Consider the following 57,671-nt stretch of genomic DNA (forward strand, 5'->3'; position numbering starts at 1 on the left):
GCCCACTAAACCAGTGACGGTTTGCGTAGCCCCGCTGCCATCAGTGATCTGTAAACTAATCACTTTGCCGATAAACTCACTAATACCCGTAATGGTGGGTGTCGCTGACGCGAAATCTAGCGTATCCAGACTCAACACATCTAGGTTTACATCAATTAAACCCGTGGTAGTGATGTTGGCCAAGGTGCTGTTATCCGTATCTAGCACAGTAGCGTCAACCGTTAACAAGCCATCAGCTAAATCTACCGTGATAGGGATAGAGAAGGTTCCATCGTTAGCGACTAAGCCAGTAACCGTTTGAACGGCACCTGAACCATCGGTGATCTGTAAACTAATCACCTTGCCGATAAACTCACTGATACCGGTTATGACTGGGGTAGCACTGTTAAAGTCGAGTGCGCCTATGCTGAGTTCGCTAAGCGAAACATTGATAATACCGCTCACATCAGCTGTCACAATGTTGCCGTTGGTGTCTAGCACGGAAGCCTCAACTTGCAGCAACCCTTGCTGTAAATCACTAGGTACTTCATACGTGAAAGTGCCATCATCTTGCACTATTACTGAAACTAGGGTGCTAGTGCCGTAGGGGTCTGTGAGTGTTAGCTCAACTGTACTCCCGATAAGCTCACTTATACCTGAAATAATAGGCGTAAGTGTAGTTCCATCAATTGTATCTAATTGAATAAGCGGTAAATTCACATCTACGATGCCACTCGTATTCAGAGTCACTAAATTCCCATCAGAGCCTAGTACTGACACATCTATATCAAGTAAGCCCTGTGATAAGTCGGTTGGCACTGCGATAGAAAAAGTACCGTCATTTTGTACTAATCCTGTCAGCGTTTGCAAAGCACCACTACTATCGGTCAATACAATGGTAATAGTCTGACCAATGAGTTCACTTATACCTGTGATCGTTGGTGTGAAAGAATCTAAATTTAAAGTATCTAGTTGTAATACAGGCAGGGTGAGATCAAGAGTACCTGATGTATCTACCGTAATAAGATTGCCGTCGCTGCCAAGAACAGAAACCTCCACATCCAATAAACCTTCGGATAAGTCTGCTGGGACATCAACACTGAAAAAGCCATTATTTTGAACAACAGCGGTCAGTGTTTGAACGACGCCAGCGCCATCAGTTAATACTATGGTGACGGTTTCACCAATTCGGTCGCACGTTCCTGAAATAGTCGGCGTTAAGCTATCGAGCACTAGTGTATTTAACTCAAGTGCAGGTATGCTTAAATCTAGAATTCCTGAGGTTACCACGCTAGCTAAATGACCTTCTCCATCTATCACACTAGCTTCTACGTTCAATAAGCCCTGGGCTAAATTCGTTGGAACATTTATGGAGAAAGTACCATCATTTTGAACAATGGTGGTGAAGACATAAATGCCACCATTGCCATCGGTAAGCTCAATGGTCACTTCACTGCCAATAAGCTCACTGATGCCTGAAATAGTGGGCTGTAAGTTGTCTAACACCAAGGTATCAAGATTAATGAGTGGCAGGGTTACATCGATAATGCCACTGGTTTCAATTGTCGCTAAGTTACCTGCTGAGTCGAGTACAGAAACATTGACTGACAATAACCCTTCGGGTAAGCCTGATGGAACAGTAATTGAATAGGTCCCATCGCCTTGAACCAGAGCGGTTAACAAGGTTTCGTTACCCGCGCTATCAAGCAATACAATCGTTACGGTAGCACCTGCTTCACTTAAACCGCTAATAGTCGGGGTAAGAGAGTCTACGTTGGTTATGTCTACGGTTAGGTTGGGTAGCGTTAAGTCTATTTCGCCCGATACACTTGTGCTTATGGTATTTCCTGCAGCATCAGTCACTTCAGCGACAATGGTAGTGATGCCTTCTGGTAAGTCAGTGGGCACGGCAATAGAGTAAGAACCGTCAGGTTGAACGGTTGCATTCAAGGTCTGCTCGCTACCATCGCTTGCTGTCACAACTATCACAATCGTCGCGCCTATCTCATTACACGTTCCCGTGATAATGGGGGTAACGTCGTTTGTGATCCCAATCGAGTCTAAGGTTAGCAGCGGGGCGGTTAAGTCAATTTCAACCTCAGTGGTAACAGCATGTGACACTCCGTCATCCACGGTGACTTCAATTGTTGTGGATCCTTCGTTAAGCGACACGGGTACATTACCTGCAAACGTACCATCAGGTAAAACCTCCGCATTAATAGTTACTACTACGCTACCATTTTGAGAAATAACAATAATGACAGGGGTACCCGCTACAGCGTCAGTCACACCGGATACAACCGGCAGGTCGCTTACCGTATCAGCAGTTAAATCCAGCGTAATGCTCGAACCCGTTAAATCTAAATCTAACAGTGTTGTTTCAACCGCTGAGTTACCCGCGGGGTCAGTCACATCTACCTGGACGGATAGGATACCTTCCGCTAGTGCGTCAGGCACGTTCACTGAGAAGTCTCCAAATTCGTCGACAATGGCGGTTAGTATTTGAGCGTCGCCATTTGAATCAATGATGGTGACAAGTACCTCAGTGCCTTCTTCTACATTTACTGAACCTGAGATTTCAGGTGTTGCGGTATTAATTACACCATTTTGATCAATACTGATGATAGGGGCGGTAGTATCGACTTCTGCATCTACAGAGACATTAATGATGTTACCAGCCTCATCTAATACTTGAGCCTGAACGGTAAATTCACCTTCTGTAAGAGGAAGCGGCACATCAACACTCCAGCTGCCATCGACCTGAACCACTGCCGCAATAGTTTGTTCGATACCTGCGCTACTTGTAACCGTGATTAATACAATCGTTCCCAAACCTAGGTCAGTAGAGCCACTAATCGTAGGTGTGTCGTCACTAGTCACATCAATGGGGTCGATAACTAATGTTGGCGCCGTGGTGTCGATTTCACCCGAGTCACTGGCCGATGCCGAATTACCTGCTGCATCACTCACCGTTGCATTTACGGTGTAATTACCTTCTGCCAATTCGTTCTCGGTAGCAACGGAGTAAGTTCCATCAGATTGTACAATCGCAGTGAGGGTTTGTATGGCACCAGCACTATCGGTCACTGTAATCGTAACTACAGTACCTTGTGGCTCACTTGTTGTGCCTGAAATTAGAGGTGTGGTGTCGTTCGTGCTATCAACCACATCCACGGTAAGCTCTGGTGCTGTAACATCTATAACACCAGTTTCATTTGCATTGGCCGAATTGCCCGCACTGTCAGTCGCTGAAGCCGATACGGTGAAACTGCCCTCGGCCATAACTGCGGGAACCTCGACACTGAAGCTACCATTGGCCGCTACTAGCGCAGTAAATGTTTGCGAATTGCCCGCGTTATCAACCACGGTAATTTGCACTGTACTGCCCTCAGGCAAATCAACATTGCCATTAATCGTAGGTGTGGTGTCACTACCAACACCAGGGTCGTTTAATGTAATAATGGGGGCCTGCGTGTCTAGTGTTCCAGTTTCCGAGTCTGTTGCTGAATTTCCTGCTTCATCGGTCACGGTTGTTTGCACACTATAAGCACCATCAGCAAGAGCGTCGGGCACATCCGCGCTGAAACTACCATCAATTTGAACCGTCGCTGAGAACGTTTGGCTATCTCCTGCACTATCAGTCACCGTGATAGAGACGGTACTTCCTGCCGGTTGATCGGTGGTTCCCGTTACTGTTGGCGTGGCATCGTTGCCAAGTCCTTGCTCAAAGACATCTACGATAGGAGATGTGGTATCAACAAGGCCACCTGTTTCAGTGTCGCTACCAATATTCCCTGCGCTGTCGGCAACTTGTGCTTCTATGGTGTAGCCGCCCTCGGCGACAATATTCGGAACACTTTCGCTGAAAGTACCATCACTTTGCACTGTGGTCGTAAAGGTTTGCACATTGCCCGCACTGTCAGTGATGGTCAGTGTTACTGTGCTGCCTGTAGGCGCATCGGTGGTGCCCGATATTAACGGAGTGGCATCGTTAGTCTGACCTAGTGGGTCGATAGCAATAGAAGGTGCGCTAGCATCTATTACGCCAGTGTCTGTCACGGTAGAGCTATTGCCTGCGGGATCTGTAGCGCTGACAGACACATTATAAGTACCATCGCTAAGTGAAGTGGGTATCTCGATCGAAAACGCACCATCTGTGCCTACCGTGGTGGTGAATGTTTGCGAGTTACCATTACCATCGGTCACCACAAAACTAATGGTACTGCCTTCGCTAAGGTCTGTGGTCCCCGATAAAACAGGGGTATCGTTATTGCCACTGCTGACGGGGTCAAGGCTAATAATGGGAGGCGTACTATCTACGTCGCCATTGCCATCAGTGGCCGGTGCTTGATTGCCAGCCTCATCAGTAGCGGTTACGGCAACAGAATAGTTACCTTGAGCTAGTGAGCTAGGAACATCTGCTTGGTAGCTGCCATCATTTTGAACCCTTGCAGTAAAAGTATGGCTTACATTATCGCTGTCCAATACCACAATAGTTACCGTGCTACCAGCGGGCAAATCTGTTGTGCCCGAGATAGTGGGAGTGGTATCAGAGGTTGGCCCTTGAGGGTCAATACTTAACGTTGGGGGAATGGTATCTATCGTTCCGTCATTATCACTAACGGTAATAGTATTTCCGGCGTCATCGGTAGCAGTAACCTCTACCGTATAGTTTCCTTCAGCTAAATTATCTGGAACCTCAATACTGTATGAACCATCATCAGATATTGACGCTACGAACGTCTGAATATTGCCTTCACTATCAGTCACCGTAATGGTAACAGACTCTCCCTCGGCAAGGTTGGAAGTCCCAGAGATAGTAGGCGTGGCATTATTGTCTGTACTTTGAGGATCTAAAGTGACTATCGGCGCAGTGGTATCAATACTGCCCCCATTTTCTGTTACCGAAGCACTATTTCCTGATGTGTCTATCGCAGAAGCGGTTACCGAGTAATCACCCTCTGGTAAATTGGCTGGCACCTCTGCGCTGAAAGTGCCATCGAATTGAACGGTGGCAAAAAAGGTTTGAGTATCACCCGCACTGTCCGTCAAGGTTAACGTGACAGTACTGCCCTCTGGCAAATCTGTGGTACCTGAAATAATTGGCGTTACGTCATTGCCAACCGCAAGCGCATTAAGAGTAAGAGTAGGGGCATTAGCGTCGATGGTACCATTGGCGGAATCAGATGCACTATTACCTGCTTCGTCAATAGCAGTTGCGGTGACGACAAAATCACCATCAGCTAGGGCATCCGGCACGTCAGTATTGAAATTGCCATTGTCGTCTACACTTGCTGTAAAGGTTTGGCTATTTCCAGCGCTGTCAGTCACAGTAATTGATACCGTACTTCCACTAGGAAGGTCGGTTGTACCGCTAATAGCAGGCGTGGAATCGCTACCAGTTCCCTGTGGCGTCAAACTAACTGTTGGTGCAGTTGTGTCGACACTGCCCCCCGTTTCTGCAACAGAGCTACTGTTACCAGCCTCATCAGTTGCACTTGCCGTTATTGTATAATCACCTTCAGGCAGTGGAGTAGTGATATCAACACTGAAATTGCCATCACTATCAACCGTGGCGAAAAGTGTTTGCGTGTCACCTTGCGAATCTATCACTGTAATAGTGACAGTGATTCCCTCAGGTAAGTCGCTAGTGCCCGACACTGTTGGTGTAGTATTATTTTGAGGTGTAAGAGGGTTGAGGCTTAGCTCTGGTGCCGTGGTATCTATATTACCTGCGTTACTCGTTATAACAGCGGTGTTACCTGCATCATCTGTTGCAGTTACTTCCACACTGTAATTCCCTTCAGAAACCGCACCAGGAATATCAGCGCTAAAGTTTCCGTCTGCATCAACGGTAGCTTGTATTTCTTGTACATGCCCTGTGCTATCTGTAACAGATATGGTCACAAAGCTACCTTCGGGTAAGTCGGTCGTTCCTGAAATAGTCGGTGTTGTATCATTACTGTTACCTTGAGGATCAAGCGTCAGCGATGGTGCCAAGGTATCGATAGAGCCAGTGGTGTTAGCGCTTGCAGAATTGCCGGCCTCATCTGTCGCCGTGGCCGTTACTGTGAAATCACCTTCCGACATTGTCAACGGCACTTCTACGCTAAAGTTTCCATCACTGTCGATAGTAGCAGTAAGCGTTTGAATATTGCCTGCACTGTCTGTCACGGTGAGGGTTATCGCACTGCCAGTGGGTAAATCTGATGATCCATTTATGGTTGGTGTCACATCATTCGTTGCGTCTGGAGCGTCAACACTAATAATGGGCGGTGTAACATCGATACTGCCATTGTTATCTGTCACACTGGCTGCATTCCCTCCGGTATCTGTTGCAAACGCTGTAACGGTATAGTCGCCTTCTGCCATAGCCGTAGGGACAGTGGCACTGAAATTCCCATCACTGTCGACAGTTGCAACGATAGTTTGCGTTGTGCCTGCACTGTCGGTAACTGAAATGGTGACTGTACTGCCTGAGGGAAGGTCGGTGGTACCGGTTAGCGTAGGCGTTGTGTCATTTCCAACGGTTTGAGCATCAAGGGTCAGCGAAGGAGCACTGGTATCTATGCTTCCAGAGTCAGTGGTCGTGGTAGTATTACCTGCATCATCTGTGACACTCGCTGTTACCGTGTAGTCCCCATCCGCTAAATCTATTGGTATATCAGCACTAAAGTTTCCATTAGAGTCTACTTCGGCAGTAAAGGTTTGTGTGTTTCCATTACTATCAGTAACAGACAAGGTTACCGTGCTTCCTGGCGCTAAATCAGTATTTCCTGATATTGATGGCGTCACATCATTACCAGTTCCCTGAGGGGAAAGTGATAATACTGGCGCTGTAAGATCTACATTGCCGCCGGTTTCACTTTGAGTTGTTGCGTTTCCTGCTTCATCAGTGGCGGTTACGCTAACGGTATAGTCGCCTTCTGCTAGCGGGGTAAGTACGTCGGTAATGAAGTTGCCACTATCATCTACCAATGCATTAATGGTTTGTGTATCCCCAATGCTATCAGTTACGGTAATCACTACCACGGAACCTTCAGGCAAATTGGTACTGCCGGATAAAGTTGGCGTGTTATCGTTACCTGTGTCTAACGGGTTAACAGTAAGTGTCGGGGCTTGCGAGTCAACATTACCACCCGCTTCGGTTTCAATGGCTTGATTTCCGTTGGTGTCAGTCACTGTAGCGGTAACCGTATAATCACCTTCAGTTAGTGCATTTGGCACATCTGCTTCAAAACTTCCGTCATTCTGCACGGTAGCTTGGAACGTTTGTGAATTTCCATCGGAATCAACCACGGTAATAGTCACTAACGAGCCAGGTTCTACATCAGTGGTACCCGATATGGTTGGTGTCACATCATTGGTTGCAGATTGTGGCGTCAGCGTTAGCTCAGGTGCCGTAGCATCTACAGTGCCTGTTGTGACTGCAGTTTCGCTATTGCCATTGGCGTCTGTGGCACTGGCTTCAACTGTGTAGTCACCGTCGGCTAAATCGGTAGGCACGTCCACGCTAAAATTACCGTCAGCATCAACGAGTGTATTTATAGTTTGCACATTACCTTCACTATCAGTTACTTGCAGTGACACTAAACTACCTTCTGGTAGATCGGTGTTCCCAGAAAGCGTAGGTGTAGTATCGTTACCACTGCCTAAATCATTTAATGATAATGTTGGTGGCGTTGTGTCGATTGCACCGCCTGTCTCAGTTACGCTAGCCGTATTCCCTTGCGGATCGGTTGCGTTGACGGTAACGGAATAATCACCATCGGGTAATGTGCTTTGTACCTCAGCACTAAAATTACCTTGTGCATCGACATCGGCTATAAAAGTCTGTGTATTACCCTCGTCATCAGTAACTGAAATCGATACGGTACTTCCTTCGGGTAAGCTTGTAGAGCCGGAAATAACAGGCGTATTGTCGTTGCTTTCCGTCAGCGGATTTAGACTGAGTGTTGGCGCATTGGTATCAATACTGCCATTTTGTGTCACGCTGGTTTGATTTCCAGCTTCATCTTGCGCTGTAGCGGTTACCGTGTAATCACCTTCTGCTAGCGCCAGAGGAACATCAATAGAAAAACTGCCATCTGTATTAACTAGGGCATTAATAGTTTGAGTATCGCCAGCACTGTCGGTAACTGTTAGCGTGACTATGCTGCCTTGTGGTAAATCACTGTTGCCAGAGAGTGTTGGCGTAGCATCATTTCCTGTGCCTTGTTCATTAAGCGTGATTACTGGGGCAGCCGTGTCTACTGTTCCACCCGTTTGGGTTGTACTTGCTGTATTGCCATTCGTGTCAGTAGCCGTAGCAGTAACACTATAATCGCCCTCGGCGAGCGCTGATGGAACTTCGGCACTGAAATTGCCGTTATCATCTACGCTCACTTCAATAGTTTGTTGATTCCCTAATCCATCGGTGATCACCAACGTAACTGCACTACCTTCAGGTAAATCTGAAGTTCCACTGATCGCCGGTGTGGTGTCGTTATCGTTGCTTAGTGAGTCAAGGTTCAATGTAGGGGCGGCAGTATCAATAGTACCATTAGTCGAGGCTGTATCTTGGTTGCCTGCATCGTCGCTCACGGTAGCGGTAACCGTAAATTCGCCATCAGCAAGGTTAGCCGGAACTTCAACAGAAAAGGTGCCATTTTCATCAACAGTGGTAGTAAATGTTTGCGAGTTACCTTCGCTATCTGTTACCGATATAGATACGGTGCTGCCAAGTGCCTGATCGGTTGTACCAGAGATGGTGGGGGTAGCGTCGTTAGTACTTCCTTGTGCATCTAAATTGACCAGCGGCGAGGTGACGTCAATATTCCCGCCTGTTTCAGTAGTAGATGCTGTATTTCCACTGGTGTCGGTTGCTGTTGCGGTTACGTCATAGTCACCTTCGGCGAGTGGCGAAGGCACATCAGCACTAAAGTTTCCGTTAGTATCTACGCCAGCAGTGAAGGTTTGAGAATTACCCAACGCATCAGTCACGGTAAGCGTTACTGTGCTGCCCGTTGGTAAGTCAGTGGTACCAGAAATAGTAGGCGTGGTATCGTTGTCGTTACCTAGTGGGGTCAAACTTAGTGCTGGTACATTGGTATCAATGGTGCCGGTTTCTGTGGCTGTTGTCGCGTTTCCTGCGTTATCAGTGGCGGTCGCCTCAATAGTGAAATTACCATCAAGCATAGCGGAAGGTACATCAGCAGAAAAGGAACCATCAGATTCCACTGAGGCAGAGAAAGTTTGCGTATTGCCTTCACTATCCGTGACAGTAAGTGAAATTTCACTTCCAACAGGTAAATCTGTTGTACCTGAAATAGTTGGCGTAGTATCGTTTCCAGTGCCAGCAGGGTTTAATGAAACGATAGGCACTTGAGTATCAATGCTGCCACCAGTTTCTGTCACTGTGGTTGTATTCCCAGCATCATCAGTTACGGTCGCTTCGACTGAAAACTCGCCTTCCGTCAAAGGTGTCGTTGTTTCGGCGTTGAAATTTCCGTCTTCATCTACAATTGCAGTGATAGTTTGTTCGTTCCCTGCACTATCAGTTACAGTAAGTATTACGGTTGAGCCTGGCGGCAGATCTGTACTGCCCGAGACAGAAGGCGTGCCATCATTTCCTGTTGTTAAAGGATTGACGGTTAATGAGGGCTCAGTGGTGTCCACATTACCGCCAGTTTCTGTTGCAGTTGTCGTATTGCCAGCTTCATCAGTAGCCGTAACAGTAACTGTATATTCACCCTCAGGTAAGGCATCTGTTATATCTGTGGTGAAGTTGCCGGTATCGTCAACTACAGCAACAATGACTTGCTCGTTGCCCTCACTGTCGGTAACAGTAATAGTGACTTCACTGCCTTCCATTAAATCGGTACTTCCCGAAATACTAGGCGTTGCATCATTGGTATCTGTTTGTGGATCGATAGAGATAACGGGCTCGGTGGTATCAATTACTGTGGTAGTCGTTGTCGTCGAACTGTTTCCATCATCATCGGTGACGGTAACGTCGACCGTGTACTCACCATCATCAAGGCCATCTGGTAAGTCTACGGTAAAGTCTCCGTTTTCGTCAGTAGAGCCCGAAACGGTTTGGCTATTGCCCTCGTCATCAGTTATTACCACAACCACATCGGAATTAGGTGTATCGGTATTTCCGGAAACACCCTCACTACCGTTTGTTACAGGGACTGGTTCGGTGACAACAGTAGGGCCGTTTACATTAATTGCTGCGTCAATTGAAGTCGATGAGGTGTTACCGGCAGTATCTGTTACTGAGGCGTTAACCGTAAAGTCTCCGTCAGCGAGTGCTAAGGGCACTTCGACACTGAAACTACCATCAGCTTGAACAATGGCGGTTAATGTTTGAGTGCTACCATCGCTGTGAAGGATCTCAACAGTGACTTCTGAGCCAGCTTCAGCATCTGAATTACCCGTTATTATGGGCGTATCGTCATTGGTTGTGCCTATAGCGTCTAAATAAATAATAGGCGCTGTAGTATCCACTTCACCAGTAACTGATGAGCTAGAGCTGTCTCCATCAGGTGTAGTAACCGTTACATCAACAGTAAATTCCCCATCACTTAGCTCTGCTGGTACATCTTCACTGAAGGTTCCGTCAGCGCCAACTGTTGTGGTGATGATTTGTTCATTGCCTTCACTGTCAGTGACTACAATGACCACGACACTGCCAGCTGGCGCATCGGTATCGCCAGATACCGTGGGAGTTGTTTCATTTGTAGGTGCAGGTTGCTCAATAACCGTCGATGGGCTCGATGCGTTGTAATCTCCAGAGGCGAGTGCTTCAGAAGTATTACCTAATTCGTCTGCTACGGACGCTGAGATCTCAAAGATCCCCTCAGCCAGCGCAGCTGGCACATCTACGCTAAAAGTACCGTTTGCCTGAACGACAGTGGTAAAAGTTTGTGAATTGCCCGCACTGTCGGTCACTGTGAAAGTGATAGTGCTTCCTGGCAATGCATCCGTTAGCCCTGAAATTGTTGGCGTTGAGTCACCATTAATACCTGGGTCATTCAACGAAATTGTTGGTCCTGTAATATCTATTTCAGCATTTAGCGAATCAGTGGCAGTATTGCCTGCCGCATCGGTAACGCTGGCTTCAACGGAATATTCACCTTCCGCTAATTCAACTGGCACATCACCAGAGAAGGTGCCGTCAGCTTGCACGGTGGTGGTAAGCGTTTGTACGTTACCCGCGCTGTCCGTCACCGTGAGAGTAATAGTCGAGCCTGGCGCGGCATCAGTCGTACCTGAAAGCGTAGGCGTAGTGTCGTTGTCAGTGCCTTGTGCATCTAATGAAATTGCAGGTGCAGTCGTATCAATTTCACCGGTATTGGCATCGGTGGCAGTATTGCCTGCCGCATCGGTAACGCTGGCTTCAACAGAGTATTCACCTTCGGCTAATTCATCAGGCACATCCACAGAGAAGGTGCCGTCAGCTTGCACGGTGGTTGTTAAAGTTTGTACGTTACCTGAACTGTCTGTCACCGTTAAGATAACAGTCGAACCCGGCGCGGCATCAGTGGTGCCTGAAAAGGTAGGCGTAGTGTCGTTGTCAGTGCCTTGTGAATCTAACGAAATTACCGGTGCGGTCGTATCAATTTCACCGGTATTGGCATCGGTGGCTGTATTGCCTGCCGCATCGGTAACGGTGGCTTCAACAGAATATTCACCTTCCGCTAATTCCACAGGCACATCTACAGAGAAGGTGCCGTCAGCTTGCACGGTGGTGGTAAGCGTTTGTACGTTACCCGCGCTGTCTGTCACGGTTAGCGTCACAGTCGAACCCGGCGCGGCATCAGTCGTACCTGAAAGCGTAGGCGTGGAGTCGTTGTCAGTGCCTTGTGCATCTAACGAAATTACCGGTGCGTTAGTATCAATTTCACCGGTATTGGCATCGGTTGCAGTATTGCCGGCGGCATCAGTAACCGTGGCTTCAACCGAGTATTCACTTTCTGCTAATGCAGCAGGCACATCTACTGAAAACGTGCCATCAGCTTGCACGGTGGTTGTTAAAGTTTGTACGTTACCCGCACTGTCTGTCACCGTGAGAGTAATAGTAGATCCCGGCGCGGCATCAGTCGTACCTGAAAGCGTAGGCGTAGTGTCGTTGTCAGTGCCTTGTGCATCTAACGAAATTACCGGTGCGGTAGTATCAATTTCACCGGTGTTGGCATCGCTGGCTGTATTGCCTGCCGCATCGGTAACGCTGGCTTCAACGGAATATTCACCTTCCGCTAATTCAACTGGCACATCTATTGAAAATGAACCATCTGCTTGAACGGTGGTGGTAAGCGTTTGTACGTTACCTGCACTGTCAGTCACCGTTAGGGTAACGGTCGAACCTGGCGTTGCGTCAGTGGTGCCTGAAAGGGTAGGGGTAGTGTCGTTGTCAGTGCCTTGTGCATCTAACGAAATTACCGGTGCGGTCGTATCAATTTCACCGGTATTGGCATCGGTGGCAGTATTGCCTGCCGCATCGGTAACGGTGGCTTCAACAGAATATTCACCTTCCGCTAATTCAACAGGCACATCCACAGAGAAGGTGCCGTCAGCTTGCACGGTGGTGGTAAGCGTTTGTACGTTCCCCGCACTGTCTGTCACCGTTAGGGTAACGGTAGAATCTGGCGTTGCGTCAGTATTACCCAATAAGGTGGGGGTAGCATCGTTATTAAGAGGAATAGCGTCGAGTGTAATGGTAATGTCTGTGGCTTCGTCACCGCCGTCACCAAACTGTTCTGACGTGATTTCTTCGTTATCGTTGGCACCTTGCTCAAATTCAAAAGCGACGGGATCTACATTTTCGTTGATTCTGTCTACTCGAACAAAGTTACTGCCTCCTGCACCGCCGCCACCATCTAAGCCCGCAGCGGTTGCTTCTAACGACTCTAAAATATCATCATCGCCAGCAAGTACGTCTAAAAAATCTTGGTCGAGATCCTGACTATCTCCCGTTTGATCTAGCAATGCATTAAGATCTTCGACGCTGTCGTCGAAAACCGCAAATTCATCATCGCTGTCAACATCTGAAAAGGCTAATTGAAGAGGGAAAGTAACAGTTTGACCGGCAGGTAACTCTCTAACAATGCCATCAATACTGACAAGCACTGTAATGCCATCGGGGATAGTAAGGCTGTCTCCATCCAATAAGGTCGTGTTTTCACTGGCAGTAAATTTCTCACCCGTTTCTGGGCGCTCTACTAAAGCTTCACCATTTACTTCTACAACCACTACATCGGCCATTTAAAATCCCTTTCATCTATTACATTACATACCTAGTAAAGCCTAGCAGTGATACTGAAAATGGTTACCGTACCGTAGTACAGGTAGTGATATGACGAATGGTTCTCTAGGTGTATTCCCCTAATTTGCTAATTTTAAACATAATTGCACGCCATCATTTGGCAGGACTTTAGATTTACTACTAGGCTAAGGTCACGTTGAGATAATTTTTATATCTGGGTTTGTTTATATATATGAGTACTGTAGGTATGAAGAAAAGACAGATTTTTGGGCTACTTGGGCTAGTAACATTTTCCTTGTCCGCACAAGAGTCCTCGCACGGAATGGCGAGTGCTTCCTTAGAGCAATATGTAAGTAAATCTATTAATTCAAACCCTGAAATTCAGGCCAGTTGGCGGCAACTGCAAATCGCCATGAAAGATGTCGATATTGCTAAATCAGGTTATCTACCTTCTATTGACGTTCTAGCATCAAGTGCCTATACCGAAAGAAACTATGGCTTAGATCAAGAATATGCGGGCCATACCGCTGAAATTAGGTTAACGCAATTGCTTTATGATGGCTTTTTTACCTCCAGTCAGGTAAGTAGATTCAAACAAGCTCAAGTGGTTCGTTACTATGAATTGATGGGCGAAATTGAACAAAAGTCACTTGAAACCTCATTAGCTTATATGGATGTTCAGCTTTATCGCGAGTTACTTTCATTGGCAGAAAAAAATTTAATTACGCATGTGGACGTCTTCAAACAAATCGAAGAAAGTGTAATAGCAGGTGTGGGCAGAAGAGCGGACTTAGAACAAATTAGTGGTCGTCTTTCGTTGTCAGAGTCGAATGTATTAACTGAGCTTTCTAACCTTCATGATGTCACTGCTAGATTTTTACGACTAGTAGGTGAAAAACCTGCAGAAGCATTAGCCGAGGTGTCTCTTTCTGAGGCTATGCCTGAATCGGTTAAAATGGACATTGAGTCTATCTTGTTAGCAGCGTATGAAACCAATCCGTCTTTCAATGCTACAATTTATAATATAGACGCACAACGTTTTGCAATTGATAGCGCGAGAAGTCGTTACCATCCACAAATTAACCTCACCGCCAGTTATGGGGCGCAAACTCGAGATGAAGCAGCATTAAACAACACTATTTCAGAGGCCAGTGTTGGGGTTAACTTTTCGTACAATATCTACAACGGTGGTGCAGATAGGGCGGCAATTAGGCAAGCGTTGTCACAGGTAGATTTAGCAAAGGATTTAAGAGATAAAGCCTGTGTTGATATGCGCCAAACAATTCAAATTGCTCGTAACGATATTCAAAATATTAGCGAGCAACTCCCTTCATTAAATGCACACAGATTGTCTTCCGACAGAGTTAAATCGGCGTATATGGATCAGTTCACCATCGGCGAACGTTCACTTCTTGATTTGCTTGATTCAGAAAATGAGTATTACGAGTCGAGCAGAGCTTATGTACAAGCCACCTATACATTAGAAAAAGCGAGGGCACGGCTACTGGCTGCGTCGGGCGTTTTGGTTAAAGCGTTGGGTGTGAGTAGAAATGGTGTAGCAAGTGTAAGTGAATTAGCAGAAAAAGAGCTTCGTTACGATCCCAATCACGTGTGCCCAGCTACCCGTACATCGTTAGATGATGAGCGCAATATCTTAAAGCGAGATTCAGATTCAGACGGCATAGTCGATCTATGGGACGATTGCGTTAATTCCGCACCTGGTGCTTTGGTGGATGATTTTGGCTGTGAAGCAAGTGCACCTGAACCTGAACCTCAAGCCATGAATACCCCAGCAAGCGCTGCCGATTTCACCTTAGACGATGCACAAGTTCTAGCATCTTTTAGTATCAACATATCATTCGCATCAAACTCATCCAAAATTTCGTCTGAATACACCTCTTCACTTGCTCAAGTTATTGATGCACTTGAACAGTATGATAATGCCGGCGTTATTATTCACGGACATGCCTCGTTAGACGGAGATGCAGCATATAACCAACGCCTTTCAGAACGGCGAGCGAGTGCAGTTGCCGCTTTGCTGACTGAGTCCGCTGGCATAGATAGCCGTCGCATTACCTCGGTAGGCTATGGCGAAACGCGGCCTTTAGTTGATGAAGAATCAATAGCCGCAAATGCAAAAAATCGTCGAATTGAAGCGACGATAATCCAGCTTTAATTCGCAAAGGACGTGGAGGGTTAATGGTTCAGGGAGAAAATGGTGCGCCGTCTTATTTGGAAAATCAAGGTGGCGTGCTAATGGATTGCTTGATGAGTATTTGTCGAGCACATAATATTTCGGTTTCTCGAGTAAGCCTACTCAGTGGTTTGCCGCTAGATAATGGTGAGTTATCTCCCACGGGCTTCGAGCGTGCCGCCCAACGTGCTGGTTTAGCAAGTCGTACTGCAAAAAGAGACATTGCGCAGATCAACGCTGCTTTGCTTCCCGCCGTGTTAATTATGGAAGGCAGACAAGCCTGCGTCTTACACGAATTAACCGATGATAGTGCGAAAGTGTCCTACCCAGAGTTAGACACCGTTGTGGTATCGGTAGAACGTGAAAAAATCACCTCCCAGTTCACCGGCTACATAATTTTCGCGCGTCCTGTTTCCCAATCTGAAACGTCATCTGGCAAGGTTGAAAAAAGCGCTGTCGGTCATTGGCTTTGGTCATCAGTGAAATCTGCCTATGACTTATATCGTGATGTTCTACTGGCATCAATATTCATTAGCCTGTTATCGATAGCACTCCCACTGTTTGTGATGAATGTATATGATCGTGTGGTGCCCAACGCGGCAATGGAGACATTGTGGGCACTAGCCATCGGTGTGCTTTTAGTATTAGCGGCAGATTTTCTCTTACGTGTCCTAAGACAATATTTTGTAGAGCTTGCCGCTAGTCGCTTAGATGTCACCATGTCTGCAAAGATTATGGAAAAAGTACTTTCAATCGATTTAACCAATAGGCCCGCCAAAAGTGGTGCGTTTATTAATAGCCTGCAATCTTTTGAGAGTATTCGTCACTTCTTTGGCTCACTCACCTTGGTCGCCTTGGTTGATTTGCCTTTTGGTTTACTGTTTGTGTTTATCATCGCGATGATAGATATCTATCTCATCATCCCTATTTTATTGGGCACGGTCATTCTCTTTCTATATGCCCTAAAAGCACAGCGAGTCATGCGCTCATTGTCTGAAGAGTCGATGGAGATTAGCGCCAGAAAAAGTTCATTAATTACTGAAAGTGTTACTGCCCTTGAAGATTTAAAAGCCTTTGGATATCAGAGCCGAACGCAAAGTGCATGGGAAAAGCAAACCATCTTCTTGGCCAAAGTGAATGCTAAATTACGCTTGGTTTCTATGTCGGTTAACAACTCTGCACTATGGATTCAACAATCTGTTGGTGTAGTGATAATTCTTACCGGTGTGTACCTTATTATTGAAGGTGAAATTACCCAAGGTGGGCTGATAGCGGCGTACTTACTTTCAAGTCGGGCTATGGGGCCTGTATCTCAAGCTGCTGCGCTTTTAGCTCAGTATCATCAAGCTGAAACTGCGAAAAATGCGTTAGACGATATCATGTCACTGCCATCAGAAGGAGGTGACAACAAGCAGGTTAAAAACGCCAGCCAGTTAAGCGGAAACCTTGATGTTAAGCAGCTTTGCTTTCGCTACCCTAATGAAAACGTCTTGGCACTTAAAGATATCAATTTTTCAATTAAGCAAGGTGAGCACGTTGCCATTCTGGGGAAGAATGGCTGCGGTAAATCTACATTGAATCGTTTACTGATGGGGTTCTATAAAGCCGAATCGGGTCAAGTGTTACTCGATGAGATTGACATGAATCAATACGATCCTGTTCTTCTTAGGCAAAACATAGGCTATGTACCGCAAGATGTGAATCTTTTCTCTGGCACGCTAAAAGAAAATATATTGCCGGCACACCGAGGGGTAGAGGACGAAAGACTATGGGAAATCGCTAAGCAATGCGGCTTAGCGAAAGTCGTTAATAGTCATGGAAACGGTTTTGAACAGCAAGTTGGGGAAGGGGGGAAGCAATTGTCAGGTGGGCAACGCCAATCTGTTTCACTGGCCCGTGCACTGATTTACAACCCCGCGATATTCATTATGGACGAACCTACTTCTGCCATGGATTCAGCGAATGAAGCCATGATGAAAGAAACTATTCGAGAAGCGATCAAAGGGAAAACATTTATCCTCAATACCCACCGCACTACGTTGCTGGATTTGGTCGACAGAGTCATTGTTATCGAAAACGGAAAAATAATTGCTGATGGTAAAAAAGAGGACGTTCTACCTCAGTTTAAGTCAGTCGCCTCTAAGCAAAGGACTGCATAGTGAAGATTAAAAGTGACGATAACAATAGCCTATTGCATAAGCTAGTTAGAGGTTGGCTAGCGCCCCCCTCGGGTCAAGATTGGGTACTTGAAGCTGAATGGGCCAGAATCATGCAAACTCCTGCAAAAGCTAAACGGCTTTTGTACAGCGTAGCAGTGGCCTTGCTCATATTGCTAATTTGGGCGTATTTTGCAGAGATAGACGAGGTTGCTAAAGGGGAAGGGAAAGTGATCCCTTCGCAACAGCTGCAAATCCTCCAATCATATGATGGTGGTATCGTTCAAGATATATTGGTGAATGAAGGCCAACAGGTACAAAAAGGCGAGGTATTACTTCGTGTCGACCCTACGCGCTACATTTCAAGTTTAGAAGAGAATACAACACAATTTGCCGCCCTTGCCGCCAAGGTGCAGCGCCTTTCAGCGTTAACGCACAATACTCGTTTAGCTTTCTCGCCCGATTTAGTTGAACAAGCTCCCAAAATCGTTGAAAACGAAAGAAAGCTTTTTGATTCAAATCTTGCTGAATTAAATGAAGTAGCAGCAGGCTCAGATAGTCGCATACAACAACGCAAACAAGATGTTGAACAAGAAAGAGCTAATCTATATCAATACAAGAGTGTGCTTTCGTTAACTGAAAAAGAATTAGGCGTTACCAAACCCTTGTTGGCTTCTGGTGCGGTGTCTGAAATTGAAATTTTACGATTAGAGCGACAAATTGTAGAACTTGAAGGAAACATAGCCATGTCACAAGTGGCTATCGAACGAGGCCTTTCCACCATCGAAGAAGAGGTTATTAGTAAAGAAGAAAGTAGGCTAAAACTCATCAATCGGTGGAATCAAGAATTAACCGATGCGGTGGGTGAAATGGCAACCCTTCAACAATCGCAAACCACGTTAGAAGATGTAGTCTCGCAAGCTGAACTCAGGTCGCCAATTAATGGCACGGTTCAGCGTCTACTAATTAACACCGTTGGTGGAGTGATTACACCGGGAAGTGCGGTCATTGAGCTCATTCCTCAAGACGACCAACTTATTGTAGAAGCGAAGGTTTCCCCTAAAGATATTGCGTTCATTCGAGGTGGGCAAAAAGCCATCTTAAAATTTAGTGCTTATGATTTCACTATATATGGTGGTATGGATGCTGAAGTAAAGCATATAAGCGCTGATGCTATTACCAATGAGAAAGATGAGACGTACTTCCTAGTCCGTCTAGAAACCAAGAGAACCATCGCTGACGCACCGCTAGATATCATGCCAGGAATGATTGTTCAGGTAGATATCTTGACTGGCAAAAAGACGGTGTTGAATTACATTCTGTCTCCACTTTTCACCGTTACGTCATCTGCACTTAGGGAGCGATAGATGAAGCATTACATTATGAATACATCCCAAAAGGCCCTTGATGTCGACGCAATAGATTGGGTTGAGTTTTCTGATATTGAAAATATACGTTGCGGGAAAGAAGACAGTATTTGGGTGTCGACATTTCATAAAAATTGGCGTGAAAATATTATTGCCGCAAGTGCTAAGTGTCGAAATGTTGTTTTATTGACATATCATTACGATAGGCCGGAAATGCAGACTGCGTTATTATTGGGCGCAAGGGCGTACTGTCACGCACTAGGCCAACCATCTCTCTTTGAATCGGTTAGCCGTGTGCTAAAAGAAGGCGGAATTTGGGTACCCAATGAGCTTTATGTGAATACAACGTCAGCCGTTGCGACCACGCTGAGTTTAAAAGTAACAGTACCTGAAATTGCGACATTAACGGCGCGGGAAAAAGATGTGCTAACAGGCATTCTAGAGGGGTTAAGTAACAAAGAGATCGCGAGAGACCTTAAGCTTACAGAGAGAACGATTAAAGAGCATGTAGGCACGCTACTGAAGAAGTTAAACGCCAAAGACAGAATTGGGTTGTTACTGTCTCTTGGCGAGTTTAGTCATTTAAAAGGTGCTCTATAACTTCAATATGAGATACCACACCATCAACACCTAATTCGACAAATAGCTCTTTAGTGTTATTTGTTTTCACACCGTCAGCGTAAACATGAATGCCAAACGTATGAGCGAGTGAGCAGAAGCCTCTAATAAAGGCATGATTCGCAGGGTTGTGATCTATATCCGCCATAAAGGCAGAATCAATAACCACATAATCGAGTCCAATTTCTTGCACATTCATTAATTGAGAAAATGATTCTCCAACCCGTTTTAATCCGATGCCGCACCCTTTCGCTTTCAGCGTAGAGCAAAATGATTCGAACTCGTGAGGGAAGCGAGCCGCCGTAGATTCCCTTACTTCGAAGTTAAGTTGTGGGGCAATACTTTCGTTCATTTTCACTTGAAAATACAGTTGCGCTAAAGTTTCTTGATCAAGCAGAAACTGCTCAGAGCATAGAAAGGCAAACTTTGCCTTAGTGCCAGTTTTACTTATATAAGAGAATAAATGGCTGATGGTCGCTAGCTCTAACGTTGGCAGTAAGCCCAAATACCTCGCCCAGTGGGTATAATAGCCACTTTTTCTCAAGTCATTATCTATTTCAATTCCCGCCCAGCTTTGATAATGAACTAGTTTTCTTTCAGCATCTAATACCGGAAAGTTAAATGTCTCTACCGCTTGATTAGCAATACCTTCCTTAAGGAGTTTATTCCAACGGTTTTCTTCCACTAGCGAAATAGAGGTGTCGAGAGCGCCTTCTAAATATGGGTCACTCATCCTTCTATCTTCAGCGTCATCAAGTAATGTATCGAGGCGCATTAATGCTGATGAAGCATCATCTTCAGGGCGAAGCCGCACAACAGACTGATACAATTTCGGGTCGCCAGGCTCAGACAGTTCAGATAAGCAGGCACCATGAATTGCTTCAGCAATTGTCACTACGTCATGAGCTTCCGTCAGCAGTATGGCAATTTCATTTTTCTGCATTCGAGCTACTCTGCTATCGGTGTAGTGATGATGGTGCTGTGCTAGGCAATCATCCACACTGGCGGTAAACTGCAAAAGACGCTTTCTACGGTTTTCTGGCCCCGAGCGAAGAAAGGCTTCTCGGCCCCCCACGACCCTCAGTAAAAATATACAATTCACACCTTCGGTATCTCTAAATGCCAACTGGCCTTTAAGAATAGAGATAAAATAGTCGCGGTTGGCTAATTCAGATTCAACATCAAACTGCGTTTTGTGGCGAAGAAGATCAAGACGTGTATTTTCCTCATCCATAATTCGTTGGGAATTACGTGCTAGGAAGTTCATGGCTTTAACTACGCGTTTTAATTCTAAGGTTCGTGGTTCACTTACTTGAACAAACTGCATTTGGCTGAAAGACTCAGCCTGCTCAACAACTTGGTCGAGAGGGCGCATAATAAGGCGTAAAAACCACGCACCGATAAGACCTGCCACCGTGCCCACAAGAGACAACCCCAATATTAACCGGAGTGTGGCTTTCCACATAGAGGCCACAGCAAAGCTAGTATCGGTTTGAACATTAACAACACCGTACTGGCCCCATCCTTCAGAGACTTGAGCTACGCCTGGTTCGACATTCGGACTAAACAATGAAGCAAACCAAGCCGGTGTTTGTTCATCTAGCTGTGTGGTGTGGGTATGGCTTGAGATGATTTCGCCATCAGGCTTTTGCAGTGTTATTGACGCATAGTGCCCCACATCAAACTGGGACATGATAAATAAATCTAGTGTATCAGCGTCTTTTTCTAAACCACTTAGCGTAAGTGCCAGCATGTTAGCATTATCGAGGTTTTTAGAATAAAGCTGCTCTTCTACATAGCCTTTTGTTGTTGCGCCGTGAATGGATACACTCCCCACAATGGCAACAAGGACAACGGCTATAATGGCAAGCCACAACTCTCTTGTTATTGACATAGACTCCTCAGGATTGTCTTTTTATTCCCTCACTTTTCATGCGCTCAATAACGTTGCGCCACCGAGATAGTCTACTGGTAGAAGTGGAAACCTGCTTGGTTTTGCCAGGCGACCAAATGCCAGCGTCATTAAAGCTAAATACAGGCATGAGATCGGTTCGTTGTGAACCAGGCAATATTTCAGAAACAAGACTGTCTAAGACCAAGGGATCTGAAGACGGAGTTTCGTAATAACCTAATACCATATGAGCTTGCGTTACGCGGCTTCTACCAATCTTTGCTTTAACATAAATTAAGCGAAGTTTAGTACTATCAATGCCTAAGTGTAGCAGAGCTATATATTTTGCAATGGCGTAATCTTCACAATCTCCACGGGAATGGCCAAAAAGCTCGGCGGGGGTAGCCCAGTAGTCTTTTTGTTTGAAAACAATGTCATCGGTGGCGTACTGAATATGCTCGTCAAAGAAGCGGTTTACACCGTCTAACTGAGCGGATATTGAAAGATTGTTTAGCTGACTTAGTTTTTCTTCTAACGCTTTGACATCTAGAGCTTTATCATCCCCAAATCGTGTTTTTACTTCCATTTCTAAAACGGGGAACTCTATAGACAGATGATCCTTCATTTGCTGTCCTGTCAACATAAGAGCTAAAACTACGAAGCAGTTTGACGCAAATATCGAAAGGGTCATGATTTATTTTTTTAGTTATTTATTATACGAAAGTATAAGCACCTTATAGACGATGCTCTTACACATATATATAGATATTCATACCTGAGTATAGGTATAGCATGGAGGAAATGTGAAACCAAGTGCTACGTAGAAGAGAATTATCACGGTTACCGTTTAATAACAAAATCGCTCTCTTGGATATTCGCAATAATGCCACTGTCTTTATGAATCAGTCTGGCGGTATTGCCATAGGCATTTTCGACAACAAATGCACCAGGATAAATATGGTACTGCAAATAGGCCTTGCCGTGTCTGTCGATAATTTCACTGGTTTGATAGACAAAAAGTTCATCACCGTTCTTTATGCCATTATCGCGCCCCAATGATACTGAGATATGCGAACCAGCAACATTAAGTACTCGGCCAGTCATGGGCTGGCAAGCAATAGTCTCGTTGATATCTGCGGTTAACTGCTGCATCTGCTTTTTAATCGCATTACCGTATTCTGTTCGCCAAAAGGTCGATGAAAATTCGTCTACATCAGCAAATCTGTCAAAAGGCCACTTGGCTTCAGTAATGTAATCTTTCTGTAGCAGCAAGCCACTATTAATACCGTCGAAAACCTTAATGCTTAGCGAAAAGTATCGGGTGGCTTTTTCTTCCTTCCAGAACGCAAACGAAGAGGGTCGTTGTCTTTCGACACTAACGTCACTAATGCTACCAATTAAAACAAACTGTGCATTTGATTGTTGTGACAATGCACGCACATTTTCTTCAAGCCCATTCACTCCCCATCGTGTGGTATGCGGAGCAATGTACGCTAAATTTAAATTCTGCGCCTGCGACGACATTTCGGTCGCTAGCTTTCTTGTCACTGCTTCTGAAAAGTTAGGTATCTTTCCTTCAACCAAATGATTGCGGTTCTCCACCATAAAGTAACTGGTGGCAATATTCTTATCGTACTTAACTGCGGTGCATTGTTTTGCCGCAGGAAAGATATCTGCCCTGACGCTTACGGTAACATAATCCTTGTGCCACACTTCATCAGTAAGCTCGAGATGATCCACTTCACCTGTACTACTAATGGTAATATCTTCACTTTCAAGTAACCCATTTGTGAGTTGCTGAACACTGCTTATCGAGGCACCTGCGAATAACAAAGCTTGTTTTAGGGCTTCTTCAGTGGCGTCTCTACGCGCTTTTTCTTTATTGCCATTTACAATGACGGCTTGGCCTTTGGCTTCATACCAGGCGGCATGGCTTTGCCCTATCGTTACTGTAGCAAGGCAAAACAGCGCCATGAAAAAGGCGACATTGGCGTATCTAGCTTGATATCTTCTTTTAACAGAAGAGATGCTAACTAAAAACAATTTAGCGAATGTTCGTATGCCAAGCACAGTCTTGTCCTTTTGTTGCAGTGCGATAAGGAGCACTACATCAGTTAATTTAGGTCAGTGTTCTTTTAAAACAGTTTCTTTTTAAGTTTTTGTGTCTATTTTTACTCTAATTTATATAAGCGAAATAGATGCCAATGTTTCAAATTTAAAATTTAGGCGTAAACATTGCTTATCCATTAATAGAAAAATTGAGAATGAGGTTTCTCTGATGGTGTTTTTTAAGAAATTGGTAAGTAGCCGAGCATGGATGATAGCGGTATTATTCGCTGCCCTGACAGGTTTGCCAGGATGCAGTTTATTTGTAGATAAACATGTGGAATGGGAGACGGTCGAGCCAGACAGTTACCCTGTGCTAAGTGCTGTAGGCTATGCCCCTATTATGTCGCAACGGGGTGATAGCGAAACGGTGAAAACCTTGATGGCAATCAAAGCGTCAAAACTAGAGGCTTACAGAGAACTTGCAGAGCAGGTGTACGGACAACGTATTGAAGGTAATCAATCACTGTCTAGCCTTGTGGTGGATAATGAAACCTTACGGGCTTCTGTCGAGGGAGTCATTAGAGGGGCTAGGGTAATAAAAAGTTACCCCGTGGGTGAAGATACCTATGCCACCGAACTTGAACTAGATATGCATCGCGTTTACGACATTTATTTGACGACCGCGAAGCCACAAAGAATTAAAGACATTAAATACTACTAAGTATTTAGATGTATGGCTAAATAGCACTCACAAAAAAGCGCGTATTAAACGCGCTTTTTTGTATTCTTATTTTGGCATTTTGTGACGAGTGCATTACTTAGGCGCTAATACCTGAACCTAAACGGCCAGCATTTGGCTTGCCTTTCTTATCGTAGGTTAACGACTCTTTAGCGCGAACTTCCAACATCAGATTACGTAAGTGTGTGAGGCGAAGCTGTCCTTGCTCTACGGCTTTCTGATTAATTTGGGTTTTATACTTACAGTCTTCTAACAGACTTTTCGCTTTATCCATTAACCCTTGTTCATCTGCACTAATTGTTTCGTCTGTAGTTTGACGATATAAGGCCTCGACTTTTTGGTCGGCAGCCTGAATAGACTCTAATAGTGCAGACTTATCTTCTAACAGACTCATCAAGGTTTCTGCATCTCGTGAGCTAATCAAATGTAATTCTTTTTCCAGCAACAAGCACAGGCCCTCTAAATTAGCGACCTGTTGTGATAATGCTGAATAAAGATGACTAGTCATAAAAACCTAATTATTTGCGGCCAAAGATCTCACCCTCAAGCTTAGCGATTTTATTCGCTAACACTTCCGGGTTTACTCGGTATTCACCACTGGAAACCGCTTTTTTAAGACGGTCGACTTTTTCCTGATTAACAGGCGCTTCAGAACCTTTTTTCTGAACTTGATTCAACTGTTGTGCAGACTGAGTCAAAGATACTGAATCTTGTCGTGGTGCTTGAGCAACAGAAGCATTGTTAGAAGTCGCTTGTTGCTGTTGCGACTGCTGTGTCTGATTCTGTTGCGAAATTTTAGTATTATCAACGGGAGTTTTTGGTAACCCATTGTTTACATTGTTAATTGCCATAATATTTCTCCACTACCTTTTCGCCTCTGTATAAGTTATCGGCACAAGCCTTCTTTTCTTTAGGCTTTTATACAACGAAAACGTAGTTTTTTAGCACGCTGAACTACAAGTGTACCACGACTTCTTGAGCGCTGGCGACTTCCGCTATGACAGGCTTTTGGCTACTGGCATTGAGTACCTTTATGGTATCGCCAATAACACCATCTTGCTGTGCTATTCCTGATGTTTTAACCGCCATTCCACCAAGTGATGCGCGAATGGTAATTCTATCGCCTTTGCACACAAAGCATAGCATATTGGATTGCACAGCTTGGCCATCAACAATTCGACGCTTCATTCGAGCGCCAATTAATGCATCTACATCGGTAAAAGCACTATAACGAAGGCGCTTTATATCTACCGATGCCAGCGTTAAATTAGACGCAGAGAGCACGGTGCCCGGGCTAACCGCGCCAGATGTAACCACAATTTCTTTCGTTCTCGTGACTTGGGCACTGGTAAACAAGTACCAATCATTATTTCCACAACTTACCCGCACCGAAACATACGATTGGTTCAACGATTCATCAGACGCATGAAATTGAAATCCTGTGGGGCACTGAGGAATATTAATTCTTTCGTCTACTTCAGCAATGCTCACAGCAATATCGGTGTTTTCATCGTGTATACTAAGCGCCGACAACAGGTATTCTTCTGCGCCCTTATTCACTACATCGTGCATTGTTTCAGCGTAACTGTAAGGCGCTAAAGCAACGGCCACCACAACAGTGAAAAGTGGCAGACGAACTCCTGTAAGCCAAGATTTTACGTTTTTTAAATTTTTCATAGTCACTTTTCGTGTTCACTTACTGAGTTATTGTCTATGCTTATAAGACAAATTAGGTTGAGACAATAACTTGCGTACGTCCGTGATTAAGTTGTACATGCAGCGAAACCGTCATTTTTCTGTCGTTTGACCTGCATACATTTAGTGATATTGTCTATTCTCTTTAGTGAAGGCAATGATCATGCCCAGTATTAAAAAGAGGTGAGATATGTCGGGAATTTTAGACTCGGTTAACCAACGAACCCAATTAGTTGGTCAAAACCGTCTTGAGTTATTGTTGTTCAGGCTTAATGGCCGTCAACGCTTTGGTATAAACGTGTTTAAAGTACGTGAAGTGCTCCAGTGTCCACCACTGACTTCAATGCCGAAGTTGAACTCGCTAGTTCGCGGAATAGCACATATTCGTGGGCAAACTATTTCTGTTATCGATTTAAGCATGGCGACGGGGGGTAAGCGTATTGAAGATTTATCAAACGCGTTTATCGTTATTGCTGAATACAACCGTTCTGTACAAGGTTTTTTAGTGGGCGCTGTAGAGCGCATTATTAATACCAACTGGGATGCCATCATGCCGCCTCCTCAAGGGACAGGCCGAGCGAGTTACTTAACCGCTGTTACTGAAGTAGAAAACGAATTAATCGAAATTCTCGACGTAGAAAAAATCCTCAATGAAATTTCACCGCTTAATGCAGAAGTAAGCGCCGATGTTGCTGAAGGGCTTTCTACGGAAGGTAAAGAAGACAAAATTATCTTCATTGCAGACGATTCAGCCGTGGCAAGAAACCAGGTCAAAAAAGCGCTAACCTCACTTGGGTTAGAAATTGAGCTGGCAAAGAATGGTTTAGAAGCGTTAAACCGCTTGAAGGAAATCGCTGAAGAATATGGTGATATTACCAAGCGAATTGGGGTGCTAGTGTCTGACATAGAAATGCCAGAGATGGACGGTTACACCCTTACGGCGGAAATCAAAAATACACCAGAACTTCAGAAGCTTCATGTTGTACTTCACACTTCTTTAAGTGGCGTATTCAATCAAGCCATGGTTCAGAAAGTGGGAGCGGATGACTTTATTGCGAAATTTCACCCCGATGAACTAGCGACAGCAGTTCAGAAGTGGTTAATGACGGATTGTGAATAACGGAGCGGTAGGGGTTGGATAATAAAAATGTGTCGCCGGCAAGCTATGAAAAGTTTCGGCACTTCCTCGAGAAACAATGTGGAATAGTACTCGGGGAAAACAAGCAATACCTTGTAAGAAGCAGGCTTGCGTCTTTGTTATATAAGCATGACTATGACAATACTGATGCGCTTATTGATGTGGTGGTAAAGGGTTACGATCGTAACCTTTTACAAAGCGTCATCGATGCGATGACCACAAATGAAACATTGTGGTTTAGAGATACTTATCCATTTGAGTTGCTACAACGCGATTTACTTCCTCAACTAGCAACGAAAAATCAAAAGCTTAGAATTTGGAGTGCAGCTTGTTCGTCTGGACAAGAGCCTTACTCTATTGCTATGTCCATTCTAGAGTTTCAAAAACAGCGACCAGGATTGCTTAGGCAAGGGGTTGAAATTATAGCCACTGACCTTTCTTCTGAAATGCTAAATAAGTGTAGCCAAGGGCTATATGATGAACTTTCGCTAGCGAGAGGGTTATCGCCACAACGCAGGGCTATGTTTTTCCAGCCTCATGAAAGTGGGCAAATGCAGGTTAAGCCAGAAGTGCGCAACATGGTTTCATTCAGAAGTTTGAATTTGTTAACCTCCTATGCAGCACTTGGCCGCTTTGACATCGTTTTTTGCCGCAATGTGCTGATTTATTTTTCGGCAGATGTGAAACAAAAGATACTGCAACAAATTGCCGGACAGCTGCAACCTGCCGGTGTCCTTTTCCTTGGCGCGTCTGAATCTATCAGTGCGGCAAGCGATACATATGCCATGATCAAATGTAATCCTGGCTTGTACTACCAAAAGAAATAACCATATAACGTACTGAATTTTATGTAATATTTCAGGCTTTCACCGTTTCACCCCTCTTTTTTATACAGTGCCAATCTTCAGGTTGGCATCTGCCTTGCTAGTAAAATTCTATAACAGTTAATTCGTCATTCTTTATTCACGACGTATTTTCGGAATTTCGCAGCTAGGAGTTTTCAATATGGCCATTAATCTCGACAAGTTAGTCGGGTTTCATCAGTCGGCGTTAGCAATACGCACCGACAGAATGGAAGTCATTTCTGGAAACCTAGCGAACGCCAATACCCCTGGTTATAAAGCTAAAGACATCGACTTTAACAAAGCGATGGAGTCAGCCATGAGCGCCCAAGAAGGGCAGCACAAATTAGGTGGTGGCAGCTTAGCAAGAACACACGATAAACACATAGGTGGCGATATATCGTCGGTAGCATCAAATTTTGAAATGCAATACCGCATACCTACTCAACCGGATACCGGAGACGGCAATACGGTGGAAGTACAGGCAGAACGTAACCGCTTTTTAGATAACGGTTTACGCTATCAAGCCACACTAGAGTTTATTAACAGTAAAGTTAAAGGTATGAAAAAAGCCCTTAGTTCTGGAGGCCAGTAATCATGAGCTTATTTAATGTGATGTCAATTTCCAGTACCGGTATGGAAGCTGAAAATGTTCGTTTAAACACCACCGCTAGTAACATTGCTAACGCGAACTCGGTAAGTAGTAGTTATGACGAAACGTACCGTGCAAGACATCCTGTGTTTGCCGCTGAGTTACAGCGAGCCATGGGCGATCAAAGCAAGGGTGTGGGTGTTGAAGTTAAGGGAATTGTAGAAAGCGATGCGCCATTGCAAGTTGAGTATGCTCCGCATAACCCAATGGCTGACGAAGAGGGTTATATTTATAAGCCGAACGTAAACATCGTTGAAGAAATGGCAAATATGATGTCGGCGTCAAAAGCCTATGAAACCAACGTTCAGGTTGCTGATACCACCAAACGGATATTCCGTCGGGTACTGCAGCTAGGACAAGGGCAATAAGTTGCCGCATAGGTAATGTGAGGAAAATACTGTGACCACAATTAACAACACCACTGGCCTGAACAACGAACTCTACTGGCAAGAAGAGACGGTTCCGGTTGTCGATGGAACAGAGCAACAGCTTTCGCAAGAAGACTTTTTTGCCATGTTAACCGAGCAATTAGCGAATCAGGATCCTACTAAACCAGTAGATAACGATCAGATGGTAGCGCAAATGACATCATTCACTATGGCTGACGGTATTTCTCAGTTGAATGATAAGTTCGAGTCATTCGCCGCCTCGATGACATCTAACCAGGCATTGCAAGCATCCAGCTTAATAGGTCAGAACGTGTTAGTGCAGGGCAACGTAGGGCATATGTCTAGCGACGCTGCTGGGGTATCGGGTGTTGTGGTTAATGAGCAAAGCGTCCAAAACATGACGATAACCGTTGAAAATCAATACGGTGAAGTGATTAAGACAATTGATGCTGGCACACAAGCCGCTGGCAACATTCAGTTTGAATGGGATGGCAAAGATACCCAAGGCAATGATATGCCAGCGGGCGACTATGTAATCAGTGCTACAGGCGAATTAAACGGTGAAGGCGTTCAATTGAATACTGCCATTAATCGTCATGTAGGAAGTGTTAGCTTGGCCGGTAGTGGTCAGGGCGTAATTTTAAATTTAGATGGCGAAGTCAGCATTAGTCTTGACGACGTTATTCAAATCGGCAGTTAGCAGGAGAAAGAAGCATGTCTTTTAATATTGCACTAAGTGGCGTAGCTGCCGCACAAAAAGATTTAGATGTAACCGCGAATAACATCGCAAACGTGAATACTGTTGGCTTTAAAGAGTCTCGAGCTGAATTCGGCGACGTGTACGCCACATCATTATTGGCTGGAAGTAAAACCAAGGTGGGCGACGGTGTTTTGACACAAGATGTAGCTCAGCAGTTTTCACAAGGTAGCTTACAGTTTACCAATACTGCACTTGATTTAGCGATTACTGGTAATGGTTTCTTTGCCACGGTTCCTGATGAAACCTCACGAGACTTCTCGTTTACCCGTGCCGGTCAATTCAAGTTAGATGATGACAATTATGTGGTTAACAGTAACGGCGACTTACTTTTAGGTTTCCCCGTTAACTCAGACTCTACCAGCTCATCGGTTGCATTAAGTACTACAGAGCCAGTGCAAATCCCAGATTCATCAGGTTCTCCAGCACAAACCTCAGAAGTTGATATCCGTATGAACTTACCTGCAGGTGATCAGGGGTTAGATCCAGCAGCATTTGACCCACAAGATCCACTTACCTACAATGCGGCAACCTCGGTAACAGTTTACGACTCATTAGGCGACAGCCATGTGATGACTTATTACTTCGTTAAAGATGTGGCGGCAGACAATGAATGGTATGTGGCGACAGCGGTAGACGATCAACTTACTGATTTAGTGAATTCTACCGGTACTGATTCCGACCCTACTACAGCGGTAAACTCGTTGGGTACTAACACAGGTAACGGTGTTACAGCAGCTAAACTTGTGTTTTCTCAAGGTGGTGACTTTATTGGAATTGAATCACCAGATGGCATTCAAACTACCGATTATAAACTAACGACTGAAGCGCTTGGTTCTGCTTTATCAAACGGCGCGGATGCGACGCAGCAAATTGGTATCGATTTCAACTTAGACCCTTCAAATGCGACTACTGTTGAGCCTACACAATACGCATCGGCATTCGAAGTTACGTCATTAGAGCAAGATGGTTTGCCAGTTGGTCGATTAACAGGTATTGATATTGGCCCAGATGGTTTGGTTCGAGCGACGTTTTCAAACGGTACGTCTGAGCCTATCGTACGTGTGGCGTTAGTGAGATTTGCCAATGAGCAGGGCTTAACCCAGCAAAGCAGCACTGAGTGGAAAGAAAGTATTCTCTCTGGTGAAGCATTAGCGGGTGAAGCAACTACCGGTACGTTTGGTGAGATTAACTCATCAGCGCTAGAGCAAGCTAACGTAAACCTAACCACTGAGCTTATCGATATGATTATTGCACAGCGGAACTTCCAGGCTAACTCTCGAGCACTTGAAGTGAACAACTCACTTAACCAGACTATCCTGAACATCCGATAAACAGTGATGTTTAACTAAAAAAAACCGCAACTTTGTTGCGGTTTTTTTGTATCCACTTCTATTTGTGCATGTTGGCACTGGGATTGCAAAACCTGTATATGGTTTAACCAGAGTCAAAAGTCAGTCATGGACAAACTTCTCTACATTGCTGCCAGCGGTGCATCTCAAGACCTTTTAGGTACTGGGCTTCGTGCCAATAACTTGGCTAACGCGCAAACAACCGGGTTTAGAGCTCAGTTAGAACAGGCAAGGTCAATGCCTGCCTACGGCGAAGGTTTGCCGTCTCGCGTTTTTTCAATGACCGAAAGTCCGTCAAACAACTATGAATCGGGCCCTATGATTCAAACGGGTCGTGATTTAGACGTTGCTATCCAAGGCGATGGCTGGTTTGCCGTTCAAGACGACAATGGCCAAGAAGCTTATTCTCGTGACGGTAACTTTAAGTTGGGTGACGACGGTATTTTGACAGATGTGCACAATCGCCCGGTTTTAGGTGATAACGGTCCAATCTTTCTTCCTGTACCACTGGATAACCTAGATATTGGTATGGACGGCACCTTGTCAATGAGACAGCTTGGCGCACCAGCAAATGTGATTGAAGATGTTGGCCGGCTGAAATTGGTTAAACCGAACTATGCCGATATGGAACGTGGCACTGATGGTTTATTTAGAATGGAAGACGGCACGGTAGCGCCAGCAAACGCTGGTGTGAAAGTGATGTCTGGCATGTTGGAAGGCTCGAACGTAAATGCCGTTGATGAAATGGTCAACATGATAAGCCTTCAGCGCCACTACGAGCTTCAAGTGAAGATGATGAAGCAAGCTGACGAGCTAGATTCTCGCGGCAACCAGTTACTACGCATTCTATAGATTAGTTAACAATTTCGTTATACGAACTTAAAAGGTTAGGAGGTCGCCATGCACCCAGCATTGTGGATAAGTAAAACAGGTCTTGATGCCGCACAAACAGATGTCGCGGTGGTATCGAACAACCTGGCTAACGCATCAACGGTAGGCTTTAAAAAAGACAGAGCAATTTTTGAAGACTTGCTTTATCAAAATATAAACCAACCTGGTGGCCGTTCATCAGCTGATACTGAATTACCGTCTGGCCTTATGTTAGGTTCTGGTTCAAAAGTGGTATCAACGCAAAAAGCGCATACCCAAGGTAACTTGCTAACCACAGATAACGCATTGGATATGTCTATTCAAGGGCGCGGTTATTTCGAAATATTACAGCCTGATGGCACCATTGCGTATTCAAGAAATGGTCAGTTTTCAATGAATGACCAAGGTCAAATAGTGACCTCTGGCGCTGGCTTTTTATTACAACCCGAAGTGGCTATTCCAGAGGATGCGCAGCAAATTACCATTTCACAAGACGGTGAAATTAGCGTGTCAATTCGTGGTCAAGCCGAACCGCAAGTGCTTGGACAAATGAACCTATCAGACTTTATCAACCCAACAGGCCTACAGCCTATTGGGCAGAACCTTTACGTTGAAACCGCATCAAGCGGCGCGCCTATTCAGGGTGTTCCAGGCCTTCAAGGTATAGGCACTATTGCACAAGGTACGTTAGAAACCTCTAACGTGAATGTGACCGAAGAGCTGGTTAATTTGATTGAAAGTCAACGTCTGTATGAGATGAACTCGAAAGTGATTTCATCGGTGGATCAGATGCTTGGACAAGTCATTCAGCAACTTTAGTGAGTAATGTTATGCGAATTATCGGACTCTTTCTTTCAGTGGCAATTTTGGCAGGTTGTGCAAGCACGAACCAGCCACCGGTTCAAGCAAACGACCCGTCGTTTGCCCCAGTGGTACCTGATTATCCTCGCGAGAAGATTGTAGAAGATGGTTCGCTGTTCCGCTCTTATATGGCCAATAGCTTATATTCAGATATGACGGCTAGACGGGTTGGCGACATTATTACCATAACGTTAAGTGAAAATACCAACGCGAGTAAATCAGCGGGTACGTCGACATCAAAAGACACCACAGTAGATTTAGATACAATCACCGGATTAGGCGGGCAAGCGCTAAATATTGGCGGGCAATCTGTTCAGCTTGGTGTAAGTTCTTCAAACGACTTTGCCGGTGATGCAGCAACAAACCAAAGCAATAGTTTATCGGGAAATATCTCGGTCACTGTAGTGGAAGTGCTACCCAATGACAATTTGGTTATTCGCGGCGAAAAGTGGCTTACCTTAAATCATGGCGACGAATATATTCGTTTAACCGGCATTATTCGCTTATCTGACATTAGCCCCGAAAATGAAGTGCTATCGACCAAAATCGCCAACGCCAGAATTCAATACAGCGGGACGGGCTCATTTGCCAGTGCGCAAGAGAAAGGCTGGCTTACGAAGTTTTTCACATCATCATGGTGGCCGCTTTAAGCGGGGCTAGGAGAATCATTATGCGTTTGTTTTCAGTGGTACTTATCGCATTAACATTGGTGTTGTCTAGCAATGCTAATGCGCAACGCATCAAAGACTTGGCAAGTATTCAAGGGGTGAGAAGCAACCAATTAGTAGGTTACGGTTTAGTGGTTGGCTTACCGGGCACCGGTGAGCAAAGCCCCTTCACCGAGCAAAGCTTCCGTACCATGTTAAGTAACTTTGGTATTAGTTTAGATTCTAACACCAAACCCAAAATCAAAAACGTGGCAGCCGTGGCTGTTCACGCTGAACTGCCCGCTTTTACTAAGCCAGGGCAAACTATTGATATTACCGTGTCGTCAGTAGGCGAAGCGAGTAGTTTGCAAGGCGGCACGCTTCTACAAACGTTTCTTCGCGGTGTAGATGGCAAAGTGTATGCCGTAGCGCAAGGTAGCTTGGTTGTGAGTGGCTTTGGTGCTCAAGGCGGTGATGGTTCACGAATTGTGGTGAATACACCGACTGTAGGTCGTATTCCAAACGGTGCCATGGTTGAGCAAACCGTACCAAGCGGTTTTGCCAATGGCGATTCATTAACACTGAACTTGCATTACCCTGATTTTTCAACCGCTAAGGCATTAGCTGATGTGATAAACGAGCGATTAGGTGCACAGCCAGAAAAAGGCTATTCCATTGCAACGCCCATTGATGCCGCGTCAGTACGTGTGTCCGCGCCAAGAGATGTTGGTCAGCGAGTGGGCTTTTTGGCCACACTAGAAAATTTTGAATTTACGCCGGCTGATGCGCCTGCGCGGGTTGTTATCAATAGTCGTACCGGTACGATTGTAATTGGTCGAGACGTACGTTTACTGCCTGCCGCTATTACCCATGGCGGGTTAACCGTGACAATTTCAGAAAACCAACAAGTTACTCAACCCAACGCTTTTGCGGATGGTGAAACGGTTGTAACCACACAGTCGATTGTAGATGTGGATTTATCAGACAGTCGCATGTTTTCTTTTGAGCCTGGGGTGACTCTCGATCAGCTAGTGCGAGCCGTCAACGAAGTAGGTGCTGCACCTGGTGATTTAATGGCGATTTTAGAAGCATTAAGACAGGCTGGTGCGCTTCATGGTGAATTGGTGATCATCTAATGGAAGCATTCAGCTCAAAAAATCAGCTTGATATGGCACGAAATGTCCACGATCTTGGCAGTATCAACAAAATGCGCGAGGCCATTGCTTCGGGTGATGAAAGTGTATTGCAAGAAGCGGCAGAGCAATTTGAAGCCATATTTGTGCAAATGATGCTGAAGTCTATGCGTAAAGCACAAGACGCCCTTGCCGATGAAAATAGCCCATTCAATTCTCAACAAGTTAAGTTCTATCGCGATATGCACGACCAACAACTTGCAACTGATTTAACGTCAGGCGGCGGTTTGGGATTAGCTGATATTATCGTAAAACAAATGGGTCAATCTGAAGACAGTTATTTACCTGCCAGCGTAATTCGCAGTGACGGCAACTTGAGCTCGCTGAACCGTGACCGTGTTATTGCCACAGAACAAGCCCAAGAAACTGTGCTGGCTTCTGAATCTAAAGGTGTCCAATCGGCCACCAAAGACAGCATGTTCGATAGCCCTGAAGACTTTGTTGAAACCTTACGCCCCTATGCTGAACAAGTGGCTGAAAAGTACGGTATGGATGCTAAAGCTATTATTGCGCAGGCCGCGGTTGAAACGGGTTGGGGTAAGTTTGTTATTCATAACGCGGATGGCGAAAGTTCGCACAATCTTTTTGGTATAAAAGCGAATGCGCAGTGGGAAGGCGACCAAGCGGTTGTCGATACACTTGAATTTAATAGCGGCATTCCACAAAAGCAAAAAGCAGCATTTCGTTCTTATGCATCATTAGAAGAGGCAGTTCATGATTACGGGCGCTTTATCGTCACTCAGCCCCGTTATCAGCAAGCTGTAGAACAAGCCTCAGATGCCCACAGCTATACCCGTGAGCTACAAAGCGCTGGATATGCTACAGATCCTCATTATGCCAGCAAAATCATGGCCGTTTACAACAGCGATAGGCTTAACGGCTTAATGCCGTAAGAAGAGGGGTTTAATATATGAGCGCAGTTGATTTATTTTCCCTAGCCACCAGTGGTGTAAACGCCAGTAGTAAGCTTTTACAAACGACCAGTAATAATATTGCCAATGTAAATACGCCTGGGTACGTACGAGAACGAACCGAGCTTGTTAACAGCGATGTATTCGGTGTTGAAATCGGTAATACAGAGCGAATTATTAACGTATTTGCGCAAAACCAGCTTCGCCGCGATATAACTTCGGTGGGTGAACTAGAGGCTTTTTCTTCCAAAACGTCAGCAATTGATAACCTTCTAGCGAGTGAAGCAAACTCCCTTTCTAAAGGCATTAGTGATTATTTTGCAGCAGTCCAAACTGCCTCAGACGACCCTACTAACTTGGCCTCTCGTGAACAGGTATTAGGAAAGTCAGAATCGCTGTATCAGCGTATGAAAACCCTGTCAGATTACATGGTTGAAAAGGAAGAAGAGTTTAATCTTGAAGTCACGTCGTTGGTTAACAGAACCAATAGCTTGATTAGCTCTATTGGCGAACTAAACAAAAATATTGTCATTGCCAAAGGGAATAACACCAGCGACGAACCCAGTGCATTGATGAATAAACGAGATGCCGCTGTTGAAGAACTCGCCTCGATTATGGCTATCAATGTGAAAGAGAGTCAGAGTCAAAACGGAGCGATTACCGTAAATTTGACCACTGGCGAATCACTCATATTAGATAATGGTGCGTTTAATTTATTTGAAATAAGTACCAGTGCAGATTCAACTAGCAAAGAGCTAAAGTTAGAAACAGATTTTGGTTCTCAAACGAAGAACGATACTACGGTTCGTGTTGTTGAAAGTGACTTAGGTGGCAGCCTAGGCGGATTATTTCGTTACAGAAATGAAGTGCTTGGCACTGCTATGCGCGATGTGGGCCAACTTGCTGTCACTTTTGCCGATGCAGTTAATACCCAAAACAAACTCGGGATGGATTTAGACGGCCAATTGGGCGGCAATATTTTTGACATCCCTACGTTTAGGGGATTAGAAACACAGGATACCAGCGGGGATTATCAGGTTGTTGGTCAACTTATCGCAGGTAAAGGGGCAGAACTGACTGATGCCGATTATCAAATAGAGGTAACTGCTGTAGCGGCAGGTGTTCCCAGCGAAATAGAAATTACTTTTTTAAATCCTGATGGAACCCCGCAAAAAGACGGCTCTGGAAATGATATTGTCTTTTCAAACTACAGTGTGACTAGTGGGTTTAATGAGTTACCCGGCGGTATTGAAGTAGAATTTGGTGGGGCTTCAACCTATGCGGTAGGAGATGAGTTTTTGATGCAGCCGACTAAAACGATTGCATCAACTATTGAGTTAGCCACAAACAGACCTGAAGATCTCGCGTTCGCCGCGCCAGTAAGGGCACAAGCGGATGCCACGAATTTAGGTAGCGCCAATGTGAGTGGGGTAACAATTACCAACACTGAAGTCGGCGGTGGTACTGAACAATCTGCATTTGATGGCGCTGGTGGCATACATGATTTAGCCAGCTCGCCCAGTGGCACGTTTGGCGCGCCGGCTCAAATAGTCTTTACCGCAGAAGATAGCTATCAAGTGCTAGATGGAGAAACGCCGCCCAATGTCATTACCAATGTGACCGGCGCAACTAATTTAAGTAACTTACTAGCACAGGCACAAAGCAGTGGCAGCGGCCCTGCTTGGCCTGCAGCATTTTCATCATTAGATGACTACCCAGGTTATGACATTAGTTTAGATGGCGTACCTAAAGCGGGTGATAGTTTTACGATTAGTTACAATACCGATGGTTTTAACGACAACAGTAATGCACTTGAAATTGCAGCTTTGCAAAACGAGAACTTAGTGCAAGTGAGTAGTGAATCAACCAATCAGCAACGTACCTTTCAAGATGCTTATGCATCTATGGTAGGGCGGATTGGTGAAGACGCAGCCATGGCTGACATTTCTTTGACTTCAGCAGAAGCAATGAAAACTCAATCAGAAAATTGGTTTGAGTCAGTATCTGGGGTAAGCCTAGATGAAGAGGCGGCAAACCTAGTCAAGTTTCAGCAGTCTTATTCTGCCGCAGCACGAATTTTAAGCACAGCGCAAGAGTTGTTCGATACTATTCTAAGTGCAGCGAGGTAACAGATTATGCGTATATCAACGAGTCAAATTTACGACCAAAGCATTCGCTCCATTATGGAAAACCAAGAAGGGTTGGCTAAAACACAAGAGCAGTTAGCAACGGGAAAACGGATCCTTACGCCGGCAGACGACCCAGTGGGCGCTGCAAAAGTATTGCGCTTGACCGAAGAGCTTGATGGGCTGACGCAGTTTCAACGAAATAATGATTTGGTAACAGGTTCTCTAGAACAGCAAGAAGCAGTGCTAACAAATATTACCAATTCGATTAATCGTGCTAGAACACTAGTGGTTCAAGCAGGCTCGGGTATTCTTGACGATCCTGATAAACGCGCCATTGGGGCTGAGTTAGAACAAATTAAGTTGGAAATTTTCGACTTAATGAATACCCAAGACGCCGATGGAAATTATATGTATGCAGGTTATCAATCTGCAAACCAAGCCTTTACTTATAACCCCGCTTCATCAGGAAATGCCATCACGTTTTCAGGTGATGCAGGCGTAAGTTTTATTCAGCTATCGTCTAGCTCAAAAATACAATCTACCAGCAACGGTTATGAAGTTTTTGAGAACGTACTATCACGTTTTGATTTCTCTGTAACCGGCAGTACAGTCGCGGATTTACAAAACACAGTGGTAAAAGAACAAGGTACGTTTGATACCTTTTTCAACAAGAATTATGACCCTGTAACCAGTGCGAACAATGACTATCAAGTGGAATTTTTGGCATCGGGAGAAGCACAGCTAACCAATACTGGTACCGGTGCTGTTGTGGGAACGGTTGATTATACATCCGGTAGCCCATTTACTATCAAAGGCATGCAGTTTGAAGCGAGTGCAGCCGTTGGCGATACCATTAATTTTTCTTTGGATGCGCCTGAGAAAAAGAGTATGGCCCAATCGCTTCATGAAATTCAAACCATACTTATGGACAGCACCATTGATGATAGTGCGCTGCAAGAGGCTATTGCCGATTCGTTAGTCGGGTTAGATAATGGGCTAGAAAAAATATCTCTCGAACGCGCCTCTATAGGTAGTCGCTTAAATATCGCTGAATCCACTTACGAAAGTAATCTTGATATGGAAATTGCGGCAAAGGCATCTCGCTCATCAATCCAAGATGTTGATTATGCAGAAGCCTCTACGGAATTTGCCAAACAAGAAACTGCACTCAGTGCGGCGCTAGCGACATTCCCGCAAGTATCTAATTTATCCTTGTTCAACTTCATCTAGTAAGGTATTCATCCCCGATAGTGTGGCAAGGTATACTCGGGTTTTATTATCGATATGATCTGAGTAGTAAGAGATATATAAAGTGTCGTCTTGCCATACCAAGCCAGGGTAACTATTGTCTCCTTTACTCGGTAAGGTAATTAAAAGTTTCAGCGAATAATCAGTTAATGAAAGTAACCAAATTGCCGTTGTCAGATTTTTACCATCCCAATTTCTACCTGCTACCACATAGCTATTTTCTGTTAGTGATAGCACAACCGGTCCGCCAATATAATGTTTCAAATCATGCCATTTCCAATTCGTGTAAGGCGGTGATGAAAAGCCTAATTTGGCGCTGAAGCTATCGGCATCTCGGCGTACAATCGCCGTCGCTCTATCAGCATCATCAAACAATATATGGCTTTCATTCGGATAGCCAAATTTGTGTTTTTCAAAAGACATAGCGCCTTTCTTTTGAAGGTAAAGTTGTTTGAGTGGGTTGCCCTCAAATAAATCAATCCTTTGATTTTTACGATTATAGGCAAACCCATAAGCCTTTCCCTTGTTCCATGTTAAGCGCCAAAGCCACCAACCTGAATGTCCGAAAAAGTGGGGTGTTGACCAAGACTCACCGGTAGTAGAAAAGTAACTCACCATTTTAGTGGTTATCGCACCGGTATTTACGTCTTTGTGCTTAGCGTAGGCTGTGATGATTAACTTTCGTCCATCAAAACAAAATTTTGGATCGCGCAAATCCCAAGAGGGGAGTGCGAGTCGTTGGTAAGTTTTTGCCCCAGAATCAATATTCACTTTACAGACAATCACAACACCATCTGGGCTTATGTGATTTACACCCCGTCGATAGCAGCTCAGTAGTGACTTACGACTATTGTCGAAGGGATTTTCGATTAAATCAGTAAACGCGCAGTGCTCACCTTCAGATGAAACTCGCTCAACCGCACTAATCTTCAAATTTATATTCACGCTAATACTCTTTTAAAAACCGACTGTTATGTAATCGTAAACGGCAATTTTATACCGTACTACGGCAATTTTTGTAAATAATTCTAAAGGGAACTGCGGTTATGTCGATACAAACACTGAGAGAGCCAGTTCATCATTACCCCTCAGGTATTGGTGACTATTAAAATTGTAATAGCCGGATCCCCGGCAGCCAGCTCACGCTGGACTGAGAGTGTAGGAGAGACTTTATGTCTATGTTCGTCAATACCAATGTTTCCTCATTGAATGCTCAGCGTCAATTATTTGATGTAAGCAATTCTTTGGGTACGTCTTTTGAGCGTCTGTCTTCGGGTTTCCGTATAAACAGTGCTGCAGATGACGCCGCAGGTCTACAAATCACCGACCGAATGACTTCACAAGTTCAAGGTCTTAACCAAGCGGTACGTAACGCTAACGATGCGATCTCACTATCGCAAACGGCTGAAGGTGCGTTGTCTGAAACGACTACTTCTCTTCAACGTATTCGTACACTAGCAATTCAATCACAAAACGGTATCAACAGCTCTGCTGACCGTGTAGCACTTCAAAAAGAAGTATCTGCACTAAGAACTGAAATATCACGTATTTCAACCACAACTCAGTTTGCTGGTGTAAATATATTGTCAGGTGACTTCTCTGCCAAGTTCTTGGTAGGTGCAAATGCTGGCCAAACGATTTCTGTAAACCTTTCTACTACCCCGTTGGCAAACGCTGGTGTTCAGGGTTTCAGTGCGACAGGTTTAGGGATTACTGGCGGCACAAATAACGTACTTACCAGTGAAAATGCATCAAGTATGCTAGCTAGCGTAGATACGGCTATTTCAGCGGTAGGTGGTCTTCGTGCCGACTTAGGTGCGCTTCAAAACCGTTTCCAGTCAACGATTCGTAACCTTAGTAATATTTCTGAAAACGTTTCAGCAGCACGTTCACAAATCAAAGATACCGATTTTGCTACTGAAACAGCTAACTTGACCCGTAACCAGATTCTACAGCAGGCGAGCACTACCGTGTTGTCTCAGGCGAATCAGCGTCCGCAGGCAGCACTTCAGCTTCTAGGTTAATAAGCTAGTCGTTAACAGTGAGAGAATGGGGCCAGGAGGTAGTGAACCTTTAACCTCAGTTGTTCTACAGTGAATTATATTTAAAAAGGCCGATTTTTTAATCGGCCTTTTTTTATTTCTGCGAATTAAAATATTGAAATAAAAGGTTTTTTCAAAAAGATCAAAAAAACCTAAAGTAAACGGCAGTTCGGTACGATAACTATAACAAAGGGAAGGTAAACATTACTTCCTCTCTTTAAAGCCTAAAACGAATAATAAAAGCAATAAGTTTAAGAGGTTTTGACGAGTGTTAGTTGACTACTAGGTTTTAGATATTGTCAGGAGATCAATAGCTTAAAATCAGAAAAATCATTTTCATAAAGTTCTAAAGGAAATGGTGAGGTAAGTCGATAAAGAGTTAAGTTTGCTGATTGAGCTGCTGACTGGCGAGAATGAAGCCAGGAGGTAGTGAGAGGTTTGAGGTCTGGAACAACAAACCCGACAGTCAGCAAAAGAGAAGTTTCCTTCTCTGTGTAACAAGCTTCACCGGGAGTGACCCGTTAAAGCGTCAGAATAAAATCCTGACAATTATGTGAAGCACAAGCTATGCCAAAATATTTAATTAACTCGCGCAAATAATAAAATCAATAGCGCAAAACTTAAACTGTTAGGAGACCTCTCATGAGTCTATTCGTAAATACTAATGTGTCATCGCTTAATGCGCAGCGCCAGTTGTTCTCAACAGGCAATAACTTAGATACTGCTTTTGAACGTTTATCATCTGGCTTTAGAATTAACAGTGCCGCTGATGATGCTGCAGGTCTACAAATTACCGACCGTATGACCTCACAAGTTCAAGGTCTAAATCAAGCGGTACGTAATGCAAATGATGCGATTTCGTTGTCGCAAACTGCTGAAGGTGCAATGCAAGAAACCACGACAGCCTTGCAGCGAATTCGTACTCTTGCTATCCAATCGCAAAATGGTATTAACTCTTCTGCGGATAGACTAGCGCTTCAAAAAGAAGTGTCGGCACTTCGTACTGAAATTTCACGTATTGCTACCACTACCCAGTTCGCTGGCGTAGATGTACTAACTGGCGCGTTTTCAGCTCGCTTCTTAGTAGGCGCCAACGCTGGGCAAACGATTTCTGTTAACTTGTCTACACAAGCATTGGGCCGCGCAGGCATTGATGGCTTTAGTGCGACAGGTTTAGGAATTACAGGTGGGAATAATGATGTATTAACAGAAACGAATGCATCAGCATTGCTTGGTTCAGTAGATAATGCGATATCTGCAATAGGTGGCCTGCGTGCCGACTTGGGTGCGCTTCAAAACCGCTTCCAATCTACCATCAGAAACTTAAGTAATATTTCTGAGAATGTATCTGCGGCAAGATCACGAATTAAAGATACAGATTTTGCCACCGAAACGGCAGAGTTGAGCCGTAACCAGATTCTTCAACAAGCAAGTACAACTATTCTTGCCCAGGCGAACCAACGTCCACAAGCGGCATTGTCACTACTAGGGTAAGAAGTAAATAAGGCGTTTTAATTGGGAAGGAGTTGAGAGGCCATCCCCTAATGAAGGAATGGCGGCCATTTAAGGCCGCCCCCTTTGAGAAAGCGCCGACTAACAGGACTGAGAGTGTAGAAGTGTTGGTTGAGAGGCCAGTTTATCCTACTAAAACCCTGCCAGCCGACTGAAACAGTATTTGCTCAATCTCCTAACGTGAGCAGATTGGCCGAGATTTAATGTCTCGGCCTTTTTTTTATTCTAAGCCGAAACACCCTGCCAAACTGAAATCATTAACTTGAGCAAAATTAATGATTCACAAATACAAATGCACCTTCCATGCCAAGTGTATTCACTTATGTTTCCAATCTACGAATCATTGTTAAACCTAATGATGCCGCAATACCGTTAAAAGTAAATGTTGCCAGCCAGAATGTGAATCGATTTATCGTAAATAGACTAGCATGTGTGTCGCTTTAGTGGCCGGAAAGATAAAAAGTCACAAAAATAGACGGATATTAAATCTTTAAAAATCAGTGGCTTAATTATTGTTTTGATTTATTTTAAAAAAAAGACAAAAAAAAACTAAAGAAGCTAAAGACTTGGCCGATACCTATTGTTGAGGGGTAATGTAATTTACTTTGCAAGAGGAAGTTAGTCGGGAGTAGTGACCCAGCTAATTTGAACTGGAAGGATTTAATGATAGCACAGGCATCATTGAATCCCTAGGAGGTAATCTAATGTCTTTATTTGTAAATACTAATGTGTCATCAATTAACGCTCAACGTCAGCTTTTTGACGTGAGTGATAAATTGAACACGTCATTTGAGAGATTGTCATCTGGGTTTCGTATCAACAGTGCGGCTGATGATGCTGCTGGTCTTCAAATTTCTGACCGTCTAACGTCTCAAGTTGAAGGTTTGAACCAAGCTGTTCGTAATGCGAACGATGCTATCTCATTGTCACAAACTGCTGAAGGTGCGCTTGGCGAAGTAACGTCTAGCTTACAGCGTATTCGCCAATTAGCAGTTCAATCACAAAATGGTATTAACTCTTCAGCTGACCGCTTAGCACTTCAAAAAGAAGTGTCTGCGCTTAGAACTGAAATTTCGCGCATCGCGACCGATACTCAATTCGGAAGCGTGAAAATTTTGGACGGTAATTTCTCTGCTAAATTTTTAGTAGGTGCAAATGCTGGCCAAACTATTTCTGTGAACTTATCTTCAACTAATCTTGGTTCTATCAGCGGCTTTAGTGCAACTGGGTTGGGTATTACTACCAACAGTGTTGCCACGGCAGATGGCGCGTCTGCGCTTCTATCTGATGTAGACGCTGCGATATCAGGTATTGGGGGAGTTCGAGCTGACCTGGGTGCGCTTCAAAACCGTTTCCAATCAACTATTCGTAACTTGAGCAATATCAGTGAGAACCTGTCATCTGCACGTTCTCAGATTCGTGATACCGATTTTGCATCTGAAACTGCAGATCTAACACGTAATCAGATTATTCAGCAGGCATCTATTTCTGTACTAAGTCAAGCAAACCAGCGCCCTCAAACTGCGCTATCTTTGCTTGGATAAGCTATAATTTAATACCTTAGTTGGAATGTAACGGGTGCTTGCTTACTTGCAAGGGCCCGTTTTGTCGTTTCAAAAGGGGGGTGAAATAAGTGGAAATTGTAAATAATCAAACTGGTCAAGCTTTTGCATTAGCTTCTGAATCCGCAACGGTGTCTAAAGTGGCGCCAAACGAGAGCTCAGGGAAAGCGAGCAACGACAGTGAAAATAATAGTGCTGGCCAACAGCAAGCAAACAGTAGTGGAACAAATACGGCGCTAAAAAACGGTGTGTCTAGTGTACAAAATTTGGCTCAAGGTTCTAACCCTTCAGCCGATAAAGTATCAGAAGCAGAGAATCAAGCTTCGCTAGAGAACGCAGTTCAAGAAGTTGAATCATTCTTGCAAACGCAAAATAGGAATTTGGCGTTTTCTATTGATGACGAAACTAAGCGCTCGGTTGTTACGGTAAAAGATTCTGAGTCTGGTGATGTAATAAGACAAATACCCTCTGAAGAAGTATTAGCGCTTGCTGAACGTATTCAAGATTTGCAGCAAGATGTAGGCGACAGTGTAGGGGTATTTATTAATAATCGCGTTTAGCAACCGTGTTTAACGAGGTAAAGTATGACAATTCAATCATTAGGTGTAGGTTCAGGTTTAGCACTTGACGACCTAGTTCAACAGCTTCTTACCGCTGAGCGTCAGCCGAAAGAAGACAGGTTGAATGCGAAAGAAGAACAGATTGAAGCTGAAATCTCAGGCTTAGGTCAGATTAAATCCAAATTTTCTGATTTTAAAGATGCGGTTGATGATTTACGAAGCGATAACGACATCAATGGTCGTGAACCCACTATTACCAACCCTTCTGAAGATGACGATGTACTTTCTGCAGAAGCATCTAATTCAGCCCTTCGTGGTTCTTACGATATTGTGGTTGAGCAATTAGCCCAGGGCAGCCGAATTACTACCGATGATGGCGCGTTTACTGCCAGTTCAGATCCAGTACTCACGTCAGGTACTGGTTCACTTACGTTTGATGTGGGCGGAAGTGACAGTTTTACCATCGATATTACTGCTGGTACTTCATTAACCGCGCTCAGAGAAAAAATTAATAACGCAGATGATAACTTCGGCGTAACTGCCAACATTATCGATACCGGCACAGCTGCCGGCCCGCGTTTAGTGTTTAGCTCTAGCGAAACGGGTACGGGCAATGATTTGGTTATCACTAATGATAATGGTAACGCCGAGTTAGATAGGCTTTCCACCACAGGTGGTGCAGGTAGCATCGACCCTGCGAATATTGAATCTGCACAAAATGCGATTGCTTATATAGATGGTATCGCGGTTGAAAGTGAATCTAATGAGTTTGAAAACACCATTCAAAACGTGTCTTTTGAAGTCAATGAAATTTCGCCTAAAGACGCCGTCGGTGATTTTCTTTCTACCAAATTGGAAATTGGTTACGACAAAGAAGGCCTAGATAAAAAAATTCGTGATTTCGTAGAAAACTATAATAGTTTGATTGACGAAATAGGCCTGCTAACTAAATACGGTGAGTCAGAATTAGAAGATGATGGCGCATTGGCTGGAGATTCGTTATTACGCGGAATTCAATCCGGCTTGGCCAGTATAGTTGGTGACAGTAACAGCGCATCTGCGTTGGGGGGCTTGTTCCAATTAGGTATCGAATTTGATGACGACGGTAAACTAGAAATTGGCACAACAGACTATGGATTGGGCTCAGGTGAAGATCGTCTTGCTGATGCTCTTGAAGATAATTTTGATGAAATAGCTTCACTATTTACTGATGACGATGAAGGTATTGCGGTGAGGCTTTATGATTTTGCTAACCAATATACCTCGTACAGTGGCTTAATTAGTTTGCGCGAAACTGCGGCCAAAGACGATAGAGATGATTTGTACGACGAGCGAGAGACATTGGAATTAAGAATGCTTAGCTATGAAGAAATACTTCGTGATAAGTATCTGAACTTAGACCAAACTGTTGCTCAGCTAAACCAGACTAGTTCGGCACTACTTGCTTCACTAGGCTAAGAAGTTTTCGGAGATTTTATGGCACTTAAAGGCATTAACGCTTACCGCAAAGGTAACCTAAAACAAGATATAGCGTCTGCGGATCCGCATAAGCTTACACTCATGCTACTGCAAGGCGCGTTAGATCGAATCGCCTATGCTAAAGGTGCAATGGAAAGAAAAGATCTTATTACCAAAGCAGACTTTATCTCTAAAACAAGCGCTATCCTCATGCACTTGCGTGACACGTTAGATCTTGAAATTGGCGGTGAAGTAGCGCAGAACATGTTTAATCTCTATGACTATATGATTCAGCGTTTAAATGATGCGCATGTAAATAACGACTTGAAGTTACTTGATGAAGTGTCTAGCCTATTAACACCTATTCGAGACGCGTGGGTACAAATTCCTGAAACTGCAAAGCAAGAGGCCTTTGAAGCTCAGCGTCAAAATCGTCAAGCTATGTGAACCAGGTTATTTTTAATCACGAACTTACTCCTTTATTCTTACAGGTAGTTAATGAAAAATTAGCTGCCTGTTTGGTGCCTTCTGACGCCCCCATTCCTACTGAAAATTTTAGATCTTTGGTTCAACTACGCGACCGTGTAATCAGGCGGGCGCTGAAGCAAATGGACGCTGAAGTAGAAAAAGCTTTCGCTGCTAAAGAGTTAGAGATAAATAATAAATTGGAGAAATTGGCGCGTGGTTTGCTAGATAGTGCTAAAGACGAAGCCGTTCAATATTCTCGTGGGCGGGCAGCATTAAAGAAATATAAATAATCATGCTAAACCAAATCCAGTTTCACATTGATGAAGACGAACAAAAGCAACAGAACATTGAACAAGACGTGGCGAAATCAATCCAACGGCGTCATCATGAAGGTGTTGAGGCTTTTAGGCGTCAAATTCCCTCTTTACTAAAATTTTTCGTCAATCAAGAAACTACGTCTTCTACTATAATGTGCAATAAATTTGGCGAGTTGAATATTGTCGACATTCAGACTGGCCAGGTACTTTATGGGATCTCACCAAAAGAAGAAGTAAGTGGGCATTTGCGTGCATATTTGAATGATAGACTTGATGTGTCTGTCGAAGAGTCAGGTATCACCACTGCTACAGATACATTGGTCGTTCTGGGTTTGGGGCTAGGTTATCACCTTGAAGAACTGATAGCGTGCCAGGCATATAAAAGTATTGTCGTTTACGAACCTAATGTTGATTATTTTATTTGCTCACTTTCATCCATTAATTGGAAAGATATTCTTAGTGATGCGAAGAAAGCGGGAATTGCTTTATTTCTACAAATAGGCAGCGATGGCAGCAGTTTATATAGTGATATCAGTGAGCTACAAGAACATTTAGGTTTAACAAATTTTGCGTTATACAAGCATTTTAATAATCCAACGTTCGATCAAATTGAAAGTGGTCTCAAAACCCTGACCTGGGATGAGTTTAAGCATTGGCGATTTAAACGCACTACACTCAATCCTATTGTTAATTATATTTCCCCTTGGACCCAGATTAAGAATCAGTTTAACTGGGATCAAAGCTTTCTCGATGAAAGCACCAAGCTGCGTAATCTTGATGCACTAAAACAGTATTTCCCCGAATTATATAAAGAGTTTTTAGCATATTCTCCGGCCGTGTGGGAGCCCGTTGCACTCCCCGATGGCAGCATCAATATTTGCTATAAAGCTACTGGCGCTCTTTTCTATGGTAACGCGCCGGAAAATGAAGCCCACCACAGCTTTAAAAACTTTACTAAGCACCCTCACAAAGACAGTTTAGTGCTTGGTTATAAAGGGAAAAAGCTTCGCAATTACACCCACTATCAATTGGTTACAGAATGCGAGAAAGTACTCCAGGGCTTTGAAGAAGAGTCGGGACAGTTACCAGAAAAAGTAAAATCGACTATCTTTTTTGGTTTGGCTGCTGGGTACGATTTCGAGTATTTTGTTGATAACTTTGATATAGAAAAATTATTTATTTGCGAACCTAATAAAGACTTCTTTTACGCGTCTTTATATAGCGTTGATTGGGCTAAAATTTTAGATTATTTCAATGAAAAAGAACGTCGTCTTTACTTAAATATTGGAGACGATGGAAGTAATCTAATTAATGATTTATTGGTTCAGTTTCAGTCTATTGGCCCTTATGTGCTGGCCAACTCATACTTCTATCAATCTTATTATAATCAAGGGTTAGTAACCGCAGTATCTCAACTAAGAGAGCAGTTACAGGTTATTATTGCGATGGGTGACTATCTCGATAATGCAAAATATGGCCTTTCGCACACACATTCAGCGATAAAACACCATATGCCTCTGATGCGTTATAATCCTTCAACTCATTTAGAGTCTATTCACAAAGAAGTACCGGTTTTTATTGTTGGTAATGGCCCTTCGCTTGACGATCTCATACCTTTGATTAAAGAAGAAGTTGATGCGGCAATTATTGTTTCTTGCGGAACGGCGCTTCAAACACTTTATAAACACGGTATTACCCCTCATTTTCACGCAGAAATTGAATCAAATCGGTCTACTTATGACTGGGCGATTCGTGTTAATGCGCCAGATTATTTAAAACAAATTAGTTTAATAAGCTGCAACGGAATTCATCCTGACACCTGTGATTTGTACAAAGATGTGTATTTGGCATTTAAGCAAGGTGAAGCCTCAACAGTGTCTATTGCCGAACTGTACCCCAAGAAGACCTTTGGGGCTCTTGATGCCGCATACCCTACCGTCACTAATTTCGCTATGAACCTGCTGACGGAAATCGGCTTTGAGCAGTTTTATCTGTTTGGGACTGATATGGGGTTTGTGGATGAAAATTATCATCATTCGAAATCTTCAGGGTATTACAGTGAGAAAGGCAACGAACTCTACGATTACACTGCTGAAAACAATACATCTTTAATTCTGCCCGGAAATTTTAGGCCCGTAGTAAAAACTAAATATGAATTTAAAGTATCTAAATCTGTATTAGAAAATGTTTTGTCGGTGAAGAAAGCCGAAGTGTATAACCTAAATGATGGCGCGAAAATAGCGGGAGCGAAACCGCTTCGCAAAGAGGATGCCATTTTAGTTTGTAGCGCTGTTCAAAGAGATGCGGCTGTTGAAGCAATGAAGCAACAGGTTTTTACAGAACTAGATTTTGATGACTTTGAAAAGCGATTTAACAGTCGCTACGACAGTAATATATTAATAGAAGAGCTTACCCAATTTCATCTTCTAGTACCTACAGAATTAGAGAGCAAAGAAGATTTAACAGTGCTAATAGAAGAGCAAAGGAACTTTGTGGTCAAATCTTTGCTGAACAAAAACTCTCTTCTTTTCTTTTACCTAAATGGAACGTTAAATTACATTAATAGCTCACTCACTAAAGTGGCTAATTTAAGTGATGAAACACGGATGATTTCATTAAGTAGCGAACTTCTTTCTATATGGAAACGCTACTTAAAGTATATTCGTGATGGGTTTGCACATGCTCGATTCGAGCTGGATGGTATTACTAGTTTCATGGGTAAACGTAGAGAAATTATATTAAGAAACTACTTATCCTCAAAACCTTTTAATATTGATATCGATAGCAGTGCGCCAATTGGTCGCAGTAGCACATTCATTTCTATTGTGGACGAATATAGAGACCAGAAAAACCCTGCCGCATTGTTAACTACTAATTTTGAACCTTCAAATAAAGAAGCGAATCAAAAGCGATATGTGATAGTAAGAGAGGTCGCAAAAAATATAGAGTCATTGTTTATTAAGGACGGAAATTCAGTTTACATCCCTGGAAGTTATTTAACAGAAGGGTACTCCGTGTCATGTAACGATGAAACTGGATTGAATTTTGCTGTGCTTTCAATAATTAGTGGCATTAATGGTGTGGTTTTTATTCCCAAGTTAATTTATAACGATGACGCAGCGGATACACCTTGGTTTGATAAGCGATTACTCTCACTTGAGGGGATTTATGCCTACAGTGGTTCCGACTTTTTACTACTGAGCCAACGTCGTTTGGATGAGCAGGAATTACTATTAGGTAGTGGTGATAGGGTCTATTATCTTCCACATATTAAGGTTTTAGATATTCTCGGTCGAAAAATAAATGATGAAAAATACCAGAGCATGAAACAAATATTCATTGACCGAAAAACGCGCTAAGCCAAGCACTTATGACTTTATCTACGTTTATCAGTAGCCCAGACCCAATTAATCAAGAAAGTGGTATAGATTTCGTTATACTTTGGGTAGACGGAGATGCGCCTGAACACCGTGCCAAAAGGCAGGCCTTTTTATCTTCTGATATAGGTTGTAAGCCAGATGATGAAGAGCAGTCGATTGATAACCTAAGATTTATACAAACGAGCGAACTGCGCTACTGTCTACGTTCAATAAAGCATCATGCCCCTTGGTATAGGAAAATTTGGCTAGTAACCGATAGTCAAATACCTTCATTTTTAGAGTCCAAAAAGCTTTTTAAAGATCGCATAGAGATAGTCGATCACAAAACTATATTTTCTGGAAATGAAGAGTACCTACCTACATTTAACACCCGCAGCATAGTATCTCTAATCGATAAAATTCCAAGGTTGAGCCAGAAATTTATATATGGCAACGATGATTTTATGCTTGGGGGCAATGTTGCGCCTGACTTTTTCTTCAAGCAAGGCTTGCCTGTAATTTATGGTGATTGGGTCTCACACACCACCGAAGTACAGCCAACACTATTTCAGCAAGGCATGATGAATGCCGCTAAAATGCTCGGGTTCCCTTCCCACTCTTTTATAAATATAAGCCATGGGTTTCAACCTATGGATAGACAAATTATCGAAACGCTTAGGGATAAATTTCCAGCTCAGTTCTCAAATAACTTAGCCCACAAGTTCAGGCACCGTAGCCAATTTTTGCTTGAATCCTTACACAATCATTATTGCTACCGACATAAAAATGTTGAGACAAGCGGTACCGAACCCATGGTACATTTTAGCTTTCAGTTATGCCGAGAAGGTGAGGCTGAAAAAATTAAGTTTCTTTTTGACTTGTTTCGTCAAAACGAACGGAAAATGTTTTGTATCAACGAATATCAATCACTTTACCCCCGTTTACCCTTTGTAAAAAGTGACTTAGAAGCGCTCTGTGGCCCGCCACTCGTGTCTGAATTAGCCCTTTAAAAAATAAAGCTTTACTGTTTACGTTTACTGCCGATAAATAAGGAGCTTACGACCCGTGGTTTATAGGTGATAAACTCATGGTCATATCAATATAAGTTTCTAAAAGTGCAGACGTTTTTGTCGTTGGGTAAACAGTAAATGACAAGTGACAACCATCAATTGAAGATTTTAATGCTCATCTCATCACCATTTCAATATTGGTGTGCGTTGGAGTATTTGCATCAAATGGGACGGCGGGTCAGCATTACCATAGTGAATGCAGCTACGTTCTGTGAAAACTCTATGCTTCAAATTGAAGCAATGCATAAGTTTGCGAAACCTGAATCTGTAAAGCTACTCTCTATCCCTAAAGAAGGGAGTTTAGCTTCGCGAATTGGCGCCTATTCAGATCTTATCACTGTATTTGCAAATGATGCTTTTTCGACGGTATTAATTGGCGACCTACGACAGCTATGGATGCAAGATATTGCTTGTAATATCAATGCAGATAACGTGGTGTTAGTAGATGATGGCGCTGCTACGAATGTTTTTGAAAAGTTTATAATTCGACCTAGTGATTATATGCTTCCTGTTTCTATGCATTCAGATAACCCCGAGCGAAAATCGCTGGCATGGGAGCTAAAATCTTCATTGGGGATATCTCACAATCCTACGAAGTTTCGCCTTTTTTCTATATTTGAATTTAATGATAGTAAGCATTCTATTCGAAATACACTGTCGTTGCTTCGACAGCAGTTTGCACTACACGACCATTATGAAAACGTAGAGCGGCATTTCATTGGCTCGCCGGTATGTGAAAAGGGCCTGCTTGATTCGAAGCGCTATTACGACATCTTGACTCATGCTGCTAAGTCCCATGATGCAAAAACATCATTAATTTACTTTGCTCACAGAGCGGAAGATATAAAATCTAAGGCGCAGATTTTATCTGATTTGGGATACTCAATAGAATTCCACGATCAGCCTTATGAATTAGCGTGTGCATCGCAAGGCCGTATGCCTGAAAAGGTAGTAGGTTTACACTCAACAAGTTTATTTAACATGAAAATACTATCAGGTAATGCGTGTGAGGCAATTTGTTATATGTTAAACGAAAATGAATTGGCCGCTATGGGCACACGTCATTACGGCAGTGACAGGTTTACACTTCGAGATCATATCGAGTCTATATATGATAGGTTTGAAGAGTTTGGAATAACGACCCTTAACTTACAATAATTTTAAGGTCAGGTAATGGCAAAGAAAATAGCATTAATCACAGGGGTTACAGGGCAAGACGGCGCATATTTATCGCGCTTTTTGCTGAGTAAGGGCTACGAAGTTCACGGGTTAAGGCGACGGGCTTCATTGCCAAACTTAGATCGCGTACACGATCTTGTTCAGCCACCTCAAGGGACTAAAAATAACTTCTATCTACACTATGGCGATATGTCTGATCCGCTGTCATTGGTAAGGTTACTGGCCGATATTGAACCTACAGAAGTCTATAACTTAGCCGCGCAAAGTCACGTACATGTCTCATTTAACGCTCCAGAAAATACAGCTGACGTAAACGCTATTGGAACCTTACGCCTGCTAGATGCAATTAGAACCTTAAAACAGGCTGATAAGGTAAAGTTCTATCAAGCTTCAACGTCTGAGTTGTATGGCAAGATTCAAGAACCTCGCCAAAGTGAAACTACGCCGTTTTATCCTCGCTCACCTTATGCCACTGCAAAATTATATGCTTACTGGTCTGTCGTTAATTACCGAGAGTCTTACGGGATGTTTGCCTGTAACGGCATTTTATTCAATCACGAGTCGAAGTTACGGGGTAAAACTTTTGTTACCCGTAAAATTACCTCAGCTATCGCGCGTATGATTTATGGTCTTCAAGATTGCCTATACTTAGGTAATCTAGATGCACAGAGGGACTGGGGGCATGCAAAGGATTATGTAGAAGCACAATGGCTGATGCTTCAGCAAGATAAACCTGAAGATTATGTCATCGCGTCAGGAAGTAAAACATCGGTAAGGCAGTTTGTTGAATTGAGTTTTGCTGAACTAGGTATCACGCTTGCTTGGCAAGGTGGTGGCGTGGATGAAATTGCGCGAATAGATACAATTGATAAAGAAAAAACGGAAACACTTTTAGGTAGCTTTATCAGTAGCCTCAATGTCGGTGACGTAGTAGTAAAAATAGATCCTTTTTATTTTCGTCCAAATGAAGTGGACGTATTGTGGGGGGATGCAAGTAAAGCGGAGCGCGAATTAGGTTGGAAACCCAAAGTCACATTGGATGAAATGGTAAATGAAATGATGACTCACGACTTATCCCTTTCAAGAGATGAAGCGATTTTAAATAAGTATAGCAATGAATAGCAAAACTGATTTTATACCAGTATCAAAGCCTTATCTCACGCAAGAAGCAAAAACCTTTGTTGTGGATTGTTTAGATTCGGGTTGGATTTCATCGAAGGGTGCTTACGTCGAGAGGTTCGAAAACGAATTTGCAGAGAAATGCGGGGCTAAGTATGCCATCAGCGTTAGCAGCGGAACGGCAGCACTTCACCTCGCGTTGCTCTGTTTGGGGATAGGGCCGGGGGATGAAGTTATTGTGCCTGACCTAACGTTTGCCGCTACCGCAAATGCAGTTATTTTATGTGGCGCAACACCTGTGCTTTGCTGTGTAAATAAAGATGAGTGGACGCTGGATGTTAACGACGCTGAGGCGGTGTTATCAGACAAAACTAAAGCTATTATTCCCGTACATCTATACGGGAACCCCGCACGAATGCATGAGATTAATAATTTCGCTAAACGCAACGGCTTAACCGTTATTGAAGATTGTGCTGAGTCGCTTGGTGCTACACTAGATGGCCGTTATCTAGGTACTTTTGGTGATATGGGCTGCTATAGCTTTTTTGCGAATAAACTCCTTTCCACCGGCGAGGGGGGCATGGTGACGACAGATAGTGATGCACTCGCGCTTAGAATAAGAACGCTACGAGATCACGGCATGAGCACCGAGAAACGATATTGGCATGATATTGCGGGATTAAACTATAGAATGACCAACATTCAAGCTGCTATTGGCGTTTCTCAGCTCAATGTGTTCGATGAATTTGCAAAAGCGCGTAGTGAACAAGAAACTCTCTACAATAAATGCCTAAAGGATGTTCCTGGGGTCATTTTTAAAAGCGTTATTAAGGGGGCTACACCTGTTAATTGGCTTATGTCCTTAAGAATAGATGAAGCATTAAGTGGGATTAGTGCAGCCGAATTACAAGATGTTTTAGCGGAACACCAAATAGAGTCGCGATTGTTTTTTTACCCACTACATCAACAACCGCCTTATTCAAATGAAAGAACTGCGCTGAAATCTACCGATGAATTATCTTCATCTGGTTTGTCATTGCCCACTTTTGTAGGTTTGAGTTGTGAAGATATTCAAAGAGTGTGTGAAATCATCAGTGCCGCAATTACCAACCGCCAACGGAGCCTTTCATAATGACAACTTATCGCTTTTCAAAAAATGTCACCATAGGAAAACATACTATAGGGGCAGGGGAGCCTACCTATGTCATTGCAGAAGCTGGGGTGAATCACAATGGTGATATCGCGTTGGCTAAGAAACTAATAGACACAGCGGTTGCTGCGGGCGCCGATGCGGTTAAATTTCAGCTCTTTGATACTGATGCCCTTATTAAAGCTGATGTAAAAAAAGCCGCATATCAAGTTGGTAATAAAACTGACAGTCAATCACAGTACGAAATGTTGAAGGCGCTGGAGATCAGTGCGCATGATTGCAAGGTGTTAGCAGAGTATGCCGCAGCGAAAAGCATTGATTTTCTAGTTACGCCATTTGATGAACCTAGTCTTTCTTTTCTCGCGACGTTGGGATTATCAGCATTAAAGATATCGTCCACTGACTTAACCAATACTCCTTTTCTTCTGAATGCCGCTAAGATAGGTATTCCGATTATATTATCTACTGGCATGAGTGAGCAGTCAGAAGTCGATCATGCTATTTCAGCAATTCATGAAGCCTGTAAAGATGTGGTGTTATTACAATGTACCTCCAGTTACCCTGCGCCAGAGGCTGACTTGAACTTAAGCGTTATTCGTAAATACGCTGAAGATTATGGTGTTATCGCTGGTTATTCCGATCACACGGTAGGCATAGGCGCTTCGCCCTATGCAATTGCTGCTGGAGCTTTAGTTATCGAGAAACACTTTACGCTAGATAAGACATTGCCTGGTCCTGACCACCAAGCATCGCTTTCACCCGATGAATTGATTAGCTTTATGCGTGAAATAAGGCGAGTAGATACCATGATGGGGCGCAATATAAAACGTGTGGAGTTGTGTGAGCGTGAAAATAGGCTTTCACTTCAAAAGTGTTTGGTGGCGAGTTGTCATATTGAGCCAGGTGCTGCCTTTAGTGAAAGTAATATTTGCGCGAAACGAACTGGCGGCGTAGGGATCCCTGCTAATTATGCCCAAAGTGTATATGGAAAATCAGCGACAAAGGGATTTAACATAGGTGATATAGTAAATGTCTGACGCCGTCACCTTACTTGGTGCCGGAGGGCATGCTCGTTCAGTGTTATCGCTACTTCGTTCTATTGATGTATCAGTGGCCTGTATAGTGGATAGCTCAGCCTTAGCGGATGAAAACGTGATGGGCATACCGGTTGTATCGGATTTGGCAAAATCTGTAGAGTCTCTTGTCCTATCTGTAGGCGATAACAAAACACGAGAAGCCATGTTTCACCAGTACCACACTCGATTGTGGAATAAGCCAATAGTACATCAGCGCGCAAGCATAGACGAAAATGCGACAGCGCAACGAGGTTCTCAAATATTCTCAGGGGCTTATGTTGGCCCTTTATGTATCGTAGGTGAAAACACGATTGTTAATACCCATGCTATTGTTGAGCATGAATCCCGAATAGGATGCCATAGCCATGTTGCTGTTGGTGCTATGGTATTAGGGCGTTGTTCGCTTGGAGATAGATGCTTTGTAGGCGCTGGCGCGGTTATCCGAGAAGGTGTGCGCTTAACAGATGGTGTTATTATTGGTGCTAATGCGTTTGTAAATTGTGATATTGATCAGCCAGGACTTTACGTCGGTAGTCCAGCTAAAAAGGTAAAACCATGAACTCGGCTATTTTTGTTTCCAGCAGTTGTGTTAATAATAGCCGTATTGCGCAAAGCGTTAAAATGTTGGCTGAGCAAGGTTTTACAAACATCGAACTCTCCGGGGGAACCAATTTATATCCTGAATGGAAAGCAGAGTTAATTGCATTAAAATCTGAGCTAGGCTTAACGTATCGATGCCACAACTACTTCCCCCCTCCCAAAGAGCATTTTGTTCTAAATTTATCATCCCATGATAAAGCGGAACGACGCCGTTCAATCGAGCATGTACTCAATGTCATTGAATTATCGGGTGAATTGGAGGCGCCAGTATATGGTATTCATGCAGGGTTTCGTTTGCAGCCCGACACAAACAAGTTAGGTAAAGCATTTACAAATGTTGCACTACAGCCTGAGAATGAGGCCATTGAATTGTTTTCTGCTGCATGGGAAAAAGTCAACGGTAGAGCTATTGAGCACGGTGTAAGACTCTACGTGGAAAATAATGTTTTATCGGCTGCAAATCACAAGACCTTCACGCAAGGTAATCCGTTTCTAGCGACAGATAGCGTATCAATAAACAAATTGCAAAAGGCCACAGGCGCACCATTGTTGCTTGATATAGCGCACCTCAAGGTAAGCTGTAATAGCCTGGGTCTAAGTTTTGAAAATGAACTTAAAACCTTGGTTGCCCAATCTGACTACCTACACTTTAGTGATAATAATGGCATGGCCGATACCAATCATGGGCTACACAAGGATACTGAAGTATTTAAGTTGCTAGAAAGTGTCGTTCTAAAAAATAAAACAATTACGCTTGAAGTTTACGATGGTACTTTGCAAGAAAGCTACGAAAGTACAGCGGCGTTGTTGAATTCGTGATGTCTAATCAATCGCGCGTTTTAGCTGTTATTCCTGCCCGCTCTGGCTCAAAAGGGCTCAAAGACAAAAATATACTGCCATTTAACGGCAAGCCTTTATTAGCATGGAGTATAGAGGCCGCTAAGCAATCAAAATATGTGCTGGATGTTGTCGTATCTACAGATTGTAATAAGTATGCAGAAGTGGCAAAAAAGTGGGGCGCACGTGTGCCTTTTATTCGGCCCAATACACTCTCTGATGACACAGCAGGGATGATGTCAGTACTCAAACACGCAGTAGATGAGATGGCAAAAGTTAATCTATTTTATGATGTGGTTGTTTGCCTTCAACCCACTTCCCCGCTCAGAACCTATGAGCACATCAATGCTGCTCTTGAGTACTTTGAAAGTATTCCTAGCGAAGAAAAGTCGCTAGCGTCTGTCTATCAGGTTGAGAATAAGTACCGATGGCTGCT

At 43.8% G+C, this 57,671-nt stretch carries 42 protein-coding genes (1 of these 42 running past the window's edge); 34 read left to right on the plus strand and 8 right to left on the minus strand.

Going from position 1 to position 57,671, the window contains the following annotated elements; all coding sequences use genetic code 11:
- Window positions 1-13,227, minus strand: a 13,227-nt coding sequence (locus J8L84_RS13190) for an Ig-like domain-containing protein (protein ID WP_211071110.1), incomplete at its 3' end; no start/stop codon positions are given.
- Between the two features lie 248 nt (window positions 13,228-13,475).
- Here J8L84_RS13190 and J8L84_RS13195 point away from each other — a divergent pair.
- The 4 genes from J8L84_RS13195 to J8L84_RS13210 are packed head-to-tail and all read left to right on the plus strand — an operon-like array spanning window position 13,476 to window position 19,545.
- Entirely contained in the window at window positions 13,476-15,404 is a 1,929-nt protein-coding gene (locus tag J8L84_RS13195; RefSeq protein ID WP_247670782.1) for a TolC family outer membrane protein, read from the plus strand.
- 23 nt (window positions 15,405-15,427) lie between these two features.
- Window positions 15,428-17,581: a type I secretion system permease/ATPase gene (locus J8L84_RS13200; protein ID WP_247670783.1), complete on the plus strand. Its 2,154-nt coding sequence runs from the start codon at window positions 15,428-15,430 to the stop codon at window positions 17,579-17,581.
- Entirely contained in the window at window positions 17,581-18,945 is a 1,365-nt protein-coding gene (locus J8L84_RS13205) for an HlyD family type I secretion periplasmic adaptor subunit (protein WP_211071111.1), read from the plus strand. Before J8L84_RS13200 ends, J8L84_RS13205 begins: the two co-directional genes overlap by 1 nt.
- Window positions 18,946-19,545 carry a response regulator transcription factor gene (locus J8L84_RS13210; RefSeq protein ID WP_211071112.1) on the plus strand — a complete coding sequence of 200 codons (600 nt, stop codon included), beginning with the start codon at window positions 18,946-18,948 and terminating at the stop codon, window positions 19,543-19,545. It abuts the gene before it with no gap.
- On the opposite strand, the gene J8L84_RS13215 is transcribed toward J8L84_RS13210, so the two are convergent.
- From J8L84_RS13215 to J8L84_RS13225, 3 genes are all read right to left on the minus strand, one after another.
- The gene (locus J8L84_RS13215; RefSeq protein ID WP_211071113.1) at window positions 19,520-21,457 is read right to left on the minus strand and encodes a LapD/MoxY N-terminal periplasmic domain-containing protein; all 1,938 of its coding nucleotides are present in this window, start codon (window positions 21,455-21,457) and stop codon (window positions 19,520-19,522) included. The two genes, J8L84_RS13210 and J8L84_RS13215, sit on opposite strands and share 26 nt — an antisense overlap.
- Window positions 21,458-21,464: 7 nt before the next feature.
- Window positions 21,465-22,079: a transglutaminase-like cysteine peptidase gene (locus J8L84_RS13220; RefSeq protein WP_247670784.1), complete on the minus strand. Its 615-nt coding sequence runs from the start codon at window positions 22,077-22,079 to the stop codon at window positions 21,465-21,467.
- Window positions 22,080-22,294: 215 nt separating this feature from the next.
- Window positions 22,295-23,524 (minus strand): flagellar assembly protein T N-terminal domain-containing protein, encoded by a 1,230-nt coding sequence (locus J8L84_RS13225; RefSeq protein ID WP_211071115.1) that lies wholly within the window; start codon window positions 23,522-23,524, stop codon window positions 22,295-22,297.
- Window positions 23,525-23,771: 247 nt separating this feature from the next.
- Here J8L84_RS13225 and J8L84_RS13230 point away from each other — a divergent pair, with 247 nt between their 5' ends.
- Window positions 23,772-24,224 carry an LPP20 family lipoprotein gene (locus J8L84_RS13230; protein WP_211071272.1) on the plus strand — a complete coding sequence of 151 codons (453 nt, stop codon included), beginning with the start codon at window positions 23,772-23,774 and terminating at the stop codon, window positions 24,222-24,224.
- Between the two features lie 97 nt (window positions 24,225-24,321).
- Here the strand turns inward: J8L84_RS13230 and flgN are convergent, their stop codons facing one another.
- From flgN to flgA, 3 genes are all read right to left on the minus strand, one after another.
- Entirely contained in the window at window positions 24,322-24,750 is a 429-nt protein-coding gene (flgN, locus tag J8L84_RS13235; protein WP_211071116.1) for a flagellar export chaperone FlgN, read from the minus strand.
- Window positions 24,751-24,760: 10 nt separating this feature from the next.
- A complete protein-coding gene (gene flgM / locus J8L84_RS13240) occupies window positions 24,761-25,093 on the minus strand; it encodes a flagellar biosynthesis anti-sigma factor FlgM (RefSeq protein ID WP_208804205.1) in 333 nt (110 codons plus the stop codon).
- A gap of 103 nt (window positions 25,094-25,196) precedes the next feature.
- Window positions 25,197-25,919 (minus strand): flagellar basal body P-ring formation chaperone FlgA, encoded by a 723-nt coding sequence (gene flgA / locus J8L84_RS13245; RefSeq protein ID WP_211071117.1) that lies wholly within the window; start codon window positions 25,917-25,919, stop codon window positions 25,197-25,199.
- 208 nt (window positions 25,920-26,127) lie between these two features.
- Here flgA and J8L84_RS13250 point away from each other — a divergent pair, with 208 nt between their 5' ends.
- The 13 genes from J8L84_RS13250 to flgL all read left to right on the plus strand — a co-directional run bounded on the left by J8L84_RS13250 (window position 26,128) and on the right by flgL (window position 38,908).
- Window positions 26,128-27,057 carry a chemotaxis protein CheV gene (locus tag J8L84_RS13250; RefSeq protein ID WP_211071118.1) on the plus strand — a complete coding sequence of 310 codons (930 nt, stop codon included), beginning with the start codon at window positions 26,128-26,130 and terminating at the stop codon, window positions 27,055-27,057.
- 14 nt (window positions 27,058-27,071) lie between these two features.
- Window positions 27,072-27,902 carry a protein-glutamate O-methyltransferase CheR gene (locus tag J8L84_RS13255; RefSeq protein ID WP_208804209.1) on the plus strand — a complete coding sequence of 277 codons (831 nt, stop codon included), beginning with the start codon at window positions 27,072-27,074 and terminating at the stop codon, window positions 27,900-27,902.
- Between the two features lie 178 nt (window positions 27,903-28,080).
- Window positions 28,081-28,512 (plus strand): flagellar basal body rod protein FlgB, encoded by a 432-nt coding sequence (gene flgB / locus J8L84_RS13260; RefSeq protein ID WP_211071119.1) that lies wholly within the window; start codon window positions 28,081-28,083, stop codon window positions 28,510-28,512.
- A gap of 2 nt (window positions 28,513-28,514) precedes the next feature.
- Window positions 28,515-28,937, plus strand: coding sequence for a flagellar basal body rod protein FlgC (flgC, locus tag J8L84_RS13265; RefSeq protein WP_013785149.1), 423 nt, complete (start codon window positions 28,515-28,517; stop codon window positions 28,935-28,937).
- A 31-nt stretch (window positions 28,938-28,968) separates the two neighbouring features.
- Complete coding sequence (gene flgD, locus J8L84_RS13270; protein WP_013785148.1) at window positions 28,969-29,658, plus strand: flagellar hook assembly protein FlgD; 690 nt, start codon at window positions 28,969-28,971, stop codon at window positions 29,656-29,658.
- A 14-nt stretch (window positions 29,659-29,672) separates the two neighbouring features.
- Entirely contained in the window at window positions 29,673-31,049 is a 1,377-nt protein-coding gene (gene flgE / locus J8L84_RS13275; protein WP_013785147.1) for a flagellar hook protein FlgE, read from the plus strand.
- A 126-nt stretch (window positions 31,050-31,175) separates the two neighbouring features.
- The gene (locus tag J8L84_RS13280; RefSeq protein WP_211071120.1) at window positions 31,176-31,919 is read left to right on the plus strand and encodes a flagellar basal body rod protein FlgF; all 744 of its coding nucleotides are present in this window, start codon (window positions 31,176-31,178) and stop codon (window positions 31,917-31,919) included.
- A gap of 48 nt (window positions 31,920-31,967) precedes the next feature.
- A complete protein-coding gene (gene flgG / locus J8L84_RS13285; protein WP_013785145.1) occupies window positions 31,968-32,756 on the plus strand; it encodes a flagellar basal-body rod protein FlgG in 789 nt (262 codons plus the stop codon).
- A gap of 11 nt (window positions 32,757-32,767) precedes the next feature.
- Window positions 32,768-33,448 carry a flagellar basal body L-ring protein FlgH gene (flgH, locus tag J8L84_RS13290; RefSeq protein WP_057796302.1) on the plus strand — a complete coding sequence of 227 codons (681 nt, stop codon included), beginning with the start codon at window positions 32,768-32,770 and terminating at the stop codon, window positions 33,446-33,448.
- A gap of 20 nt (window positions 33,449-33,468) precedes the next feature.
- Window positions 33,469-34,581, plus strand: a complete 1,113-nt coding sequence (locus J8L84_RS13295; protein ID WP_211071121.1) for a flagellar basal body P-ring protein FlgI — start codon at window positions 33,469-33,471, stop codon at window positions 34,579-34,581.
- The gene (flgJ, locus tag J8L84_RS13300; RefSeq protein ID WP_211071122.1) at window positions 34,581-35,531 is read left to right on the plus strand and encodes a flagellar assembly peptidoglycan hydrolase FlgJ; all 951 of its coding nucleotides are present in this window, start codon (window positions 34,581-34,583) and stop codon (window positions 35,529-35,531) included. Before J8L84_RS13295 ends, flgJ begins: the two co-directional genes overlap by 1 nt.
- Before the next feature lie 17 nt (window positions 35,532-35,548).
- On the plus strand, window positions 35,549-37,678 hold the full coding sequence (gene flgK / locus J8L84_RS13305) for a flagellar hook-associated protein FlgK (protein ID WP_211071123.1): 2,130 nt from the start codon (window positions 35,549-35,551) through the stop codon (window positions 37,676-37,678).
- A gap of 6 nt (window positions 37,679-37,684) precedes the next feature.
- Entirely contained in the window at window positions 37,685-38,908 is a 1,224-nt protein-coding gene (gene flgL / locus J8L84_RS13310) for a flagellar hook-associated protein FlgL (protein WP_211071124.1), read from the plus strand.
- Here the strand turns inward: flgL and J8L84_RS13315 are convergent.
- Complete coding sequence (locus tag J8L84_RS13315; protein ID WP_211071125.1) at window positions 38,885-39,871, minus strand: hypothetical protein; 987 nt, start codon at window positions 39,869-39,871, stop codon at window positions 38,885-38,887. The genes flgL and J8L84_RS13315 overlap by 24 nt on opposite strands.
- A gap of 227 nt (window positions 39,872-40,098) precedes the next feature.
- Here J8L84_RS13315 and J8L84_RS13320 point away from each other — a divergent pair, with 227 nt between their 5' ends.
- The 16 genes from J8L84_RS13320 to J8L84_RS13395 all read left to right on the plus strand — a co-directional run.
- Window positions 40,099-40,950 (plus strand): flagellin, encoded by an 852-nt coding sequence (locus J8L84_RS13320; RefSeq protein ID WP_057793363.1) that lies wholly within the window; start codon window positions 40,099-40,101, stop codon window positions 40,948-40,950.
- A gap of 660 nt (window positions 40,951-41,610) precedes the next feature.
- Entirely contained in the window at window positions 41,611-42,462 is an 852-nt protein-coding gene (locus J8L84_RS13325) for a flagellin (protein ID WP_057793361.1), read from the plus strand.
- Window positions 42,463-43,184: 722 nt separating this feature from the next.
- Window positions 43,185-44,024, plus strand: a complete 840-nt coding sequence (locus J8L84_RS13330) for a flagellin (protein WP_211071126.1) — start codon at window positions 43,185-43,187, stop codon at window positions 44,022-44,024.
- An 89-nt stretch (window positions 44,025-44,113) separates the two neighbouring features.
- Window positions 44,114-44,602: a flagellar protein FlaG gene (locus tag J8L84_RS20680; RefSeq protein ID WP_211071127.1), complete on the plus strand. Its 489-nt coding sequence runs from the start codon at window positions 44,114-44,116 to the stop codon at window positions 44,600-44,602.
- A 24-nt stretch (window positions 44,603-44,626) separates the two neighbouring features.
- The gene (gene fliD / locus J8L84_RS13340) at window positions 44,627-46,060 is read left to right on the plus strand and encodes a flagellar filament capping protein FliD (RefSeq protein ID WP_211071128.1); all 1,434 of its coding nucleotides are present in this window, start codon (window positions 44,627-44,629) and stop codon (window positions 46,058-46,060) included.
- A gap of 18 nt (window positions 46,061-46,078) precedes the next feature.
- A complete protein-coding gene (gene fliS / locus J8L84_RS13345; protein WP_013785132.1) occupies window positions 46,079-46,507 on the plus strand; it encodes a flagellar export chaperone FliS in 429 nt (142 codons plus the stop codon).
- Window positions 46,504-46,818 carry a hypothetical protein gene (locus tag J8L84_RS13350; RefSeq protein ID WP_211071129.1) on the plus strand — a complete coding sequence of 105 codons (315 nt, stop codon included), beginning with the start codon at window positions 46,504-46,506 and terminating at the stop codon, window positions 46,816-46,818. Before fliS ends, J8L84_RS13350 begins: the two co-directional genes overlap by 4 nt.
- Window positions 46,819-46,820: 2 nt before the next feature.
- A complete protein-coding gene (locus J8L84_RS13355) occupies window positions 46,821-50,204 on the plus strand; it encodes a 6-hydroxymethylpterin diphosphokinase MptE-like protein (protein WP_211071130.1) in 3,384 nt (1,127 codons plus the stop codon).
- Between the two features lie 11 nt (window positions 50,205-50,215).
- A complete protein-coding gene (locus J8L84_RS13360; RefSeq protein WP_211071131.1) occupies window positions 50,216-51,214 on the plus strand; it encodes a Stealth CR1 domain-containing protein in 999 nt (332 codons plus the stop codon).
- 138 nt (window positions 51,215-51,352) lie between these two features.
- Window positions 51,353-52,432, plus strand: coding sequence for a hypothetical protein (locus J8L84_RS13365; RefSeq protein WP_211071132.1), 1,080 nt, complete (start codon window positions 51,353-51,355; stop codon window positions 52,430-52,432).
- Window positions 52,433-52,447: 15 nt separating this feature from the next.
- Window positions 52,448-53,575: a GDP-mannose 4,6-dehydratase gene (gmd, locus tag J8L84_RS13370; RefSeq protein WP_211071133.1), complete on the plus strand. Its 1,128-nt coding sequence runs from the start codon at window positions 52,448-52,450 to the stop codon at window positions 53,573-53,575.
- A complete protein-coding gene (locus J8L84_RS13375; protein WP_211071134.1) occupies window positions 53,568-54,704 on the plus strand; it encodes a DegT/DnrJ/EryC1/StrS family aminotransferase in 1,137 nt (378 codons plus the stop codon). The genes gmd and J8L84_RS13375 overlap by 8 nt, the downstream gene beginning before the upstream one ends.
- Window positions 54,704-55,759: an N-acetylneuraminate synthase family protein gene (locus tag J8L84_RS13380; protein ID WP_211071135.1), complete on the plus strand. Its 1,056-nt coding sequence runs from the start codon at window positions 54,704-54,706 to the stop codon at window positions 55,757-55,759. The genes J8L84_RS13375 and J8L84_RS13380 overlap by 1 nt, the downstream gene beginning before the upstream one ends.
- Window positions 55,752-56,357: a NeuD/PglB/VioB family sugar acetyltransferase gene (locus J8L84_RS13385; protein WP_211071136.1), complete on the plus strand. Its 606-nt coding sequence runs from the start codon at window positions 55,752-55,754 to the stop codon at window positions 56,355-56,357. Before J8L84_RS13380 ends, J8L84_RS13385 begins: the two co-directional genes overlap by 8 nt.
- Window positions 56,354-57,217, plus strand: a complete 864-nt coding sequence (locus tag J8L84_RS13390; RefSeq protein ID WP_211071137.1) for a sugar phosphate isomerase/epimerase — start codon at window positions 56,354-56,356, stop codon at window positions 57,215-57,217. Before J8L84_RS13385 ends, J8L84_RS13390 begins: the two co-directional genes overlap by 4 nt.
- Window positions 57,217-57,671, plus strand: partial view of an acylneuraminate cytidylyltransferase family protein gene (locus J8L84_RS13395; protein WP_211071138.1) — the 5' portion only. It continues 241 nt past the right edge of the window; 455 of the gene's 696 nt are visible here — the first part of the coding sequence; its start codon is at window positions 57,217-57,219; its stop codon lies beyond the right edge, outside the window. The genes J8L84_RS13390 and J8L84_RS13395 overlap by 1 nt, the downstream gene beginning before the upstream one ends.

The organism is Alteromonas sp. MMG017, from assembly GCF_018100795.1.
Taxonomy (GTDB): Bacteria; Pseudomonadota; Gammaproteobacteria; order Enterobacterales; family Alteromonadaceae; genus Alteromonas.

Coding starts and splice junctions, on each gene's coding strand:
- J8L84_RS13195 (WP_247670782.1), top strand. CDS start 13,476: ATGAAGAAAAGACAGATTTTTGGGCTACTTGGGCTAGTAACATTTTCC.
- J8L84_RS13200 (WP_247670783.1), top strand. CDS start 15,428: ATGGTTCAGGGAGAAAATGGTGCGCCGTCTTATTTGGAAAATCAAGGT.
- J8L84_RS13210 (WP_211071112.1), top strand. CDS start 18,946: ATGAAGCATTACATTATGAATACATCCCAAAAGGCCCTTGATGTCGAC.
- J8L84_RS13215 (WP_211071113.1), bottom strand. CDS start 21,457: ATGTCAATAACAAGAGAGTTGTGGCTTGCCATTATAGCCGTTGTCCTT.
- J8L84_RS13220 (WP_247670784.1), bottom strand. CDS start 22,079: ATGAAGGATCATCTGTCTATAGAGTTCCCCGTTTTAGAAATGGAAGTA.
- J8L84_RS13230 (WP_211071272.1), top strand. CDS start 23,772: ATGATAGCGGTATTATTCGCTGCCCTGACAGGTTTGCCAGGATGCAGT.
- flgN (WP_211071116.1), bottom strand. CDS start 24,750: ATGACTAGTCATCTTTATTCAGCATTATCACAACAGGTCGCTAATTTA.
- flgM (WP_208804205.1), bottom strand. CDS start 25,093: ATGGCAATTAACAATGTAAACAATGGGTTACCAAAAACTCCCGTTGAT.
- flgA (WP_211071117.1), bottom strand. CDS start 25,919: ATGAAAAATTTAAAAAACGTAAAATCTTGGCTTACAGGAGTTCGTCTG.
- J8L84_RS13250 (WP_211071118.1), top strand. CDS start 26,128: ATGTCGGGAATTTTAGACTCGGTTAACCAACGAACCCAATTAGTTGGT.
- flgB (WP_211071119.1), top strand. CDS start 28,081: ATGGCCATTAATCTCGACAAGTTAGTCGGGTTTCATCAGTCGGCGTTA.
- flgC (WP_013785149.1), top strand. CDS start 28,515: ATGAGCTTATTTAATGTGATGTCAATTTCCAGTACCGGTATGGAAGCT.
- flgE (WP_013785147.1), top strand. CDS start 29,673: ATGTCTTTTAATATTGCACTAAGTGGCGTAGCTGCCGCACAAAAAGAT.
- J8L84_RS13280 (WP_211071120.1), top strand. CDS start 31,176: ATGGACAAACTTCTCTACATTGCTGCCAGCGGTGCATCTCAAGACCTT.
- flgG (WP_013785145.1), top strand. CDS start 31,968: ATGCACCCAGCATTGTGGATAAGTAAAACAGGTCTTGATGCCGCACAA.
- flgH (WP_057796302.1), top strand. CDS start 32,768: ATGCGAATTATCGGACTCTTTCTTTCAGTGGCAATTTTGGCAGGTTGT.
- J8L84_RS13295 (WP_211071121.1), top strand. CDS start 33,469: ATGCGTTTGTTTTCAGTGGTACTTATCGCATTAACATTGGTGTTGTCT.
- flgJ (WP_211071122.1), top strand. CDS start 34,581: ATGGAAGCATTCAGCTCAAAAAATCAGCTTGATATGGCACGAAATGTC.
- flgK (WP_211071123.1), top strand. CDS start 35,549: ATGAGCGCAGTTGATTTATTTTCCCTAGCCACCAGTGGTGTAAACGCC.
- flgL (WP_211071124.1), top strand. CDS start 37,685: ATGCGTATATCAACGAGTCAAATTTACGACCAAAGCATTCGCTCCATT.
- J8L84_RS13320 (WP_057793363.1), top strand. CDS start 40,099: ATGTCTATGTTCGTCAATACCAATGTTTCCTCATTGAATGCTCAGCGT.
- J8L84_RS13325 (WP_057793361.1), top strand. CDS start 41,611: ATGAGTCTATTCGTAAATACTAATGTGTCATCGCTTAATGCGCAGCGC.
- J8L84_RS13330 (WP_211071126.1), top strand. CDS start 43,185: ATGTCTTTATTTGTAAATACTAATGTGTCATCAATTAACGCTCAACGT.
- fliD (WP_211071128.1), top strand. CDS start 44,627: ATGACAATTCAATCATTAGGTGTAGGTTCAGGTTTAGCACTTGACGAC.
- fliS (WP_013785132.1), top strand. CDS start 46,079: ATGGCACTTAAAGGCATTAACGCTTACCGCAAAGGTAACCTAAAACAA.
- J8L84_RS13355 (WP_211071130.1), top strand. CDS start 46,821: ATGCTAAACCAAATCCAGTTTCACATTGATGAAGACGAACAAAAGCAA.
- J8L84_RS13360 (WP_211071131.1), top strand. CDS start 50,216: ATGACTTTATCTACGTTTATCAGTAGCCCAGACCCAATTAATCAAGAA.
- J8L84_RS13365 (WP_211071132.1), top strand. CDS start 51,353: ATGACAAGTGACAACCATCAATTGAAGATTTTAATGCTCATCTCATCA.
- gmd (WP_211071133.1), top strand. CDS start 52,448: ATGGCAAAGAAAATAGCATTAATCACAGGGGTTACAGGGCAAGACGGC.
- J8L84_RS13375 (WP_211071134.1), top strand. CDS start 53,568: ATGAATAGCAAAACTGATTTTATACCAGTATCAAAGCCTTATCTCACG.
- J8L84_RS13380 (WP_211071135.1), top strand. CDS start 54,704: ATGACAACTTATCGCTTTTCAAAAAATGTCACCATAGGAAAACATACT.
- J8L84_RS13385 (WP_211071136.1), top strand. CDS start 55,752: ATGTCTGACGCCGTCACCTTACTTGGTGCCGGAGGGCATGCTCGTTCA.
- J8L84_RS13390 (WP_211071137.1), top strand. CDS start 56,354: ATGAACTCGGCTATTTTTGTTTCCAGCAGTTGTGTTAATAATAGCCGT.